This window comes from Alphaproteobacteria bacterium, from assembly GCA_037146715.1.
GTDB lineage: Bacteria > Pseudomonadota > Alphaproteobacteria > UBA7879 > UBA5542 > JBAWWO01.
On record JBAWWO010000011.1, the window covers coordinates 1 to 44,591 of the forward strand.

Annotated in this window: 37 protein-coding genes and 1 pseudogene; 25 read left to right on the plus strand and 13 right to left on the minus strand. The window is 38.6% G+C overall.

Features of this window, described 5'->3' with window-relative positions:
- The 4 genes from WCG05_04175 to WCG05_04190 all read right to left on the minus strand — a co-directional run.
- Positions 1-5,580: DUF637 domain-containing protein (locus WCG05_04175; GenBank protein ID MEI8321189.1), on the minus strand; the 5,580-nt coding region annotated here is incomplete at its 3' end.
- A gap of 126 nt (positions 5,581-5,706) precedes the next feature.
- On the minus strand, positions 5,707-5,913 hold the full coding sequence (locus WCG05_04180) for a hypothetical protein (GenBank protein MEI8321190.1): 207 nt from the start codon (positions 5,911-5,913) through the stop codon (positions 5,707-5,709).
- The gene (locus WCG05_04185; GenBank protein MEI8321191.1) at positions 5,903-6,334 is read right to left on the minus strand and encodes a hypothetical protein; all 432 of its coding nucleotides are present in this window, start codon (positions 6,332-6,334) and stop codon (positions 5,903-5,905) included. Before WCG05_04185 ends, WCG05_04180 begins: the two co-directional genes overlap by 11 nt.
- A gap of 651 nt (positions 6,335-6,985) precedes the next feature.
- The gene (locus WCG05_04190; GenBank protein MEI8321192.1) at positions 6,986-11,458 is read right to left on the minus strand and encodes an AAA family ATPase; all 4,473 of its coding nucleotides are present in this window, start codon (positions 11,456-11,458) and stop codon (positions 6,986-6,988) included.
- 241 nt (positions 11,459-11,699) lie between these two features.
- Here WCG05_04190 and WCG05_04195 point away from each other — a divergent pair, with 241 nt between their 5' ends.
- The 3 genes from WCG05_04195 to WCG05_04205 all read left to right on the plus strand — a co-directional run bounded on the left by WCG05_04195 (position 11,700) and on the right by WCG05_04205 (position 13,643).
- The gene (locus WCG05_04195) at positions 11,700-11,969 is read left to right on the plus strand and encodes a hypothetical protein (protein MEI8321193.1); all 270 of its coding nucleotides are present in this window, start codon (positions 11,700-11,702) and stop codon (positions 11,967-11,969) included.
- Positions 11,966-12,421 carry a conjugal transfer protein TraD gene (traD, locus tag WCG05_04200; GenBank protein ID MEI8321194.1) on the plus strand — a complete coding sequence of 152 codons (456 nt, stop codon included), beginning with the start codon at positions 11,966-11,968 and terminating at the stop codon, positions 12,419-12,421. The genes WCG05_04195 and traD overlap by 4 nt, the downstream gene beginning before the upstream one ends.
- A 178-nt stretch (positions 12,422-12,599) precedes the next feature.
- Positions 12,600-13,643: a hypothetical protein gene (locus WCG05_04205; GenBank protein ID MEI8321195.1), complete on the plus strand. Its 1,044-nt coding sequence runs from the start codon at positions 12,600-12,602 to the stop codon at positions 13,641-13,643.
- Positions 13,644-14,433: 790 nt separating this feature from the next.
- Here the strand turns inward: WCG05_04205 and WCG05_04210 are convergent.
- The 4 genes and pseudogenes from WCG05_04210 to parA all read right to left on the minus strand — a co-directional run bounded on the left by WCG05_04210 (position 14,434) and on the right by parA (position 16,089).
- Positions 14,434-14,766: pseudogene (locus WCG05_04210) on the minus strand (replication protein).
- Positions 14,767-14,901: 135 nt separating this feature from the next.
- Positions 14,902-15,099, minus strand: a complete 198-nt coding sequence (locus tag WCG05_04215; GenBank protein MEI8321196.1) for a hypothetical protein — start codon at positions 15,097-15,099, stop codon at positions 14,902-14,904.
- A 94-nt stretch (positions 15,100-15,193) separates the two neighbouring features.
- Complete coding sequence (locus WCG05_04220; GenBank protein ID MEI8321197.1) at positions 15,194-15,445, minus strand: hypothetical protein; 252 nt, start codon at positions 15,443-15,445, stop codon at positions 15,194-15,196.
- A 5-nt stretch (positions 15,446-15,450) separates the two neighbouring features.
- A complete protein-coding gene (gene parA / locus WCG05_04225; protein MEI8321198.1) occupies positions 15,451-16,089 on the minus strand; it encodes a ParA family partition ATPase in 639 nt (212 codons plus the stop codon).
- Between the two features lie 493 nt (positions 16,090-16,582).
- Here parA and WCG05_04230 point away from each other — a divergent pair, with 493 nt between their 5' ends.
- The gene (locus WCG05_04230; GenBank protein ID MEI8321199.1) at positions 16,583-18,415 is read left to right on the plus strand and encodes a transglutaminase domain-containing protein; all 1,833 of its coding nucleotides are present in this window, start codon (positions 16,583-16,585) and stop codon (positions 18,413-18,415) included.
- Between the two features lie 115 nt (positions 18,416-18,530).
- Here the strand turns inward: WCG05_04230 and WCG05_04235 are convergent, their stop codons facing one another.
- On the minus strand, positions 18,531-18,950 hold the full coding sequence (locus WCG05_04235; GenBank protein ID MEI8321200.1) for a helix-turn-helix transcriptional regulator: 420 nt from the start codon (positions 18,948-18,950) through the stop codon (positions 18,531-18,533).
- A 494-nt stretch (positions 18,951-19,444) separates the two neighbouring features.
- Here WCG05_04235 and WCG05_04240 point away from each other — a divergent pair, with 494 nt between their 5' ends.
- The 6 genes from WCG05_04240 to WCG05_04265 all read left to right on the plus strand — a co-directional run bounded on the left by WCG05_04240 (position 19,445) and on the right by WCG05_04265 (position 23,467).
- Positions 19,445-19,750, plus strand: a complete 306-nt coding sequence (locus WCG05_04240; protein ID MEI8321201.1) for a hypothetical protein — start codon at positions 19,445-19,447, stop codon at positions 19,748-19,750.
- Entirely contained in the window at positions 19,750-20,307 is a 558-nt protein-coding gene (locus tag WCG05_04245; GenBank protein ID MEI8321202.1) for a TraE/TraK family type IV conjugative transfer system protein, read from the plus strand. Before WCG05_04240 ends, WCG05_04245 begins: the two co-directional genes overlap by 1 nt.
- A gap of 2 nt (positions 20,308-20,309) precedes the next feature.
- The gene (locus tag WCG05_04250; protein MEI8321203.1) at positions 20,310-21,044 is read left to right on the plus strand and encodes a type-F conjugative transfer system secretin TraK; all 735 of its coding nucleotides are present in this window, start codon (positions 20,310-20,312) and stop codon (positions 21,042-21,044) included.
- Positions 21,037-21,441, plus strand: coding sequence for a hypothetical protein (locus WCG05_04255; GenBank protein ID MEI8321204.1), 405 nt, complete (start codon positions 21,037-21,039; stop codon positions 21,439-21,441). The genes WCG05_04250 and WCG05_04255 overlap by 8 nt, the downstream gene beginning before the upstream one ends.
- A 20-nt stretch (positions 21,442-21,461) precedes the next feature.
- Positions 21,462-22,787, plus strand: a complete 1,326-nt coding sequence (locus WCG05_04260) for a TraB/VirB10 family protein (GenBank protein MEI8321205.1) — start codon at positions 21,462-21,464, stop codon at positions 22,785-22,787.
- A 164-nt stretch (positions 22,788-22,951) separates the two neighbouring features.
- Positions 22,952-23,467: a hypothetical protein gene (locus tag WCG05_04265; GenBank protein ID MEI8321206.1), complete on the plus strand. Its 516-nt coding sequence runs from the start codon at positions 22,952-22,954 to the stop codon at positions 23,465-23,467.
- A gap of 148 nt (positions 23,468-23,615) precedes the next feature.
- Here WCG05_04265 and WCG05_04270 read toward each other — a convergent pair whose 3' ends face one another.
- Together WCG05_04270 and WCG05_04275 are read right to left on the minus strand one after the other, a co-directional pair.
- Entirely contained in the window at positions 23,616-23,762 is a 147-nt protein-coding gene (locus WCG05_04270; protein ID MEI8321207.1) for a hypothetical protein, read from the minus strand.
- A 1-nt stretch (position 23,763) separates the two neighbouring features.
- Entirely contained in the window at positions 23,764-23,988 is a 225-nt protein-coding gene (locus tag WCG05_04275) for a ribbon-helix-helix domain-containing protein (GenBank protein ID MEI8321208.1), read from the minus strand.
- A gap of 72 nt (positions 23,989-24,060) precedes the next feature.
- Here WCG05_04275 and WCG05_04280 point away from each other — a divergent pair, with 72 nt between their 5' ends.
- From WCG05_04280 to WCG05_04300, 5 genes are read left to right on the plus strand one after another with little or no spacing between them, the layout of a single operon-like run.
- Positions 24,061-26,685, plus strand: coding sequence for a TraC family protein (locus tag WCG05_04280; protein MEI8321209.1), 2,625 nt, complete (start codon positions 24,061-24,063; stop codon positions 26,683-26,685).
- Positions 26,663-27,310 (plus strand): type-F conjugative transfer system protein TraW, encoded by a 648-nt coding sequence (gene traW, locus WCG05_04285; GenBank protein ID MEI8321210.1) that lies wholly within the window; start codon positions 26,663-26,665, stop codon positions 27,308-27,310. Before WCG05_04280 ends, traW begins: the two co-directional genes overlap by 23 nt.
- Positions 27,311-27,604 carry a hypothetical protein gene (locus WCG05_04290; protein MEI8321211.1) on the plus strand — a complete coding sequence of 98 codons (294 nt, stop codon included), beginning with the start codon at positions 27,311-27,313 and terminating at the stop codon, positions 27,602-27,604.
- The gene (locus WCG05_04295) at positions 27,568-29,037 is read left to right on the plus strand and encodes an ATP-binding protein (protein MEI8321212.1); all 1,470 of its coding nucleotides are present in this window, start codon (positions 27,568-27,570) and stop codon (positions 29,035-29,037) included. The genes WCG05_04290 and WCG05_04295 overlap by 37 nt, the downstream gene beginning before the upstream one ends.
- 56 nt (positions 29,038-29,093) lie before the next feature.
- Positions 29,094-29,231, plus strand: coding sequence for a hypothetical protein (locus WCG05_04300; GenBank protein ID MEI8321213.1), 138 nt, complete (start codon positions 29,094-29,096; stop codon positions 29,229-29,231).
- A gap of 51 nt (positions 29,232-29,282) precedes the next feature.
- Here the strand turns inward: WCG05_04300 and WCG05_04305 are convergent, their stop codons facing one another.
- Positions 29,283-29,522: a hypothetical protein gene (locus WCG05_04305; protein ID MEI8321214.1), complete on the minus strand. Its 240-nt coding sequence runs from the start codon at positions 29,520-29,522 to the stop codon at positions 29,283-29,285.
- A 341-nt stretch (positions 29,523-29,863) separates the two neighbouring features.
- On the opposite strand from WCG05_04305, the gene WCG05_04310 reads away from it, so the two are divergent.
- Genes WCG05_04310 through WCG05_04340 form a run of 7 tightly spaced genes read left to right on the plus strand, consistent with a single transcriptional unit; the run spans position 29,864 to position 39,776 of the window.
- Positions 29,864-31,027 (plus strand): AAA family ATPase, encoded by a 1,164-nt coding sequence (locus tag WCG05_04310; protein ID MEI8321215.1) that lies wholly within the window; start codon positions 29,864-29,866, stop codon positions 31,025-31,027.
- The gene (traU, locus tag WCG05_04315; protein MEI8321216.1) at positions 31,018-32,016 is read left to right on the plus strand and encodes a conjugal transfer pilus assembly protein TraU; all 999 of its coding nucleotides are present in this window, start codon (positions 31,018-31,020) and stop codon (positions 32,014-32,016) included. Before WCG05_04310 ends, traU begins: the two co-directional genes overlap by 10 nt.
- A gap of 43 nt (positions 32,017-32,059) precedes the next feature.
- Positions 32,060-32,773, plus strand: a complete 714-nt coding sequence (gene trbC / locus WCG05_04320) for a type-F conjugative transfer system pilin assembly protein TrbC (GenBank protein ID MEI8321217.1) — start codon at positions 32,060-32,062, stop codon at positions 32,771-32,773.
- Entirely contained in the window at positions 32,757-34,727 is a 1,971-nt protein-coding gene (locus tag WCG05_04325) for a conjugal transfer protein TraN (protein ID MEI8321218.1), read from the plus strand. Before trbC ends, WCG05_04325 begins: the two co-directional genes overlap by 17 nt.
- On the plus strand, positions 34,727-35,572 hold the full coding sequence (locus WCG05_04330) for a conjugal transfer protein TraF (GenBank protein ID MEI8321219.1): 846 nt from the start codon (positions 34,727-34,729) through the stop codon (positions 35,570-35,572). The genes WCG05_04325 and WCG05_04330 overlap by 1 nt, the downstream gene beginning before the upstream one ends.
- Entirely contained in the window at positions 35,569-36,927 is a 1,359-nt protein-coding gene (locus WCG05_04335; protein ID MEI8321220.1) for a conjugal transfer protein TraH, read from the plus strand. Before WCG05_04330 ends, WCG05_04335 begins: the two co-directional genes overlap by 4 nt.
- 17 nt (positions 36,928-36,944) lie before the next feature.
- A complete protein-coding gene (locus WCG05_04340; GenBank protein MEI8321221.1) occupies positions 36,945-39,776 on the plus strand; it encodes a conjugal transfer protein TraG N-terminal domain-containing protein in 2,832 nt (943 codons plus the stop codon).
- 5 nt (positions 39,777-39,781) lie between these two features.
- Here WCG05_04340 and WCG05_04345 read toward each other — a convergent pair whose 3' ends face one another.
- A complete protein-coding gene (locus WCG05_04345; GenBank protein ID MEI8321222.1) occupies positions 39,782-40,333 on the minus strand; it encodes a hypothetical protein in 552 nt (183 codons plus the stop codon).
- A 187-nt stretch (positions 40,334-40,520) separates the two neighbouring features.
- On the opposite strand from WCG05_04345, the gene WCG05_04350 reads away from it, so the two are divergent.
- The 3 genes from WCG05_04350 to WCG05_04360 are packed head-to-tail and all read left to right on the plus strand — an operon-like array spanning position 40,521 to position 44,461.
- The gene (locus WCG05_04350; protein ID MEI8321223.1) at positions 40,521-41,558 is read left to right on the plus strand and encodes a PDDEXK nuclease domain-containing protein; all 1,038 of its coding nucleotides are present in this window, start codon (positions 40,521-40,523) and stop codon (positions 41,556-41,558) included.
- Between the two features lie 15 nt (positions 41,559-41,573).
- The gene (locus WCG05_04355; GenBank protein ID MEI8321224.1) at positions 41,574-42,533 is read left to right on the plus strand and encodes a virulence protein RhuM/Fic/DOC family protein; all 960 of its coding nucleotides are present in this window, start codon (positions 41,574-41,576) and stop codon (positions 42,531-42,533) included.
- Positions 42,534-42,553: 20 nt separating this feature from the next.
- Positions 42,554-44,461 (plus strand): type IV secretion system DNA-binding domain-containing protein, encoded by a 1,908-nt coding sequence (locus WCG05_04360; GenBank protein MEI8321225.1) that lies wholly within the window; start codon positions 42,554-42,556, stop codon positions 44,459-44,461.
- Positions 44,462-44,591: the final 130 nt, after the last annotated feature.

Genomic DNA, 44,591 nt, shown 5'->3' on the forward strand with positions numbered 1-44,591 from the left:
TTGAACCCCCGTCTGCACGGTGCTTGATATAAAATTACGAGTCAGAACCGGAAGATCCTTGATAGAACTATTTAAGGAGGGAGATATTCCTTGCATAACCCCAGCTGTCCCTGCCGCAATGATCATGTTTTGGATAGAATCAGTGGTGGTTAGTCCTTTGACTGTGGACTCTAAATCACCACCCGTTTGTAAGAAACTCACTGCTGCTTGAGAGGCTGCATATCCCATGGCCCCATAAGCCATAGCCGCCCCTATACTACTAGCTCCTGCACCACCCGTTGCAACAGTGACCGCAATAGCCACCATAAGAGCTCCTTCTTTTCCTAAGCCATTAGAATGACTACTCGTTTCTATCCAAGAGCTGAGCACTCGGATTTTCTCTTCTGGAGGTAATCCTGTAATGCGGGTATTGAGATCACTCCATTCCACATTGGTAAATTGAGGTCGTTGATAGATAGATTCCCATTTGTCTACATCCAACACAGTAGGACGTTCTCCTTCTTGACCACTTTTTGTCGTGGTAGATTGAGTCCCAAACGCCCCACTTTGGCTAGACCTAGTGAATCTTTTCATTTCCCCCACAATGGAGGCAAGGCGCATTCCTTCTTTCGTACTATCTGTTACTTTATGGGTTTTGATGGTGGTTCCGTTTATATCAGCAGTTACCGTATTGAAACGAATATTTTGAGATTCTAGGTTAGTTTGAGGAATCTCAGGAATCTCCGTATAACTACTTTGTTCCGCACCCCCAAAAGCCGTATCAGTGAACGAGTTGAGTGTGTGCCTTTTTTTATAAACCTGTGCCCCTGTTTGAAGACGTCCCCCTTCAAAAACCAGATCTCCTGATGGAGCGCGAACGATTCCTTCCAAATCAATGAGCTGACTCACAAGTTCTAGGTTCTCTGAAAAACTTTGAAGTTCTGGCGTGCTCATGACATGGTGATAAAAGGCTTCTTCCGTCGCCCCTGCAGAAAACATCCCCTCAACCACCTTACAAGTTTTTTTATGACAATATTCCCGGGCTTTATAGGCCTGTTTGATCACATACTCAGCAACAATTTTTGAACTGCCCAAAGTGATGTATTTAGAGCCCTGGTTTTCAAAAATCTTGACTGTAATGAACCCTTTTTTTGACCCTAAAACTAAAGATTGTACATACGTGGGAACGATGATGTCTTGACCATCTTCATTCACTCTCTTTTCTTCTAGATCAAGGGTTTGCAGAAGGACCTTCCATCCGTGAAGATTGATATCTCCTCCTACAAGAGTTGCTCCTGTCAGAGTAATGTCTGAATCTTCCGCATCTAATTCAACAATTCCTTCGGGATCTGAACCAAAAATAGCGGGATACCCTGATTCAGTCGTCACATGATGTTCAGTTCTAGTCTCCATTCTCGTAGAATTAGACCAAAATCCTCCATTCGCTTTTCCTTCTGTACTTTTTGTTTGTTCATGAATCTCATGGAAGTGGGTCGTAGAGGCGATTCCTTTCCTGGCCCTTACTTTGAACTTATGTTCTCCTATATTCACTCCGTCCAAGGTAACAGCCCCATCCGTATCAATAATGTACTGACCTTCCCCCTTCTGCACATCACCCTGGGCAATGTTTGCCCCATCGGGACGGCCTAAGGCTGGGTTAATGGTTCCCTTTTTTAAATGAAGAACAGGCACTAAAACTTTTTTGCCCTCTATAATCCTGGGTACGAAATACAGCCCCTCTTCCACCTGATCTGGTCTAATCACAAGAACGTTTTTGTAATAGAGGTCTGAATGGGGATCTTCATTCAGAGTATTTTCTTGGGGTAAGTGAGCAAATGCCCTTCTTTGAAGTGCATCTGGCTCCTTAGCCAAAGCAGACCTATAAGCCGATTTTGTGGCATCAAAGGTAGTCTTCATAGAGGGCACATACCCTGTGTTAAGTTGCTTTTGTAAAATATGAATCATCGCTTGAGAAATCTCATCGGGATGCAAAAGCATTTTGTAGGACTCTAGATCAGGAATTTTTTCTTCCCCCTCAATAATCACGACAGGAATCTTTTGACTCTTGTCCCTTAAAAACTTTGTCTTCAAAACATAGAGGGCATCTTCTGGGGCAATCTCATAAATCTGTTGATTATGAGCCTCTGTTAAATTAGGAAGAACCTCTACAAAATCTGGAAGTTGTTTTATTTCCGGCATTTTTATGTTGCGTTGATCCCCCGCAACTAAAGACTCTTTAGGTTCTAGAGTAATATTCGCTGCATGGATGCCCCCTGAAAGCACTGCCTCATCCACTCCCCTAGCTTCCATTTTCCCGGCACTACTCATGGCTGCAACATGGACTCCCCCACGAGAAGCCTGCTCAGGGTAATCTAATCTCCAGGGGGTATACGTCTTCGTCTTTCCCGTTTTAATGCCACAAATCCGATTAGTAGAAACGGAAACATCAGTCCCTGTTTTTGTAACAGTGCGCACATAGGTTTCCACATAGTTTTGGTTAACAGCTTTACTAGGAAGAAGGGCTGACACTTTTCCATCTGGGCCACTGAATGTATCCAAAAATTCTGTCTTTTGAGCGTCCGGCATTCCCTCGATTAAAATACCGTCGTGCCCATGCAGAAAACTAGCCGCATTCAAGGCATACAGAACGTCTTTGAGCTGAAGTTTTCCTTTTAAAATATTAAAATGAGAGGGGTCAGAGTTAGCAAAATCAATCTGCCAATAGCGATGCGCTACAATGCTGGTATCAATGATTCCCAGCGTGTTGAGGAAATAAGGGACTCTCCATTCAAAATCATCGGGTTGATCTTCTATGGTTAGTGTTCCCGCAAAGTTTAAGAACAAGTTCACTCGTTCCATACTCATCCCCTTAAGAACCTGAACAAGCCCCAGTGTACTTAAAAATTTACCCCCAGAGACACCATCCACATGAAGTTGCCCCCCAACATTGATATAGCAATTGGGTTGGGGTTTGAAAAAGTGATGTGTCCAGTCAAACTTATCTCTCCTAACACCACCATCCTCTAAAATTTCTGTTTCTTCATCTTCAATGCCCCAACCTGTTCGTATATAGGGAGATCTTAAAAATATATCTCCTTGAGATTTCAAACCGCCATAATTAATAATATGTTCTGTAGCCCCTAAATAAATTTCCGGACCTTCAATCATCGATTTGATGACTCCTTCTTGGTTTGTAAAATCAAATCCTAAATCTCTGAACAAAGAAGTTAAATAAGGATTATTTTTTACATTTTTTATGTACGAAAAAGGAAAAAAATTCTCTCTTGATGGATCGACCTGAGTAAAATCTCCCTCATTTGTAATCCTGATCGCATCTATCTGGATTTTTCTCTTCGTCTTTAAAACATTGTTATTGGAAAAATGCTGAATTTCCAAAAATAACTCGTAGGGAATTCCCTCTATAACACTATCATTTAAAATTAAATTTTTATCATCCCTAAAAATCAGAGAGTCACAATTCAAAGTAATCCACGGATCGCGATATCCTAATATGGATGAAACATATACACCTGAACTTGTAACTGGTCTGTTAACAAACTCTAAAACAGGAGCGAAAAAAGTTCCCTTCAAATAAGAAGGAACCATGTTCTTTCCTAGAAACATGATTTTCTCTTGAGATTCGATCCACCCTCCTGAATTCGCTCCGAACAAAGAAACACCAGCTTTTTGTAACGTATTAAAGTCAAGAAACTTTAGGGCACTTTTGGATTTAATTACCCCTCTTTCGTTATTTAGAAAGATAGAACCCTCAGTCAATAGAATATTTTCAGAGGTTATTTTACCATCCATATTGAAAATATTGGAGATTTGGCGTAGATCCAAAGACCCTATTGTAGCAATATTACCTGAGGCGTTATCTAGCTGAGAACCAGAAAGAGTCGCTATGACAGAAGCAGTGATAATGCCTCGAACATTATTAATGTTGCCTTTGGCCTTTAACGCTACATCCTGCCCCATTATGAAAGCCTGATCGCTATTAAAGATATTGCCTTGCTCACTTGTGAGATGAGTTTGAGTTTTTCCTGTAATACGAGCTCTATCATGATTCAAAATACGCCCCTGAACCGTCAAATCAACCATTCCAACAGGGCTTTCTATCCGAGAAAAATCTCCATTTATAATCTCTCCGTTACTAATAATCCGAACTAACTCAGTACCCCTAATAAAAGAACCATTCAAATTCATAAGCGATCCCAACAATTTATCTTGAGTACCGCCTGAAGTTTCTTCTGTCTTACTGTCTTCAGCGCTATCTTGTTTAGAATCTTTTTGCTCTTTCTTCTTATGTAAGCGTTCAGCGTGCGTTTTACCGAAAACATTTACGTTGGAATCTTTATTGACAAGAATGGGTGTAGCCTCTTCTTTCCCCACTTTAATAACAACCTCACGCCCCTCAAAAATAGAGAAGGATTCATTCGAAATCCCATTCGCCTGAAGGTCTAACGCGTTTTCTGCTTTGATTGTCGAATTTGTGTTGTATATCTTTTCTGCTGTAACAGAAATTTCTTGTCCTCTTATAAAAGATCCTTCTATATTGCGTAGGGTTCTAACCTCTAACTCAAGATCTCCTTTACTTCGGATTCTTCCCTGCCTATTCTCAAACATAGCCAGGGGGCCTAGAATAAATAGATCGGCTTCAGAATAAATCTCTCCTCCCTCATTCTTGAAAGACTGATTTCCTAAGAAATTTATAAATAAACTCTCCGCAGACCTTAAAGTTGATCTTAAATTTCTAAAATGCTCTATGCTAAGCGTGACTGTTTTTTCTCCCCGCAAAACACTTCCATTCTTTGCATAATAGGCTTTGCCTTTAAAAGAAAATGGATCTTTCACATAAAAATATGACTGATTCATAAGAAAGTTTAGGGAATCTACCGAAACACTTGTAGAAAAGATATTGCTTGAATCTAATTTCAAAGTTTTTTCAGCTTTAATACTCAACTTTGAGGAAATGATTTCACTCTTATGAGCAAGAGTAACAGAAGGCGCCTCTAAAGTACTTTGAAAGGTTTTAATCAATCCTCGTGACAAGGTAATCTCTAAAGGGCTTTCTAGTGTAAGATTTCTTCCTTTAAAAAGCCCGCCATTAAAAATTTCCCCTTGGATTGTGATAATTTTAGCAAACTGCCCGAACATAAATGAATCTAAATTCTCGTAAGAACGGCTCTGAAAAAAAACATTAGCAACAGAGTTAACAAAATTCGTCCTTAAAATCCCTGGTACAGTAAAAGAAACATCCCTTGTTGTTTCTAAAGAGAAAATTTCCACATTACCCAAATCATCTAAGAAAAAATCTAAATTGAACCCCTGATATTGGCTTACATATCTTTGCTTTCCTTCTTGTTCAAAAAGAATGTTTAGGTCTGATACTAAAAGCGTCTTGCGTCTACAATCATCAAGATTGTAAATTTCTAAGCTCAGACTGTTCGCTCCTCTATTTTTCTGAATCTCTATAGAGATGTGACTGCCAGAGGGATCAAAAGAAGGATTTTTGAAAAACTCCTCCGAAACAGAACCCAACGCTAGGTTGCTCCATAAAAGAATAGGAATAAACATAAACCGAAAAACAAATCTACTCATACACAATCTCCCTAGAAATCAAACTTAATTTATTTTTGTATCTTTTTGTTCGTCAAAAGAAGGAAGAGCTCTTCAAATTATTGATTAAAGCTCTTCCTTCAGCTTAAGTGCTTTTTCCATCAACCGTTATTTAAACAATCTAGCAATGAAATTGGATGGCTTTTTCTTTCCACCACCCCCACCAGTAGATTGTGCTGCAGGAGCGGCTTGCGGCTCAGCAGGAGGAGCAACAGGATTTCTCACCCACTTAATTTCATCAATCGGAATAACAATATCTCCTTCGACACCTTTAGCCTCCCAAGTTTCCTGTGTAGAAGAAAGATTATAGTCCACCCCCTCTTATATAGAACGATTCAATCACACGCTTGGAAACCTTCTGATCATCATCACGTACCCACCTTTCCTCAGTTTCTTTCTTATAATTCTTAACAAATGGTAATGGGTAATTACCAACAAACTCATTCCCTAAATATTTCTTCTGTTTAAACCTGCATACTACCATTCCATCTTCTTCGTATTCATCAAAAGGTTTGTCGGCAACCTCCAGTTTTTCAATCGCTTCTACAAGAGATCTATCACTAGAATCTCCAAGTTGAGGAACTTCTACAGAAGAGATCTCAAATGGATGTGCTGTCAGCTCATTTCCAGGGTTCTCTCTATATTCTAAGGCCGTAGCCAATCCATCGTTAGCCATCACTGCCAAAAAAATAGGCGTTCCAAGCAAAATTTTAGTGATTTTAGTTTGCATTTTCATTTTATTTACCTCATTTCTTTAATGTTTAGACTTAAAAACCATTTTCCCTAAAAAATCAACAGATTTTCCAATAGGAAAGATATTAACTATAAGACAGTCCTTTTTATCCTTTTTATTAAAAACTTTTTCTAGTAGAAAAATCTTTTGTTTTGCTCCTTTTTGAAAGCCGTACGAAAGTAAAAATTGGAATGGTTTTTTATTTAAACCTTCCTAAATCAGATCTACTCTACGTTTTTCAAAACAGAAATAAGCTGGGTGAGTTTTCCCTAACAAAATCCCCCTTAAAAAAAGGACTTTTTTGACAAAGATTCTCCTTGAACAGAAATGTGAAGATCTCCTAGATTGCTTAGTGTGTGGCTAGGTTCATTACCGAAAACGCTAGGTATCCCCATCTGTCGCGCATGCCACACTCTTTATTTTGTTAGGGGGAGACAGATGGCAATAATATGTATCGACCTTCTTCAGGGTCTATTACACCCCCCTCACTCCATTGATGTTTTTCATTTTTTTGGCCAAGACCTTTTTATTCACTACTCTTGTTCTACAGTTCATCCTGGAATGGTAGTCCAGGATGAACTATAGAACAATATGGTTAGGAAAAATAATTATTTTTTGGACTATTTTGATGCAGAAATCAATAATTTGACCAATCTAGATATCCATTCCACCATTCATACTTCTACCAATCTGACTCTGTCTTTGCTCATTAGTTTTCTGAGTTTCTTGCGTCTTCATTTCTTTTTCTTGTTTTAGATAAGCATCCCTGGAGATTCTAAATTCCTTTAGGGATTCATGAACGTAGGACCCAAGGTCTTTGGAAGAAGGAGGTGTTCCTTTATCTAGGATGTGCGTTGATATCTTGTCCATTTCTTGATGAACACAGTATTTAGACACCATGTCAATCAAGGTCCTGTTGTTCCCTGTGGGATTGTGCCCTGCTTCTAAAAGTTTTTCCTCATGTTCCTTACAGTGTCCCTGATAGTTTTTGGCTGCAAGGACAGAGGCTTCTTTGAACGCCTTCAATTGATGAGACGTTGGAACTTGCCCCACCTTTGCTTCAAACATTACCGCTTGTCGAGATAAGAAATGAAGTTGGAGAGGATCTGTAATGCCTTCTTTTTTAAATTGCGTTTCATAGTGATTAATACGATCTGGAACGGCCCCAAACTTTTCTAAGGCCTTTTCCTGCACATGTTGAAGTGTGGCTGGAGAAACTATTGAGGATTTTTCTCGTTCTGCTCCATACAAACGGGATTCAATAGCCGCAATGTATTTGGCTTCAATCTTCACTTTCATCCAAGAGGAAGAAGGATCTTTATCTAAAAGGGTTTGTTCTATGGATGGTACCCGCCGAACATAGTGTTGATTTTGAGCAAATAATACCACTTCGTCTGAGAGTGATTTAGGTGGATTTTCCACACTTATAGAATCTTTCGCGGCTATTGCAGTAATTTCCTTAATTTCTGCTTTATATTTGGTCCATGCTGACCCTAACTTTTCTTTATAAATGTCAGAAACTTTACGTTCATAATCAGCCTCTAAATCCTTTAGAGAAACAACTCTCTGATCTTTTGAAGGATTTTGTTCAACCAAGTCCTTCTGTGTTTCATGCCGCCCTTGAATTGCATCCCGATCCCTAAAAGATTTAACTTTTTCGGGATGGAATTGTTTAAAGGCTTCAAAGACTGCTTCTTTCCCTTTTTGAATAAGAACATCATTAAAATCTCTCCCCTCTTCTTTTGGATAAATTGTGTTCACACTATATCCCTTTTCTTGCAAAATATGTTGGGTTTTTTCGAGTGTTTGATGAGTAATTGAGTTGACTTCGTCGTGGTCCGCACAAATGATGACGTCCTTGATGTCTCCCTCGTAATTCTTGAGGTTAGAGATCCCAAGACCTGCAAGAATCGTTCCTTGAAGTCCAGACTCCTTGAGACTCAGAGCTGTTTCCAGTCCTTCTGCTAAATAAACAGGCCCCTCCCCCTTTTGAACCTCCACAAAGGATCCTTTTAGAAGCCCTTGGCTGCGTTTAACAATAGAGAGATCTGCCTTTTGCCCAGTCTCATCTAAGTAAATTGTTTGATACCCTGTGATGTCTCCTGCCTTGTTCCTCATAAAAGATACAAGAGCTGGCAATTCTGTTTTTGTTTCACTGTTATAGATCTTGTTGATGAACCGAACATCACCAGGCAGAGGACCCTGAATAGATCGATGATCTTGTAGGTATTTTTCTCCAAGAGTCCCTGTCACAGACTGGGTCTTCTCATAAAAAGATTGGGCTTTCTTTACCTTTTCAATATCTTTCAGGTTTCCTGCCATTATTTCTCTGTCTGAGACTGAAGAATCAATAGGTTGAGAAAGCTCTTGTGGCTTGCTCGTGAGGGAATCAGATCCATATCCTAAATAAGAAGCTGCATAAGCTAGAGAATCTTTAAACTCTCCACCCCGCTCTCTCTGAATCAAGGCAAACAGGTTTCCGCCCTCAGAGGTTTTAAAGTCATACCATAGACCTGTTTCCGTATTCACAAAGGTCTTGCCATTCGAAGTCTTAAAACAAAGCTCCGTACGGGTAGAATACTGAGAATCAGGCTTCCCCAGAAGATGAAGGGCAAAGCTCTTCACATTTTTCTTAAGATCTCCTTCAATTCTATCTAAATCGTAAGAATTTGTCTTTTGAGGGGTATATGAAGGAGTCTGCTCATTCTCTAAACTAGATTCACCAACATGTTTGTCTTCCTTCAGTTTTTCTTTTTCCCACCGCTTCAAAGCATCCTGTGAACTTACATGCCCTTCAAAAGCTGTTGACTGAGCAGGGAGATTATAGAAAGAAGCATTAGGGACTCTATCTGTAAAATGCTGAATACCACTACGGACTCTATCCCCAACGGCATAAGCGAGCCGTTGAATGGCAGATTCTTGTGTTTTTCTTTCTCTTTCAATTTCTCTCGCTGTATGGAATTCTAAGGTCGTAATCCGATGATCGCTGCGACTCATTTGAGTAATGAGCTTGTGAGTATCTTTTGTTTCATCTTGAGAAACGTATAAACGAACGTCCTGAGTCTGCCGCGTAAGAGAAACATAGCTCAGATTCTGATTCATCAAAGGACTATGAAGAACATACGCTTCATCTACCGTCTTCCCCTGCCCTTTATAGACCGTTCCAGCATACCCAAGTCTTAATCCTCCATATGTCCTTGGATCAAACCTAAAGGTCTGTCCTCGATCTGTTTCAACCACAAACTCTTGAGGAGAAGCTTTAATGAGGTTTCCAAACTCTCCGTTCGTTAAACCGAGATGCTTATCTCTTTCTGTAAATTGGACCCGATCCCCAACGGCAAAAAGAACTTCCCCTCGCGTTGTCTCACAGAGATATTCTTTAGAGTCTACTTTTCCTGCGGCTTGCATAACTCGTCGAATAGCCTGATTGAGAATATCAACCTCAAGGTTACTATGGGCTAAAATTAACCGTGACTTGGTCTTATCTTCCATAACAGACGCTGTATAAGCCTCTACTAGCTGGGATAAGGATTCTGGCTTGCTGTTAGCCCAATAAATACGTCCCTGGGTCTCTAAGAGGCCTACAGCCTCTTGAACATTGCCTTGGGATAGTTTCTCAGAAACACGTCTTTGCCAATCAACTTCTTGCCGTCTCACCGCAGTCAACTCAACTGCCCCGAACTTCTCCGCAAAAACTTTAAACATGCCTCCTCGCTCAACTGAGCTCAGCTGGCGATCATCACCTGCCAGAATTATCTTACATCCCTTTTGGTGAACAACTTTTAATAACTCCCCAAACGCCCCATGACCAACCATTCCTGCTTCGTCCACAATAAATACAGACCCTGCCTCCACATTTAATCGATTATTCTTATATCGAAACAAAAAATCATGAACCGTAAAGGAAGAATCAAACCCTTGGGCCCTCAAATCCCTCACAACTGTTCCTGTAGGGGCCAATCCAAAAACTTTTTGTCCAGCAGATTCAAAAACTGCCCTTAATCCAGACAACAAATAACTCTTCCCCGTCCCTGCCCTACCCTGGATAACCCGAAGACCATAACGAGAGTCTAAAACATATCTAAAGGCTTCCTCTTGCTCTTTTGAGAACGTACACCTATCCACAATAGATCGAGAATTTTCCTCCTCAACAACAACACCGGAACATCTCTCAATACGCTCTCCCAAACGCATCATCTGTTCTTCTTCAAAGCGCACATCTTTCGTCGTATACAGTCCCGTCAATTCTCCTGTTGATTTATCATGCAGTCGCACTAGATTAGCGTTCCCATAAAGACTCTCTCTCACTTTATCCCTAAGAGATTCTGGCACCTGTTTTTCTAAATATCCCTTAACGTGCTGATCCGTAAACGTAGAAGAAGTTTTCGTTAAAAGTTCTAAAATATTACCTGCATCCAAAGAAGCCTCGATATTTGCAGCTTGTCTCATTTCTCCTCTCGACAATACTTCGCTCATATGGGACCGCATCCGCACAGGACCCAAATGTTCTTGAGGTACAACTCCTATGGTATCTACTCGGACGCTTAAACCCTTCTCTTTAAAATACTCGTTCTGAAGATCTCGCCAAATCTCTCCCCACCGATTAGCCTCTAAAACAAATCCTTTTCTCACGATGCCGTCCAAATCCCGAGCTTTACGAGAATCTAAACTCTCTCCATCAGACCTAAACCGACGCGTTGTAATTAAAAGATGAGCGTGCCAATTTTTATCTTGCTTGTGATGAGGCTCATGAATATCGAACTGAACACCCAATCCCTTCGACGTAAAATTCTGATCAATAAATCGCCGACACAACTCCACACGATCCTCCAAAGTAATTTCTTCGTTATCAGGCAGAGCTAAAACTAGATCCTTCAAAAGTTGACTGTTCTTCCGAGTCTCGAACTTCTCTACTTCATTCCACAACACTGAAGGAGATAAAAACCGAGAAGAAACCCCCTTTGGCAGCATGACTTCAGAATGGATATTCCCTCCTCTTGCTGCAAAAGAATAGGTCTTCCCACTGCGCTCATCTTTAATCTTAGATCTCTGATTATAGGCACTCTTAAGACAAGCATTTCCACTTCCCCTTGAAACATATTCCATTCTTGCAAATTGAATCGCCATTCTAAACCAACAAAACTTTCTTTCTCTACTTTTCTCACATCAACCAAAAACATTAAGTTTCTAATCAATATCTCCAACAGTAGCAGATTCTATCAGATTTCGCAAGCTCATGAAATGAGTTTGCATATTGCGTATACCATTTTTCTTTTCCTACTTATTTTATCTTTGTTGTTGCATTTTTTTAGTTTTTGTTTTATTGTTGGTTTAATAAGGCTTGTCCGGCCGCTTAGAGGAGATAGACATGAAAACTGTAGAGAATAGAAGTAGGAATATGGTGAACAATCCAAATATTATTCACTCACTCTTGGGAGAGATTCTGGTTAAATCTGGGCTTCCAGAAGTGTTTGGTATTCAGGATAAAACGAATAGTCTTAAACACGATCCTGAAGGAATTATGATGCTTGCTGGGTTTCTCAAAGAGGCTGCAGAAGGTGAAATGGGGGATCCTAAAAACATTAATATCTGGAAACAAAAAGGGAAAAACTTTTTTAAGGAACGTCTTGCAAAATGACATCTCTTGAACAAAAGCGCAAAAAAGTAGAACAACAGAGAGTTCGGCTGCAACAGATGGAAGCACTCATCAAACTTAAAGAACGTAAGAAAAAAATATCTCAACAAATTAAGTATGGATCTTTTATTGAAAAAGCTGATCTCTTATCCCTATCTGAAGAGCAGCTCCTAGGTGCCCTCCTCTCTCTAAAGGAATCACTTAAAAATACAAAGACTCTTAAAGACTGGGAAAAAGTTGGCGGAATTTTTATAGAAAAGTCTAAAAAAGAAATTGGTGTTCCTTTAGAGATTTCTTTTACTGATACTCTTTCTAAAGAACTATCTGCTACCCTTAAATCAAAAGGATTTAAATTCAACAGATTTAGAAGTGTTTGGGAAGGTCTGGGAAATTTGGAAGAGTTTTCTATCATTGTAGAGATTAACAATGGAAAAGTGAAAGAAATCTCTAGGTAAAAATCAGACAAACGTAATTGCTTTAAACTACCATATACTGATGATAAATTTCTTTCAAAAAACAAGGTCTAGAAAAACAGAAGAAACAACCCATTTCCTATTTTGTAAAAAAATAACCTATTGAAATGATAAAATAATGGGTTTATGTTCGAACGAGTTTTTAAGATGAGGGGTAAAAATGAGTGTAAATTTTAGAAAAATGATGGTTGTGGGGATAGGAGGGTTTTTTCTGGGATCTGCCTACTGTGCTCACTCCGCTGCTGCCGCAGACTCAACACAAGATCTTCCTGAAGATTTAGAAAAATTGGGGATTTCCAAAAGAGTACACCTTTGTAGATTAACTCCAGCTAAAGAGGGGCATACTCAAAAAAAACTACTAGAATACACAACTCGAGTATCTTTTTCCGGAGAGTTTGTTCTAAATCTCGATGATGACTCCTCTAAGAAGAAAACTCAATTTGTTGCTAATTTAACTGCTGAAGACAAATGGAAAAACCATATGATGGTAAGCAGCTTCAGAGCTGCAGTAGAAGGTAAAAAAACTTTCAATACATACTTAAAAACAGCAGCTTTTGGGGAATTGTTTCATAAGGAAAAAGAGAACGTCATCGTTGATTGGGCTAGCGCAGGATCAACGATTAGTGGCCCAAAACAATGCCATAAGTATTTAAGCCACGTAGGCAATGGTCACTCAGAAGCTCAGTTGGTAGACGATATCACGAGCTTGTGGGTTAAGGATAGTAGTCGGGTTATAAAAATGTTTGTTCCTAAGGAAGAAGAGGTATCTGCATGTGGCCTCAACCTTTACAGTTCTTTTGATGTCTGTGATGTCTGCCTAGATAATTTGATTGGGTTTAGAAAAACCCACCAAAAAGGCCAGGAGAGCATTTCTGAAGCCATAAGAACAAAACTGGGTGATCGTTTTGTAGGTAAGAAAGAAGATGCTTTTGTTCTGCTATATCACTCTCACTACCCTTATAAAGAATCCACCTACTATGCAGAAAATGAAGAGTCTTACTATGATAAGTTTGATTATTCTTACGGGTTTAAGAGTTCAGTCAGAAAAGATGTATTCGTGAATAGTGCTTTTGAAGAAGACCATGTTTTATTCCCTCATAAGGAAAAGACACCCTTGCTCCCTAATATAATATTTGGGCATATTCATAATCTTTCAGGCAAACAAGCTCCGTACAAAGCGGAAAACAAGGAATTTACTTTTTAATAAAAAATTACTTTTTTGGCAAAAACTTTTTCATAAGTTCTGTTACAACAAAGTGCTTAAAATAGCCTGAAGTAAACAATGCTGGATCATTTTCGTCTATAGAGAAGGAGGGATCTTTTTTTTGTCTTTCTTCCACATAAAAGTTTTTATAGTAGTTTAGGTCGTCACCAGAAAGAAAGTCAAAAATCTTTCTGGCAGATTCATAGGGGTCTTTCGTGAATACTCCTCTATCTGCTCTATACTTTCCTTCTAAGATTTTTTCTACGTGTTCTGGTGCAATAACCCAATCTATTCCAGCAGTAAATTTAGCGTCTGTTTCTCCCATCAAATGTTTACTGGAGGTAATTATTGAACAAAATTTTTTCCAGTTTTCTAAATTATGATCAAAGTAAGTTTCTAGCACGTACAGAAGATTTGTTTGTCTAGGACCTCTTAAATAGCTTTTACTCCCCTGCCCTTCTCTGACTGTTTGATCCCAAATATCTACCATATGTTGAGCTAATGGATTGATAACGAAAGGCTGTTGTTTCTCCTGTTCAACGGTCTTCTGGTTTTTGAAAAAGAGGGCTTTGTTATTATTTTGAGAGAACATTTCTTTTTTTCCTAAATCATATTCTTTTATTAACCCCCCTCCCCTCTTTTCTTCTTTCAGAATTGGTTGGGGGAGAGAGGGGGAAGTTTTATTATCTGTAGTAGTCTCTGTATCTATATAAGATGAAGGCATTTTGCACTGATCAATAGTGGAGTTTGCTTTCATCGATAGGGCACTTTGCGCTGATCGATCAGTGCACGATGTTAGGAGCTTGAGTTTCTCATAATCAACCGTATACCATTTTGTTTTATTAAACTTTGAGGAATTAAAATTTTTAGATATTAATAACCCTAGCTTTTCTAAGGCTGTGATTGTCCTTTTTATGGTATCTATTGACCAAAAAGTAAATTGTTCTTGCCATTGCTCATAAGAGTTATAAACCCAGTGTTTTTCTTCTTTGTAGTTTTTATTAATTTTTGGATTTAACCAATAATGAATCTGTTGTAGAACGATAGCTTCGTTAAGTCCTATTTTGGAAGCCAATGACGGTAAAACCATCAATGGAGGTTCGTTAATTAATAAATTGCTCATATCTTGCCCTTTTCAATAAACAAAAGTTTACGAATTGTTATTGATTTCTTGCGAGGATTGAGTATAATGAAGTATCAAATTGATTACACTCTTGCTCTACGCAAGAAATAAGAACCCAGATTTACTCTGGGTTTTTTATTTTCCTTTTACAATCATCTCAATTTTTTCCTTTTCTCTCTTCTCTAATAACAGAAGAGAAGCTTTTATAACCCAGCTAGATCTAGTTACATAAGATTTAGATGCATCCTCATCTATCCTATCGAGTATGTCTCTAGGAAGAGAAAGCTGCACTTTTACTTTTTCTGATTTGTGATCTATGTGTTGCTTAGTCATATATACCTACGTTTTACTATTATAATTACAAAGATAAACATAAAAATGGAGGTTGTCAAGCTTTGTGTTGACGTGTGTGGCCAAGTGTGTAAATTTACTCAGAATCCAGGCTTTTTATAATCATTGCCTCTATAAATTTAGTCATATTTATTCTTTTTTTCACGCAAGATAATTTAAATTCTTCATAGAGTTCATCAGGGATCCTGATGGTTAATTTTCTTAAATTAATGATCGGAGCTTCTTCATTTTTTTGTAGAGGCTTAAACTGTTCATCTGTTCCTCTTTTATCGCTCATGATCCAATCATCAACGTTTTTCATAGATTTAAAAGTAATTTTTTTTGCCATTTTATTTACCTCTCAAAATTTAAAATTTCTTCTCCTAGAGACATCATTTCTTCTTTTGCTTGTTTGTTTGTATCTTGCTCTAGAACAGTCTTCCCTTCTGCCGCAGTATCCGCATAAACGACGCGTTGATGGATAGCCGTTTTCAAGCAAGGTATACTATATTGTGCTAAAGCATCTTGAACATCCCTACCAATAGCGGTTCCATGAATTTTTCTATTGATTAAGAAGGCCGGTTTTATTTTTTTTATCTCAGAAAGTGGGACTGCTACTTCTTTTATGAGGTTAATAATTTCTTCTGCAGCCCAAACATCATATGGAGATGGTTGAACAGGAATTACCACTAAATCACTTGCAACTATAGCTGATCTAGCAACTGCATACACTCGTGGAGGACCATCTATGATCACATGATCATACTCTTTGGCTAAGGTTACTCCATCTTTATGCAAAATTGGTTCTGGCATTCCAACAGTAGTAAAAATAGGGTCTATTTCTCTCATTCTTGCCCAATTTAGAGAGCTTCTTTGTTCGTCAGCGTCAATCACTAATATCTTGAGGCCTTTGCTGGCTAAATAACCAGCAACATTAATTGCGAGAGTAGTCTTTCCTACTCCCCCCTTTTGATTTAAAAAACTAATAATCATGTTTCTCTCCTTATAATATCTAATATAAAGCATTGTTATCGTTTTGTAAAGCCGGCAAACTGTCTTGCCATTAAGCCACCAAACCAGGTTGCCGTTAAGACGGTTTGCTGCTAATTAAATTTTTTGCAGCTTCTAAAAAATATAAAAGCCACTATGCCGGCATGGCGCCAAGACAGCTTTTATAACGATAGTACTTTCTTGTAAAAGTAGAGGTATTATAAAGAAAATATAGAAAAGCCGTCATGCCGGTAAACCAGCTTTTAGTGATTAAATAAAAAAGACAGCAAGATGTCTTGACGGCTTAGCGGCATGCCGTCTTTATTTTATGGCCAGCATGCCGCCATGCTGTCAAAAAATTGCCTTAAAATTTTTTAGATAAATAATATAAAAGCCAGTATGCTGGCATGCCACTAAGACAGCTTTTTTTCTTTATTATCTTTTTTTAACTTTCTGAGATAAAATTTATCTATAAAAAACAATACAGGGGCCTCTTATGAATAAATCAAATATCAAACTTGTCCTTATAACCATAATTTTAATAACTTCCTGTTTTTATGTTTCTGTAGAATCTAGATGGGCTGTATTGGGGGAAGTTCCTTATGTTTGTGATTTTTATGAACAAAGAATTTTAATTGATGAAGAAGGAAAATCTAAATCTGTCACAGAAATTCAATTTAAAATAAACGACTACAGAGAAAATTACGATTGGGAACTATATTTGAGGGAAGGGGGGTCATTTAAACTGCTTGATGGCAAAATAATAAATGGGTTTCGAGAATACAAGATACTTCCTGAATCTATTACAGAAAAGGAAGTTGAGGACGAAGACGATTCTTTTTATAAATGGAAGCTTATCACTATCCCGTTGCCAGATATGCACGATTTATTTCACTCAAAAAATAAAAAATCTTCAAAAATTTATTTGAAATATAGAGTTACTCAAAATCATCCTATTTTGAAAAAAGAAGTTTCACTGAAATATCATTTTGGGAAGGGGGCTTATTGGAAGAAGGGGAGGCTGGTTATAGATTCGAAACTTCCTTTATATCTTGAATATAATGACCCCTCTGGATCTTTATTTATCAAAAAAGAGAAAGAGGATTTGTTTTATAAAGCAACAATAGAACTTTTGAATCCCATTTCTCATGATCTAGTGAATGAAAATGATGAGATGCTTGATCACAGAGACTTAACATGGGTTTCTGTATCTACAATCAAAGACTGGGAGGATTTTGGTAGAAAGATGGCAAAGAAATATGAAAAGGTTATTAAACAACCTTTGCCTCAAAACTTTTACAAAATTCTTGAAGAGACTCAAAAACAGAAAAAAGAAGTTCATCAACTTAATGCTATTCAAAAACACCTTCATGGAGAGCATGGATTTTTGTATGAGGTTACTACTTCTAATTTGAAAAGATCTAGTTTTCCTCAGAATATGAAAAAAATTGCACAATCTAAAAAAGGAGACTGCAAAGATTATAGTGCTTTTATGGTGTCTATTTTGAGACATCTTGGATACAAAGCTAATGTGGCCCTTGTGGAATATGGAGTTTTGAAACCTTCGAAGATCTTTTCTCTTCCCTATGCTGGATCATTTAATCATGTCATCGTAAAGGTCATTGGAAAAACAGGAAAAACTTACTGGAGTGATCCGACTGAGCAATCTTTTAATATGGAGGAGGGGTTTCCGCCAGCTCTTGCAGGTAAAATGGCATTGGTTTTAGACGAAAGAATACCAACCTATGAGCAAATCCCTCAAAACATTCCTGAGCACTGTGTAAAGTTAATAAAAACTGACATAGATGTTCAACAAGATGGCTCTATTAATATAAAAAGTATTCAAACAATTAAAAAACAAGCGATGAATTTACCTTTTCATATTAATTTTTTCCCCCACGAGGTTTCAAAAATCGAAACATTAAATTTATGGGAAAAAAATCCGAAAGAACGTCTCCAAAAGTATGAAGAACAAAATGTGAAAGGAGAACATATCCTTTCTCTGAGCAATCCCTTATTTAGTATACTTTCTCAATACCCTGACGACTCTGTTGGTAATTTGTATGTTTCTGGGCCAATGCAGCTTGAAAAACAGATCCATGTAAAAAACAGAAATATCAAAAACTGTGAAACTTTAAGAAAAAAAATAGATTTCCCTTGGCTTTCTGTTGAAAGACTCTGTGACAATGAAGGGCAGGGGGGTAGAGTTATTGAAACTCTCATCATAAAAACTCAGTTTATTTCTAAAAAAGATCGAGAAACCTTTCAGTATAAAGCTTTAGTAAACTCTATTCAGGGATTGATGAATGAGAACTTAGATTTAACATAACAACAGGGGCTGTCCTAGATAATGTAGAAATATGTTATAAAGGACAACCCCTTCTTTTAAATTCCTAAATCCTATTCTTCAAGATCGACTATATAGAATGAGATAGGTTATTAAATCACAAGTCTTTTTTTGATGAATGCTTTTCAATAACCCAATTTGCAAAATTTTTGTCTAAAGAAGGAGGCGCGAGCTTGAGAGAATAGGAATATATCTCTTCGATAATTTTATCTATTTGAATTTTTGTCAGATAGAGATTTTGTTGCTCTAACAGAGAAGCCACAAGAGATAAAACATTAGAGTACAAAGAAGGGTCCCATTGAGCAGCTAGGGCCTGATGGTCTTCAATAAGATCGGATAAAGAGCAATCTAAGGCTTTTGCAATAGATAGAATCTTTTCTAGGCTAGGGTTCTTTACCCTTCCCGACAGAAAATTGTGAAGAGCAGCATTTTTCAACCCGCCTTTTTTTTCTAAAGCGCGCACGGTCAAATGTTGTTCTATTATTTTTTTTCTAATGTTTTTTATTAAAACGTTCATGTTAATCTAATTAAACTCTCCAAGTTAAATTTATACCACTCGAAGAGTAAAAACAAATATTTGTTAAAAACATATGTAAATATTATTATATTAAATTTTTTTTAGTATAATTAACTATTAATGTGTTGAAAAAGTAAAATTTGTGGGTTATTATTGGAGTAAGTGGAAAAAACAGAGGGATATAAAATTTAAGCATATTGTTTTTTTCATGACTTACGGAGAAGAGCGCATAAAAGTTGTTAACATTTGAAATAACTTAAGCTGAGCATTAGAAAAATTAAAAAATGAGAGAAAAAAATGAATAAACAAGTAACATAAAATAAAGGCCTAAAAATCGTATTCAGACGATTAATAGACCTTTACATGAAGCAGCTGATTGATAAATCAACCAACAAGCAACCCTACTATAAAACTCTTTGATTTATCTTTCCAGTACAAAATGAAAATACCTGGCATGTGTATAACGCATGTCTATTGGAGAAAGAATAAGTTAAGTGAACTTTGCATCAGAAAAAAATCATCGTATTTATCAATTTATGTCAGAGCCTGTGCGGTTTTTGGGATTGACTGTTGGCGAGTTAATTCTGGGAGTTGGGGGCTTTTTTATGGCCCTTCTCAATACAGGCAAATTTTCTTTGCAGGGATTTTTTTTGGGTGGGGGCATTGGCAGCATCATTTTTCTACGACAGCTCAAAAAACAGAAAATTGGGACTAATGTAAGGAGCTTTTTAACACATTATGGAATTTTTCCAGTGCCGAGTGGAACGTGGCCTCGATTTAATCAAAGGAGATATTACTAATGAAATTCTCTCATGCTCAGGCTACCTCTCTACAGACTATAAAACAACGTAATTTTGCCTATCTGGTTAGTTTGGGGCTTTTGGTCTCAAACTTATTTTTGGCTTACAAGGTATTCAATCAGGAAGAAAGATGGGTCTTAATTCCTCAGTTTGATATTCACAATAAAATAGACGTTCAAGGAGATAAATATTCGAAAGTTTATTTGGAACATTGGGCAGGAGGATTGGCACAAGAAATGCTTACGGTGAATCCTTTGAGTGTTGATCGCATGGTTCTCAAGTTTTTGGATCTCTCTTCCCTTAATTTTGGACGCATAAAACCAACTCTTGAATCTCATGCACAGGCTATAAAAGACGATCAATTAACAACAGCTTTTTATGCAAAGGGGTGTGAAGTGAATCAAGGGAAACGAGAAGTGGAGGTTTCTGGCACCTTCATGACATGGTTTGGGAAAGAAAAGCCTCCCATTGTTCAAACAAAGACTTTTGTTGTGGGGTGGGAATTAGGCCCTAAGGGTGTTCTCCTCGTGAGCAAGTTTGAAGAAAAGAAGGAGTAATAATGAATAGAGTAAGACAATCAACTTTAACCCTCAATATTATCATCAGTATGAGTCTTTTGATGGGAGACCTTTGTAAAAGCTCTATTCCTTTAAAGACAGATCAGGTGATTTCTGTCCCAGTGCGTTGCGGGGGTCTTACACGTCTTATGATTAAAGGAGATAAAATTCAGGATATTGTTGTATATCCAGAGAAATTTTTTCCCCAAACGTCTCTTCATAAAAACGGCCAACTCTACATTAATTTAAAGGATGAATCTCAGTCTCTACAGCTCAGCTTGATTACTCAAAATGGGCTCACTCAGGATCTAGTGCTAAAGTGCGATCCTAAGAAGGAGAGGGGACCTATTATTCTGGAAGGTGTGGATGCTACTGAAGACCAGGAAATCAAAGATCAGAAAGAAATGGAATTGATTCTTTCTCTTGTCAAGAAAGCACTGACTAATGATCTAGAGAATGGAGTGGATTCCAATCCAGGTTCTCAAAGAGCACAAGAAGATCTGCTTTGGAAGGGAAAAACCAGATGGTCCGTTGGCTCTTATGAAATGGAGAGATTTGAGACCAAGAATAAGACGGAGAAGTTCATCCTATTAAAAGCGGAAGATTTAAGACAAGAGACGGATCTTGTCGTGAGTTTTGACCAGACACTCTTAGAGCCTGGCAAAAAAGGGGTCCTAGTGGTGGTCACTAGGAAAATAACACCTAACATTCAATCAAAAGGAGATAAAAATGAATAACCCTAAAAATTTTGAATCTAACAAAGATACAACAGCCGAATATAAGCCCAAAGAGCTTCTCATTGCAGAGCAGGTAATTTTAAAAATGCAAAAAAGAACTCAAGTTCGAGAACTTAAAAAACAGGCGATTTTTGTTGTTATTGTGATGGCAACTATTCTTTCATCTACATCAGAAAGCCTGGCAGCTTTAGCGACTCAAGTGGATAGCGTTAAAAATCTTTTTAGAGATCATATCATGGCTTGTGGTCTTATTATTGGGGTCGCTGTAGGAGGAGTGAGGTCCTTAATGACTCATAATATTGGCTCTTTTATAGCTATTTTGGGCATTGCGATCTCCATCTCTTTTTCTTTGAGTCTTATAGAAAACGGCGTTTTCTTTAAGTTGTTTAGCAAATAGTTGATGGATAAAGAGCTGTCATGAGCAATTTAAAAGATCTTACCCAGAAATTTCCGTACCTCCCCAGAATGATCGTTTGGGGAGGGGGAGGCTTATTGCTTATAGGCGGGATTATCGGGTGGGTGATTATAGAATCCGCTAAAATACCTTCTCAACACCCTCAAAAAGATTCTTTGCCAGACGTGTCTACTCCCCACAGTCTTATGTCTTCTAAAGAGCTTTGGGTTAACCGCATTGAGGGAAAAACAGAAGATATCCATAAGGATGTTGACGATATGAGGACTCAAAATCAACTCCTGAAGCAACAGATGGATGTTATGGACGGGATCATGAAGAACATGGCGGAACACCAAATGGTCATGCAGCAGCAGGTAGCAGAAGATAGAAACAGAATGGCTAAAGAGAACATAGCTTTAGACGAAGGAGAGTTTGATAGATCTGTGGGAGAGGGGGAAGAAGGAACGTTTCCCTCTCAAGGAATGTTAGAACAAGGAGAGGGCAGGGGAGTTGCCAAGAAACAAGAACAACCATCGTGTGGGTTTAAGATATTTTCTTTACTCGACTCAGAGACGCCGATAGTCCCCAAAGACAAGCCTAAAGTCGTCGAGGAAATTATTCCTGCAGGCACTTATGCAGCTGGTGTTCTGACTAGTGGAATTGCAGCCAGTACTTCCCTTAATGCTCAAAGTGATCCTCAACCAGCTATGGTACGGTTAACAGGAAAGGGCATTCTTCCTAAAGGATTTAGGTCTGATATTAAAGAAGCTGTTATTATTGCTGCTTGCTATGGAGATATTTCTTCTGAGCGGGCTAATTGTCGCCTCAATAAACTTCTGATCATGGAACACAATGGGGAAGTTCTGTCCAAGAAGGTGGAGGGATGGCTTATTGGGGATGATGGAATTCCGGGCATTAAGGGAGTAGTCGTTGATAAGGCAGGGCCCGTTGTACGAGGCGCTTTCTGGTCAGGCCTTCTCAGTGGATTTGCCACTTATTTCAAAGCAGCGGCTCAACAACCTCAATTTGCCTTAACGGGGGGAGGGGCTGTAGAAACTCAAAAAATGAGCAATAGCACACTTCTGCAAAGTGCAGGCGCTAATGGAGTGAGTAATGCTTTGGAAAAAATAGCAGATTTTGCGATTAAAAGAGCCGAACAAATGCAACCTGTCATTATGGTAGATCCTGGTCGGGGAGTTGACGTTGTCTTTAAAGAGGAAGTAGACCTTTCAGATTCCACATTCCGTCAAGAAATGGTGAAGAAGGGGGCTCAGACTCGTCATGATCACGCTCTTAAAAATGCTACTCTACATCCTATTCAACTAAAAAAATCAGGAGATACTCAATGAAACGCTATTTTGGTTACAGGAAACCTCTTCCTCTCTTCATAGGGTCGCTTAAAAAACTTTTCTTATGCCTGATCATGTCTACTCTCACAGGGTGTTCAGGGATGTTTACACCTTATGATGTAAACTTTGAATGTCCTGTTAAAAAAGGGGTTTCTTGTACTCGTATGAGCACAATCAACAAAATGATTGATGAGGGAAAACTAGGGCAAGAAGAAACTCTTTCTTATCAGAAGAGTTGCTCTGGGTGTGGATGCTCGAGCCCAAAGGATCAATCTAAAGAACCTGTCATTCAAACGTATTTTTTAGAAGAGAGAAAAAATACCTCTAAACCCTCTCCAGAAAAAGAAATCTTGGGCGAAGAAACCACAGAAAACCTTTTAGAGGAGAGAGCCTCCTCGCCTGTTGAAAATACTATATCAGACCAACTCTCTTTCATACAAGAAGAAGACTCTGAAAAGCCTAGTTCTCCTGTTTTAGATGATTCAGAGTCTTCCTCTTGTATGGATAGGGAAACAAACCCATTTAATAATAATGATGGAGCTGAGTCTGTCTATAAGGAGGAAGAAAATGAGATGTCCCCTAAAGAGCTATCTGATTCAAAACTAGATCCTGAGAGAGTTTATGTTCACTTAGAGGATAACCAGAAGCCTATGGTCCAGGAGGTGTCGCATGTTCAGTAATGTTTTTATAGGAAATTCAACGAGTATAAACTTCCCGGCGATGGGCAATTTTAAGAACTATAATAGTAAAACTATCTGGAATAAAATCTACGATCAGACGATAATCACCTACTCTCAGACTCCAAAATCCTGTCAACTCTCCGGTCAATCATTTCCCAAATATGCGGGGTTCATCAGCAGAGAGAATTTTTTCTTTTATAAACTTAGCAACACGTTTCTGTTCAACAAATCCAAGTTTAGTGAATTCTTTTTCAGCAGCAGGCGAAAACTCAATATACCAACGAGAATCTGCCATCTTATTTTAAGCCAGCAGCCTTTTTTATCTCGGTCCAAGGCACAGGTTTATCGAGTCCTTTGTCGAGTCTTTTTTTTCTCTCTAGAGCGTCATAATAGTCTTCTTGATCTTCTAGATACTCTTCGAGAGCCTGAGACACAAAAGAAGATTTGGAGCGATGAGTTTTCTGAGCTAGCTTCTTTAGTCTGTTTTCCAGTTCTTCTGGCAATTCAACAGATACAGTCATGGCTCTTCTCCTTTTCTTTAAATATAGGCTGTTTTTTCAAAATTTCAAGATTAAATAAAAAAGGGGTCTATCATGCTTGAAAAAACGCTTTCATTTTTAGGGGTAGATAACAATGATACAACAGAACCTCATAAGCCTTGGATGAAAGGAGAACGGTTTCACAATCTATTACCCTACGAATCTTATGACGAAGAAACAGGCCTCTTTTACAACAAAGGGGCAACAGGGTTTGTCTTAAAGGGGCTTCCTATGGTAGGTGCAAGTCTTCATGATCAAGGACAATTAGCGGAGTTCTTTCGACAGAAAGAGCATTTGCCAGAAGGTAGCTCCCTGCAAGTTCTTTTTGTATCGAGTCCTCGAGTTGGACATTTGTTAGATAACTGGGTTGATTATCGTCATGGACCTGAGAGAAAATTATCCGCAGGGATTCGTGAAGAAGACTGCATTTATCAGAAGCTTGCTCATCAGCGTCGAGAGCTTTTTAAGAAAAAAGCGCTGGGAGAGGAACCCTATATGGTTTCTACGTGCCACTTGCTTATTTCTATTACATTTCCTGGGAGGCTCCTCGAACCTTTAGAAAAAGAACATCTTTTAAAGACCAGGAATGCTGCGGAAGAATCTTTGAAGAAAATAGGGGTCTTTACCCAAAAATTAGATGCCGAAAAATTTCAGCAAGAGATGTCGAACCTTTTAAATATGTCGGGATCTATTCGAGATGAGCCGTGCTCTTATAATCCTCTCGAATCTATTTCCAAGCAGATATTGCATGGAGAAACTACATTTGAAGCCACTCAAAATGGGGAAGGAGTCTTAACACAAGGGGGTAGAATTATTTGCAAATCTTTTTATCCTAAATCTTCTCCTAAAACATGGGCTCTACATCTTATGGATTTGTTTTTGGGGAATCCTCTCTCATTAGACGGCGCTATGCTTTGCCCTTTCTGGCTTCACTATGGATTAACGGTTGAACACAACCAAGGACAAGCTAAATCTAAAGTTATTATGAGGAGAGAATCCTTAGAAAACTCCATGAAGAATCGATTAGGGAAATGGATGGTGGCTCTTCCAGAACAATATGAAGAAGCCGATAGCTGTTTGAGAGAATTGAACCAAGGAGAGAGGGTCATTCAGGCTTGTTTTTCTCTTACAATTATGACAGAACCCAAAAATCTTTCCAAGGTAGAGGCAAGACTTCGCCAAATATGGTCTTCTTGTGGATGGGAATCGACCCCAACCACTTATGATCATTTAGCCATGATGATTGGGTCCCTTCCCATGACGTGGACCATGGGCTTAAGGGGACTCAAAAAAGAAGTAACCGGGTATGGCCCTGATCTTGCTAAGATGGGAAAAGCTAAGAAAACTATCACGAAAGAGTCTCAAAATCTTTTACCCCTTCTGGGAGAGTGGATGGGACAAGACGCTCCTGGCATGCTTCTCTATGGACGGCGAGGCCAACTCTTTTGTTGGAATCAATTTTCCACCTGTTTGTTGCCAAATATTGAAAATAAAAAAACTGATCACAACTATAACGTTTGTATTGCTGGAGACAGTGGGTCTGGCAAATCTTTTTTTATGCAAGAAATGATGTTCACTGTTTTAGGAGTGGGGGGCAAAGTTTTTGTTTTGGACTATGGGAGATCCTTTAAAAAGAGCTGTGAACTTTTAGGAGGAGAGCATATTGAGTTTGATATAAGACGTCCTTTATCCTTAAACCCTTTTAGTAATATTCCTGTTGGAAGTAATCCCATCGAGAGTGAAATTCGAACAGAAATGCTCGCGACGTTAAAACCTATGTTGCAAGTTATGGTTTCTCCTCGATTGGGAGTTTCTTCTCTTGAAGAGGCCATTTTAGGAAAAGCGCTCATTGAGGTTTGGGAACAATATAAGAATGAAGCAAGTATTACACATATTCAAGAATACCTTTCTCAAAGCGATAACATAAATTCTCAAAACCTAGGAATTATGTTGTCTCCTTTTGCAGAAGGTGGCACGTATGGATCTTTTTTTAGCGGCCCTTCTCAAGCCTCTCTATCAGAGGACCTTGTGGTGATTGAAACGGATCATTTGAGAAATCATCCCTCTCTTATGGCCGTTCTCGTCCAAATGGTTATTTTACAGATTAACCAGACGATGGCTCGAGGAGATCGTCAAAAACCTTATATGATTATTATTGATGAAGCTTGGAAGCTCTTGAGCGGAAAAGATACAGCTACATTTATCGAAGATGTCAGTAGAACCGCGAGAAAATATAAGGGGAGTCTTGTGTTAGGCACTCAGCTTCTAACAGACTATTTTAGAAAAGAAGCGCCTGCCGCTGAAGTCGCTTTTAAAGGATCTAGTTGGAAGATTATCCTCTATCAAACAGAAAATACCATACAGGCGCTTGGGGGGAATGAGAATCTTAAAACATTCGTGGGGAATGAACAGCGAAAAGCCATGTTATCCTCTTTGAGAGCGCATTTGCCATACTTTTCAGAGATGGCTATCTTTGGACCCGATATCACTGGGGTGGTTGCAAGATTTTCTGTAGAGCCTTTTACAGGCCTTCTTTTCTCTACGAGTCCAGATGATCACAAAATTATTGAGGCAGAGCGTGCTCTGAGCCATTCGATTACGGAGTCCATAGACAATATTTTAGAAAGAAGAAATAGAGAAAAGGGGAGGGGGAAAAATGTTAGTTCAATTGAGAAATAAATTAAATCTTACTCCAAAAGTTTTCTTTTTATGTTGTGCCATTTTTAGTGTGAGCTGTTCTTACGCCAAAGACTTAGGCACTCACGGACCTGTCTTCCCTATTGCCGAAGAGAATCTCTTAGAAGTGATTCACCGAAAACTTCTTCACCTGCAAAAAACAGGAAATATTGAAGTGATCAATAAGCAGATTCAGAAGCGTGTCAAAAAATCAGCTCAAGAGCCAAAAGCAATTCATCATCTTCCCTGTGCAGAAAAGGATCATTCCAGACTTTTTGACCCCTCCATCACGTTGCCAGAAGATATTACGGATCATGAAGGCAAAATCTTTATAAAAGGGGGAACAAAGGTTAATCCCTTAGATTACGTCCAGTGGAGAAACCCTGTGGTGTTCATTAACGGTCATGACGAAGACCAGGTGAGTTGGGCAGAGTATCAGAAAGGCAAAATAGTCCTTGTGGAAGGAAAGCCCTTTGAAATCCACAAGAGGCTTCAACGGTGGATATACTTTGACCAAGGAGGAATTGCCGTTAAACGTTTCTCTATTAAAGCCTTGCCCACACGTATTACACAAAAGGGGAAACGGTTGTTTATAGAGGAAATTGATCTTAATGAGAGGGGGGTCTAAATGCACATTTTTGCTAAAACTTTAACCCTAAATCCCAAAAAAGATGTTTTAGGGCTGAGATTAGAGAGCAATTTCTTAGCACCAAAACAGTGTTTTGTTAAGTTTTGGCGGATTTTTAATACAAAATGTTTATCCCTAAATCGCAATTTTATCGATTTGCCGCTGATTTTGAACAACAACTTTTCAGCGGTAAAATACAAAATGATTGATTTACCGCTAATTTATGATACATTAATTTCAGCGGTAAAATATAAAATATGGATTTTGTCGCTGATTTTGAAACATCCTTATTAGAAAGAGAGAAGAAAATGACAAAATTTATTGGTAGAACAGAATATTTAAAAAAGCTAGATAAACTTTTAGAAAAATCTTCTTCAAGTCTTGTGGTAGTTACAGGAAGACGACGAATTGGAAAAAGTCGTCTTATTAAAGAATTTGGAAAAAATCATCGTCTATTAAGTTTTGAAGGTATAGCTCCTCATCCACGGACAACCCGTCAAAGTCAATTAGATGAGTTTGGAGATCAACTTGGAAAAGTTACTGGTCATCCATCATTTTCAGATAAAAACTGGAATGATTATTTTGCAAGACTTATAGCCTATGGGAAAGAGATGAAAGAAGGATGGATGATTATTCTTTTAGACGAGATTTCGTGGATGGGATCCAAAGATCCTGCTTTTATTGCAAAACTTAAAAGTGCTTGGGAAAAACTGAGTGAAAATCCTAAAATTATTCTAATATTATGTGGATCAGATTCATCTTGGATTATGAAGAATGTTATCCAAAACACAGCATTTTTTGGACGAAGAGATTTACATTTATCAATAAAGGAAATGCCCTTAAAAGAAATTAATGAATTTTGGGGTAAAAATCATGTTAGTGCCTATGAAAAATTCAAAATCATTTCCATTACGGGCGGAATTCCGAAATATTTAGAGCTCATTATTCCTTCGGATACTGCGGAAGAAAATATAAAACGTTTGTGTTTTGATTCTTCTCAATATTTGTTTAAGGAGTTTAATTCTCTCTTTGATGAACAGTTTAACAAAAAAAACATTCTTTATAAATCTATTGTAAAACTACTTGTTGGAACTTCCTTATCGTATACAGAAGTAGCCAATGCTTTGAAAAAAGAATCAGGAGGGACGTTAACTTCTCATTTACAAGATCTTTGTAACTCTGGGTTTTTACGTCGAGAACCTACCTGGTCTTTAAAAACAGGGATAGAATCCAAACTCAGTCTTTATCGGCTTACTGATAATTATTTAAGATTTTATCTAAAGTATATCGATCCTCTTTCATCTCAAATAGAAAGAGGTCCCGTTAATCTTCCTAACGGATGGGATAGTATTATGGGATTACAATTTGAAAATATGATTATTAACAATCGTCAGGAACTCTTTGATCTTCTTGAGGTCAAAAAAGTTGTTAATGATGGTCCTTACTTTCAAACAAAAACAAGGGGACAGGAGGGATGTCAAATTGATTATTTAATCCAAACAGAGGGCTGTTTCTACGTTTGTGAGGTTAAATTCTCGAAAAACCCTATCGGTATGGAAGTTGTAGAGGAAATGAAAAAAAAGATACGAGCCCTCAATACATCTAAAGATATGTCTCTAAGACCCGTTCTCATCCACGTAAATGGCACCACTAGAGATTTAGAGGAGAGTGATTATTTCACGCACATCATAGACTTTTCCAAAATATTAAATCCGAGTGGGAGGTAATGCGATGAAATTTAAACTCAAGACAGAAAAAAATATGCATTTTATAGGATTATAATATGGATAAAATTAAAAAAACCCTACAAGGAGAAATTGTCGTTAAGCGCTTTGCTATTAAAGCCTTGCCCACACGTATTACGCAAAAAGGGAAACGGCTCCTCATTGAGGAAATAGATATAGAGGGGAGAGGGGTATGAAGTTAACTTCTTTACAGATCTCTTTTATTAAAAAATTACTGAATATAATTTTTAAGCATTTTTTCTTTTTGAACTTGCAAGATCTTTTTTTAATTCAGATCGTGTATAAAGCTTTTCTTCATTCCGTTCAACTCTTTTCCAAACTTCAAGAGCATCATAATAGTTTTCTTGATCTTCCAAAAATTCTTGGAAAGCCTGAAGCACAAGCTCTTCCTTTGAACGACGGGTTCTTTTGGACAAAGCAGTTAAGCGTTCATCAAACTCTTCTGGAATGTCTGCAACGTAACTCATGGAAATTATCCTTTCCTCTTGTATATATAACTTTTTCTTGTTTAGAAAAAGGAGATTTTTTATGAAAAACCCCCTAAAAGAATATTTTTTATATTGGAAGAAGATCTTCTATAAATGGCAGAATACCTGGATAAATATGGGATCGTTTTCCATAATCAATCTTCTTGTTCTTAAGTATTTGATCTTTCTAACTTTTGTTTTTTTGATTCTCACAACCCAACAGAATAAAAGATTCTTAATAGAATCATTGAAATATGTATATTTAAGTATCATAATACCCATATATCTGATATTTAAGTATCATAGTACTATTATAACTTAACTTTTAAGGAGACTATATTATGAGTAATTATATAAAAAGAATTTTAGAGTTAAATCTTCCCCAAGGGCAATCATGTTTTTTATGGGGTGCGCGAAAAACAGGAAAATCTACATTTTTAAAGAAATCTTATCCTGAAGCTTTGTGGATTGATTTATTACAAGCAGATATTTACCAGAAATATCTCTTAGACCCTTCTAAGCTACGACAAGAATTAGAGGCCATATCTCCTAACCCTTTGGTGATTATAGACGAAATTCAGAAAGTTCCTGCTCTATTGGATGAAATTCATTGGCTCATTGAAAATAAAAAAATCCAATTTATCCTATGTGGGTCTAGCTCTCGACGTTTAAGAGCCCCAAATGTTAATTTGTTAGGAGGAAGAGCTTGGAGATATATGTTTGTTCCTTTTTGTTATGAGGAACTTAAAGAACTCAACTGGCATAAAATATTTAATAATGGATTAATCCCCAGTCATTATTTTTCCCAAAACGCACAAAAAAGTTTAGCTGCTTATTTGTTCGACTATGTCCTCAATGAAGTACATGCAGAAGCACAATTACGGCAAAAAGAACCTTTTGCTAAATTCTTAGATTCTTTAGGAATTTGGGGAGGAAAAATGATTAACTACACGAATATTTCAAAAGCATGTGGAGTTAACCTTAAAACGATTCAAACATATTTTGAGATTTTAGTAGATATGTATTTAGGATATTTCGTCAAACCTTATAGCAAATCCACGACGCAGCAAGATATTCAATCAACTCCTAAATTTTATTTGTTTGATACAGGGGTAGCTAATTATTTAAAACGTTTTAAGTATACCGAAATGAGGGGAAGAGAAGTAGGAGAATCATTTGAACACTATGTTTTTTTAGAGTTGATGGCGTATAAACTTTTAAAAGATAAAAGAGAAGATATATGCTATTGGAAGGGAAAAGAAAAAGATCTTGAAGTAGATTTCATTGTAAAGAATCATGCTTTTGAAGTAAAAACGTCTACCTCAATTGATAAAAATGACATAAAAAATCTCCTAATTTTTGGAAAAGATGTGTCCAAATTTTCCCTTAATATTATCTGCTTTGAGCCTCAAAAAAGAATTATTGAACGAGGAGAAAAGAAGATTACTGTTTGGCCCATTGAAGAGTTTTTGCAAACTCTATGGAGGGGTGAAATATGGGAATAATAACCTACATTCGTATATGTTTCATAGTACTAAACTTTATCAATCCTTACTTTGCTTCAGCCAATGGAGCTTGCGTAGGTCGCATGGTCAACCCTGTGACAGACATATGCTGGAAGTGTATGTTTCCTTTGCGCATTGGGGGAGTACAAATTGCTGCAGGGGGTCCAGATCAACGCCTTTCTACACCTCCCATTTGTGTGTGTTCACGACCAGGCATATCTGTCCCTGTGCCGGGGATTCCAGTTTCTTTCTGGGAACCCGCTCGTCTCATGGATATCACGCGTACCCCTTATTGTTTGACCAATATGGGAGGGATTTCTATCGGCAGCATGGGGATTAAGGGCCGAGGAGATGTAGGTCAAGATGATAATGATGTGAGCAAATCTTCTTTCTATCAAGTGCATTGGTACGTTTATCCCATTCTCTATTGGTTGGAACTTCTCATGGACGTTGTTTGTTTAGAAGCCATGAGTTTTGATCTTGCGTATTTAACAGAGCTCGATCCCTTTTGGGCCGATGATGAAATGGGCGCCATTTTGAACCCTGAGGGTATTCTCTTTGGCAATCCCATAGCTCAGGCGGCTTGTGCAGCCGATTCTATTGCGTCTACTGTCCATCTCCCTCTAGATTGGCTCTTCTGGTGTGCAGGCAGTTGGGGAAGCCTATATCCCTTTGGGGGAACGGTCAGAGATCATGAAGGCGGTGTTCAAGCCTCTTCCCTGCTTGCAGCCCGGTTCATGGCTAAGTTGCATCGAGAGCTTCTCTTATGGGGATACATAGGCATCGAAGGACTTTGTGGGAAGTACCCAATGCCTATTATTAAAAAAAGCCAATATAGACTTCAAATGACCTATCCCCTTCCCCAAACGGAATCCTGTCATCCCATTGGCATGAATCCCGTCATGTTTCAAGCGGGGAGAGAGTTTCCTTTTAAAGGATCAGATTTTGGATATCTTGTGTTCAGAAAGAGAGACTGCTGTGCCTTATAAAAAAGCTATAAAATGCGCTCTGTTGGCGAGTGTTTTAGGAAATATGAGTTGTCCTGTTCTAGCAGCGTCCGAGATCCTCTCTGTTGAAAGTTTTTTAAAGAAGGTTGAAGCGAGTCCAATCACCAAATCCGCTCACGAAAAGCTTGAAGCTCTCTACAACTCTGCTCTTCTAAAAGTGAGAGAAGTCACCCCTAAAGCCAAAGAAATTCTTCAAGAGCTTCCTAAGGTAGATAGGGAATCCCTAGAGGAATTAAAACAAAAAATATTTAATACACCTTTACAGAAAGATGAGCAAAAACAGTGCTCATCCAAAATGTGCAAAACCAGTATAGCTCCTCCTGTCTCAGAGGGGTCTCCTCTTCTCATATTTGTGTCCTTTTCTTTAGGGGATGCAACGCTTAAAAAGCTTTATGGCCAAGCTCAGAAAATCGGGTCGCGATTGGTGATGCAGGGGCTCTATAAAAATAGTTTTAGGGAAACCCAGTCTAAAATTAGATCTTTGGGAATCGTCGTTGATATTGACCCTACTCTGTTTGAGAAGTTTTCAGTCAAAGAAGTGCCTGTGTTTGTTCTGATGACCGAAGAGACTCCTTTGGTAACAAACGGAGAGTCCCACCCCTCTTACGATGTTTTAAAAGGAAACGTATCTCTCAATTATGCTTTAGAGGAATTTTTAGAAAATGGATCCATAGAGGGACAAAAAATTGCCCAAAATCTAATAGATAGAATAAGGAGGGCCCATGACGAAGGTAAATAAAAGCAAATTTGGGTTATGGACCATCATGGGACCCCTCCTATTTTTTACACTGGAATCTAAAGGAGATCCACAACAATCCTATAGGGATGGGGAAAGTTTCGCAAAAGAAAAAATAGAAGAAATGAAGGAAGGAAAAGCAGATCTGGTTCCAGGCTTTGAAACGGACCGTCCAGAAGAAAGCTCTATCATGGATCTTCACACTCAAGAGCAAGGGAAAGTTCTTCACGAAAGAGTCACCCAAAAGTCTCAGGCAGAAAAATCGGACGACAATTCCGCTACCAGTCTCCTTGTTGAAACGGAGCATAAAAGACCTCACTTCAAAATAGAGCCAGCAACAGATCCTCTCTTTGTGGCCGCCGACAAGATTTTAACTGATCCAGAGGAAGTCCTTAAAGTTCAAAGAGAAACAGAAGAGAATTTGCCCCCTCTTCAAAGCGTTCATGAATGTTATGAGGGGGGAGCTCCAGAAACCCGTCCCTGTGTCATGAAACGACACATCCGTTTAAGAGACATTATCCCACAAATTAAGGACATCACTCTTTCTATCGCAGGTATTGGAGGAAATTATAGTTCTAGTTACAACATTCTTACCAACGCAAAAGGAGGAGCCAATCTCATTACGTCTGATTTTCCTTTGTCTTCAGATCTTGTGCCTAGAGTTCGATCTATTACGGTTAAGGAAAATAAGAGTACAGCAAGTTTTAACTATCCCATTTTAAGTGTATCTAGCACAAAAAAGACAAGGTATTGGACTGTAAGACGTCTTTTTACAACAGAACATCGATCTGAAGATACTTATAATTTACCAAGTGGATCGGTTATTTTTACTCTCGACTATACCCCTCTTCCCACAGAGGCAGACGTCATCGAAACAATCGAAGACACATGCACGCCTCTGGAAGAGTCGACAGATAGAGGAGAGTGCGTTTATGGGCAAGAAACCATCCTAGAGGGTCCTGCCAGTAAGAAGCTAGACACCTTAGAAATCAAACGAGACTGGTGGCATAAAACGCGCACCTATGAATGTGCCTTTCCCTCCAAAAACAATTGCGCTGGTCTCAGAAAGAAAGGCTGCACACAAAGGAGTTCCGTGTGTCATCAATGGCAAGGAGATCGATGCCTGGAGTGGAAACAAACTTTTATGTGCCAAGAATGGTCTCCACGACTAAATAAAGTATCTCTGACAGGAAAAAAACCGTTTTGTTTAGACGGAACGTGTACGGATCAGTCTTGGACTCCCAATGGAGATATGGGAGACGCTTTAGCCAAGATGTCTCTTTTAAAGGAAGTCAAGAAAGAGATGGGGGATTTTAGAGAAGGTCGTGTCTTTAAGGGGGACGATATGAAATGCAGCAAACATTGTTTGAGTTTCAGTGATTGTTGTAGTTTAAAGAACGGATGGGGAGATAAGTTGAAGTTGACCCGCTGTACACCAGAAGAACAACTTTTAGCCCAAAAACGGGGAGAGGGGAAATGTCATTTGGTTGGGACCTATTGTTCTAAGAAAGTTCTAGGTCAGTGTACCCTTAAAAAGACCACTTTCTGTTGCTATGGATCTAAACTCGCACGCCTGATGCACGAGCAGGGAAGATCTCAGTTGGGGGTTGGATGGGGAGATCCGGAACATCCAAATTGCCGCGCTTTAAGTATGGAAGAATTTGCCCGCATTGATTGGAACAAGGTTAACTTTTCTGAAATCATTCAAGACGTCATGCTAAAGGTGAAAGTTCCTGACGTTAGTAAAACCGTCCAAACCTTCCAAGATAACTGGAAATCTCGATTGCCCTCCTCTGCAGAAAGCGGGTCTCAGGACTATTCAAAAACCCTAAAGAACCAACTGAATTCCCGAGAGGAGTTTGTGAGAAAAAATGCGAGTCCTGGATCTTATAGTCTCCATGGATCTCCTCCTTCCCGTAAAGATCGAGAAGAAGATAAAGCCCAGGTGGTGTTCTAATGTGGATACTCGTACAAATCATGATAGGGTGGACTCTCGTTTCTCTCAGTAACGCAGGAGGTATAGACCCTGTTTCTAAGACTTCGAAAGAGGATTTTAAGAAAACAGCGCCTGAGGGATTCTTGTGGTATTCAGCTTTAAAACAAAGGATAGAGCAGAAACAGAAAAAGGAACCTTCCTCCCCTGCCCCTTATAGCACCTTAGATCCTCTTGAAAAAATGGCGGAGTTACAGAAAGCATTTGAACGGGCAACAGCTAAGGCTGTTTTAGAACCCAGTTATCAGAATGTGAAAGAGGCTCAATACTTTCAAGAACGCATTATGCGCCAGGCTGAAGCTTTTCAGAAAATGTGGCAGTGGGTCTTGCTCCAAGATTCTTATCATTGGCAAAAAAATGCCCATGGAAATCGAGTTCACAGAGAACTTTTAAAAGAAGAATCTCATAAGGAGTTCGGTAAAAATTTACAAACGCTTGCTAAAAACTTTGGGTTATTTTTCTTTTTTAAGGAAGATTGTACGTATTGCCATGCTTTTGCCCCGTTCGTAAAACAATTTGCAGATACCTATGGGTTTGCCGTGAAGGTCGTATCAGGGGATCACATCACACGAGGGCTTAAAGAATTCCCCTCTGCCGTGATGGATAATGGAACTATTCGAAAGCTCAATCCCCAGGGCATCTTCCCTGCCCTCTTCTTGGTCAATCCCCTCACACAAGAAGTGCTTCCTTTAAGCTGGGGCCTTAATTCTATTTCCGTTTTAGAGGAGAACGCGAATCTCATCTATAAACAGACTTTTGAAAAGAAGGATAAAGAATCTCCTGTTCCCCTCAAAGAGGATTTGACATGAAAAAATTACGCATTATGGGACGATATTTAAGGTTTTCTGTTTTCATAGTCTTAATCATTTTGCCAGTTGCAGGGCACTCCATGACAAACGCGATGGATAAGTTTTTTAGAGCCATGGGAACAGATGTGAATACCTCAGGTCCGGGATCTTTTAAGAATCAAGCAGCGGGATATTATACAGGCGGAGGGTTGATGGTGAGACAGAAAAATTGGGCATATCAGCCTATCACCATTTCTCCCCCTTCTTTTAATGCAGGATGTAGCGGTATTGATGCATATTTTGGGGGTGTTTCTTTTATGGGTGGAGAGCAGTTGGGGAATTTATTAAGGCAGATGGGCACTCAAGCCCAAACATACGCCCTGCAACTAGCTTTAAAGACCATGGCACCCCAAATTGAAAATCTCCTCTCTTCACTCCGTAAAATGGCCTTGGATTTTAATTCTCTCATGGTGGGAGACTGTCGACAGGTCCAACAAATCTTTGCGTCAGCCCTCCCAAAAGGGACAGCTTTTCAAGAACACGCTTGTATCGATGTTAAAAAACAAGGAGGGGGAGAAGATTGGTTTGGGGCAAAAGAAAAATGTAGATCCCCTGATAAAATAGCTGAAGGAGCGAAACAAGCTCAAGAAAAGAATCCAGATCAACTCTCAGGCGAATATAATCTTATCTGGCATATTTTGAAAAAACTTACCGGGGAAGGCCTTTTACCAGATGAAGAAAAAGAATTCTGGCAGACCATGACAGGAACTATTGTTCATCGACAAGAAGGAGACCGTTTTATTCATATTCCCTATGCAGGGAAAGCCGCTGACGATAGGACTTGGGATACGTTATTACGAGGAGGCACTTTGGACGGATTATCTTGTGAGGGAGATAAGAGCAAATGCTTGAGACCTAAAAGCGTTCCATTGACTCTCAAAGAAGGTCTTAAAGACAAAATATCTAAAAAAATATATGAACTTCAAGATAAATATACAGAGGGCAAAGCTTTATCTGAACACGACATCCTCTTTCTTAATGATGTAGTGTCTGTTCCCTTATGGAAGTATATCCAAGTATTTTCTGCTGCAGGAGGATCCGCTAACTTTGAACCTATCTTAGATTACATAGCTTTGCAGCTCTTGCTCTCCCAATTAGAGAAGATTCTGTCAGAGGTCGAATCCCACCTACATCTTTTAGAGGCCCATCAGCAAGAAAGTTCTCAACTTGAAGCCTTTGGTAAAAGACTTCAGGGGTTAAAAACCCAATTAAAGCTAAGGCAAGGCCCCCTCACCTATCAAGCCATCTTTCAATTGAATCAAATGGTAGAGATGGAAGAAAAAAGGATCAGGCTTATAAACGGACTCAATTCTTAAGATAAAGGAAGTATGGTATGGACTATTCAATTTACACTTTTGGGAGCGGAGAGATCATTGAGAAGGTTTTAAATGTATTAGCTCTTCTGTGTCAAAACGAGAATGTCTTTTTTAGGCCTGTTTTAGCTTTATCAGCGTCCGTTGGAGCCCTATGGGCAGGGCTACAAGCCATGTATGGAGGAAACATTGGAGCGTTCATTAAGGTCTGGATGCTCCCTACTATCCTTATATTCAATCTTATGTTTGTACCTCGTGTGACTGTCAACATCATTGACCAAGTAGATACCTTCCACCATTACTCCCGGGTTGAAAACGTCCCTGTGGGCCCTGCCCTCATCGCTCATGTATCCAGCTCCATTGCCTATCATTTAACAGAAGCCATTGAAGAAAGGCTTGTCCCTGCTGATTATGCAGACCTTACGTACGGGAAATCTGGTCCCATGTTGGCAGCCTATCTTATGGCCTCCAGTCGAAATCTAGTGGTTGCAGATCCTATTCTGCGAGAGAACGTAAAAAACTATGTAGATCAATGTTTTACCTGGCCCTATTTATATACGAACATTGCGCCAGGCAAAGAGGAAGCTCTTAAAAGCACCAATATTTTAGAGTTCATGAAGAGTAATCCTCATCCAGGCCTTGGGATGTACTGGAAAGAAAGTACGGGTAAACCCACCTTTATGATGTGTTCTAAGGTGCCTGAGAAACTAAATCCAGCCATGAAAGAAGAAAGTGCCCGCGCCCTTTCCAGACTTGCTGATCAAGTTCTCCCAGGGATTTCTTCTCAAAACCCTGCAGAGTCCCAAAAAGCTATGACTTTGGTAGGAGAAAGTGCGTGGCACACCATTGCCAAAGATAGTTCCAATGCTCATCAGAGAGTGGAACAACAAATGATCATCAATGCAGGTCGAGAAGCAATAGACGACGGGCTAGAAAAGTTTGGGATGCAACGCAGATATGCTCGACTCATTTCCTATTCTGCCACCAGAGCCGAGGAGCAACAAAACACAGGATTTTTGATTATGGGGGCGACTGCTGCGAGGCAACTCCCTGTGATTCAAGGAGTGTTCCTAGGTCTTCTACTTATATCTTTCGTTTTTGTCTGTGCCTGTACCTTTCTGCCAGGAGGACTCAAAATATGGGGAACTTGGATCAAAATGATGTTTTGGGTTCAGAGCTGGCCTGTTTTCTTTGGGATTCTCAATTGTCTGGGTCTATTATGGTTGAACAAATCTGTTAATACAGTCCTCTTTACGCATGGAGAGGGTATTAGTTGGCTTACCCAAAATGGTCTTGCAGATGCTTCATGGAATGCTTACTGCATCGTTCAAAACCTCTTTTTTTCTATTCCTTTTCTATCTTGGGCGCTGATCAGTGGCAGTGGGCATGCTCTTGTCTCCATGGCGGAACGAGTACTCCCCACTGTGGGCACAGGACTTGGACAAAGCATTGTAGACAATACTCAGAGTTTTGATACGCAGAGTTTCCATAACAAAACAATTGGCAGCATGCAATTAGCTCAGCAACAATTAGGAGCCAATTATAGTTTATCCTCTTCAACTGATGATGGACGGTTTAGAACAACCACTGGGCCGTCAGGATATCAAAATATCCAAGAGCACATGAGCTCTACCCGTCATGCCATTAATTCAAATGAATCTATCCAAGCTCAGTTCAGCGAACAATTAAGCAGCGAACAACAGGCGATGCAAAGCTTATCTGAGTCCTATACGGATTCTAAAAACACAGCGCTCGATAAATCTTATGAACTGACAAAAGCCTTTGCTCAAGGAAAAGCACATGTAAAGGGAGCCTCTGAATCTGAAAATAGAGATATTCAAAAATCAGCTCAAGAAATGCTCTCTGCGAACGAGAGATACGCAAAGCAACATACCCTCACCGAAGGTATTGCCTGGAGTGTTTCAGCTGGCGTGCCTTTAGAAAAAATTCCAGTGATAGGCCCTGTGCTAGAAAGTATTTTCTCAACTGGAGGGACCTCAGATGCTGGTAAACAAGATTTTAGACAATTTGCAAGAGACACAGGGATTAATCGCGATGTTGCAGAACGGTTGAGTCAAGGATTCAATGCAGCTTTAACCGATAATGTGAGTTTCTCAGAAGACTCTTCCAAAAGAACAGCTGAGTCATTTAGGTCGAGCATGACAGATACTCAAAACTATAGCTCTCAACTTTCTGCTCAACAAAGCAAAGTTGACCGCTTACAAGAAATGAGTTCTCTCATGGAATCTCAAGGAATCAACATTACTCAAAATCTTAACGATGACGTCTTAGAGTATGTAGCAGCTAAACACAATTGGAGCAAAGAAACAGCTGCAAAATGGTCTTCAGATCATGCCTCTTCCTTCAGAGAAGAAGCTTCCAGCTACATTCAAGGTTGGACACAAAATATCAGCTCATGGTTAGAATCAAAATCAGGGCCTTTAAGTAGTACTTCCATAGATGATCACTATCAATCCTATAAAAATAGTGTCTTCCAAAAGAAGTCCTCTATGACCGATCCCTCTCATGGAGTGAGAGACCAAGCCACTCAAGAAGGAGTTGGATTCGGTACGGCTTCAACATCTGAGCAAAACATGGATCAATTCTACGAAAATACATCGTCTAAAGTTGAGCAGAATTCTCCTGACTTTGGAACTATTGATCAAAAAATGGAGGGAATGGAGGATAGGCTAAAAGACACGAGACAAGCTGCTCAAAAAGAGTTTAGAAAGTTTGATGAAAAAGGAGTCGCCCGCCGCGCCCTAAAAGTGGCTTGGGACAAAGGAGGCAAAAGAGTATTAGAAGATATTGGTTTGATGGATCCAAACGCTCGAAAGAAATTAGACGAATGATAAATTTAATGTCTCTTTTTCATATAGTACGTACCTTGGGAAGCCAAAGCCAAATCAAGGGTCCTGCTTTTTATTGGATGAGATACATAGAGTGTAGTTGCTTTCACAAATCCCTTTGGAAATACAATAAAATTGAATCGAGCCAACATAGCTTTAATCAAAATAAAACCTACAAAATAGAATGGCAAAAAGACCACAGCAGTTTCCTTATGGGGGAAAATAATCAGAAGGATAATAAAAACAACTTTCATCAGGCCATAACCCCAAAAGTTGAGAGTCATATATTTGTCCAACTGAGGTGGGGTCATCTTATGGGTTTTTTTAAGCCATTTTTTATCAACAAACTGAGAATTCTTAAGACCTTTAGTTTTGTACATCCAAGTTTGAATGACAAGGTTAAGGGGAAGAAAAGCAATAATGCAATACCCATGAAGATTAAAAACTTTAAGAACCAACCAAAAAGGAATCAATGTCAAAATAGTAAGTCCATAAGAATAGAGGCTAACAGGTGCCAAGAATTTAATTTTGAGCTTTTTAAATTTAGATATATTAATCATTTTTTATCTTCCGTTATCCCTGTAATAATAGCAGATTTCTTAGAAAACATCAAATTTGAGAGAGGGAAGTTGTTAAACTCACAAATTACACGCTATCAAGAGGAGTTGAAAAAAGGTATTTTAAGAGGATTTTTACCAACCCTATGGAAATATAATCGTAATCTTTTAAACAATGGAGCAACTAATTATGAACCTCGATAAATCTTACAAATCCTATATAGAAACCCTAAAAAAAGAAATTGCAACAGCACGGATCAAAGCCAATCTTGCTGTTAACAAAGAGTTGGTTCTCCTTTACTGGAAAATTGGGAAACATGTTCTTGAAATGCAAGAAAAAGAAGGCTGGGGTGCGAAAGTAATTGAGCAAGTATCCTATGATTTAAGAAAAGAGTTTCCAGAAATGAGGGGTTTGGGTGTCTCTAATTTACATTATATGAGACGTTTTTCTGCAGAGTATGAGGGAGATCTAATTCTCCAAGGACCACTTGGAGAAATTACCTGGTACCATAATCTGGCCTTGATGGATAAAATTAAAAACACTGAAAACCGTCTTTGGTATGCCAGAAAAACCATTGAAAACGGTTGGTCTCGTAATGTTCTTGTGCATCAAATTGAGAGTAATTTGTATGGTCGTCAAGGAAAAGCGATTACAAATTTTAAAGAGACGTTACCTGCTCTAGAATCTGACCTTGCCCATGAGCTTGTTAAAAGCCCTTACAATCTTGAATTTTTAAACATTGCAGAAGAGGTACACGAAAAAGATCTTGAAAATGCCCTTATTAATAACATTCGGAATTTTTTACTAGAGCTTGGCAAAGGGTTCTCTTTCGTAGGAAATCAGTATCACATTGAGTTAGAAGGCGAAGACTACTATCTCGACCTTCTTTTCTACCACCTCAAGTTAAGATGTTACGTTATTATTGAGCTCAAAACTGGAAGGTTTTTACCTGAACATGCGGGGAAAATGAATTTCTATTTAAACTTGGTGGATCATCAATTACGCCACAAAGATGATAGCCCAAGCATTGGGATTATTTTATGCAAAGACAAAAGAAATATCACTGTAAAATATTCTTTGGATGGCCTGAAGAGACCTCTAGGAGTATCTGAATATAAACTAAATAAGGAATTAGAAAAAAAGATCAAAGAATCTCTTCCTGATGAAATGGAATTAAAAGAAGAGTTAACAGAAGAACTTGAAAAAAACGAAGAAAATATTCAGTAAAAGAAAGGAAACAATATGTCTGAAATTATTATATATAAATCCCAAAATGGGAGTATCCAGCTTGACGTAAATTTAGATCATGAAACAGTTTGGTTATCTCAAAAACAACTGGCTGAGTTGTTTGATAAAGATATTCGAACAATTTCTGAACATATTAACAATATATTTAAAGAAGGAGAACTTAGTAAAAATTCAGTTGTCCGGAATTTCCGGATACCTGCCAGCGACGGAAAAATCTATAATATCCAACATTACAATCTTGATGTCATTATATCAGTAGGATACCGTGTAAAATCAAAACAAGGCACCCAATTTAGACAATGGGCTACAACTGTTCTTAAAGATCACCTTATTAAAGGTTATTCTATTCATAAACACCAAATTGCCAAAAAAGGATTTGAAGAACTTCAATCAACTGTCCAACTGCTTCAAAAAACTCTAAAGAGCCAGGAATTAGCAAATGACGTAGGAATTGAAGCTATACAACTCATTATGAGGTTTTCAAAAACATGGCACTTGTTGTTAGCCTATGATGAAGAAAAAATAACTCTTCCTAAAAATACTCAACCCTCAATTGTTGAACTCACCTATCAAGAGTCTCTCAAATCCATTAATATTTTTAAAAGGGAATTGGAGACTCACAAAGAAGCTTCTTCTTTGTTTGGAATAGAAAGAGAAAAAGGACTTGAGGGGATTTTAGGGAGCATAGAGCAGACTTTTGATGGAACCCCTCTTTATAAATCTGTGCAAGAAAAAGCAGCTCATTTGCTTTATTTTGTTATAAAAAATCACCCATTTGTGGATGGTAATAAGAGAATTGGAAGTTTTCTTTTTATTCTTTACCTGAGTTTACAACAAATCTCCCACAATCTTAATGAAAATGGATTATTAGCCTTAGCTCTATTGATTGCCCAAAGTGAACCTTCTCAAAAAGAAATCATGATTCATTTAGTTATTAACATATTGAGTGAATAAGAAGCAGAAAGATTATCATCATGTCCAAATCTAACTCTGTCGGTAATTTTACGCGAGGCAGTCAAGTCATTACCCATCAAATGAGGATGTTTGCCCAGGGGATGAGAGCCTCTTTGCTAATGGGATTTGGCTGTATGATCTTGTGGGTTTTTTGGTGTGCGTGGTCTGATTTAAGTGTCACAGATCTATATCATTATGTTGTCAGTTGGTGGGCCTCTTTTAAATTAAGCTTCTTTAGTTTATTTGGAGGCAATAAGGCTTATGGGACAACTATGCTTTCTTTTTATCATTTTGAGTTTAAACGATGGATGACCTTAAGGGCTTATTCTTATCTACAATGGAACGTTCCCTTCTTAGCGGTTAAACGAGTGGAGGGAGTCTTTAGTTTCTTTTTTAGTATTTACTTTTTACGGCAATTAATGGCGTCTTTTTGTGGTGGGATTGTTCTCTCCATTGGAGCTTTTATGTATAAGGGATGGAAGAAGCATCAAAAGACCATCGAACGAGGAGGAAGCTTGGTAACCCCAAAAACCTTGAAGAATCTCTTAAGGAAAAAAGGAAAGGCCTCAGATATTCAGGTTGATGGAATACCTCTTGTAAAGGGAGCTGAAACCCTCCACATGCTTCTATCAGGAACAACTGGGGCTGGTAAAACAAATGCACTCCATAAACTTCTGCCTCAGATCAGAGCTAAAGGCCAGAAAGCCATTATTGTAGACCTTAATGGCAGTTTCGTTTCAAAATATTACAGAGAAGGAAAAGACATTATCCTTAATCCTTTAGATCAGAGAACAGTTCATTGGTCTCCTTGGGCAGACTGCTTGATGAAGTCCCATTATGATGCCTTTGCAGAAGCCCTCATCCCTAATGATGGAACGCACTCAGATAAGTTTTGGGAAAAGGCGGCAAGGACAGTTTTATCGAGCACCTTAGAGAAACTTGAAAACTCTAAGAAAACATCAGAGTTATGTCAGATGCTTTTAGGGACATCCATTCCTGAACTGGAAGAATTCCTCAAAGGAACCGCCGCAACATACCTTGTTTCCTCTCAAGGGGACAAGATGAGTACGTCTATCATGGGAAGTCTAACAGATCACATCAAAGGCCTTTTGTATGTTCAAGACACAACAACACCCTTTTCCATTAGAGATTGGATGAAACAAGAAAATGATGACTCCTGGCTCTTTCTAACGGCGGCACCAGATCAGAGGGCAACCATAAGACCTCTTTTAACAGCATGGTTAGATATGGCCTTTAATGCCCTTATGTCTCTTGATCATGAAAAAGCTTATGACCTTAAGAGACGAGTATGGTTTATCTTAGACGAGCTCCCTGCCCTTCAGAAAATCCCCTCTCTTCAAACAGCTTTGGCAGAATCCAGAAAGTTTGGGGGATGTATTGTAGCGGGCATTCAAAACATGCCTCAGCTCTACGATATCTACAAACAAGCCGAAGCACAGTCTATGATGAATCTTTTTAATACTTCTCTCATTTTTAGAACAGATGAACCAAAAACATGCCAATATCTTTCTGACAAACTCGGGGAACAAGAAATTCATGACGTGAAGGAAAATATTTCTTACGGGGCAAATACCATTCGAGACGGAGTTAATCTTAACTCTTTCGAAAAACGACATCTTCTTGTTCTTCCCACAGAAATTGCCCTTCTTCCAGATCTATCCTGTTATCTGAAATATCCTGGTAACTGGCCCATCACAAAGATTGAAATGAAGCTAGAGAAGCCAGAATCTATCGCACCAACTTTCTTGGTTCAAGAAATAAAAACAGAAATAAAATACGTTGAAAAACCAAAAACACAATTTTCAGAAGCCCTTTCTACAAGGCAAGAAAAGTTCGAGTTTGAAGACCCTCTATCTCAAAAAAAACAAAATAAAGAGCAAAAAGAAGAAGTTGTTTCAGTGATTTAAACATGAAGCAGAATAATACATCTTTTTTGAAAGTTGTAGGGAATTCAATTGAGATTGGTCAGAGTCCAGTAGAGATGGACCTTGTTGCATAAGTGAGGTCTGAGGGATTTTCTAAATTTCTGGATTTTTT

Bases quoted from the DNA above. Each gene is read 5' to 3' on its own strand.
- WCG05_04300 (MEI8321213.1), top strand. From the start codon at position 29,094: ATGGATAAAATTAAAAAAACCCTACAAGGAGAAATTGTCGTTAAGCGC.
- WCG05_04340 (MEI8321221.1), top strand. From the start codon at position 36,945: ATGGACTATTCAATTTACACTTTTGGGAGCGGAGAGATCATTGAGAAG.
- WCG05_04330 (MEI8321219.1), top strand. From the start codon at position 34,727: ATGTGGATACTCGTACAAATCATGATAGGGTGGACTCTCGTTTCTCTC.
- WCG05_04215 (MEI8321196.1), bottom strand. From the start codon at position 15,099: ATGACTAAGCAACACATAGATCACAAATCAGAAAAAGTAAAAGTGCAG.
- WCG05_04260 (MEI8321205.1), top strand. From the start codon at position 21,462: ATGAGCAATTTAAAAGATCTTACCCAGAAATTTCCGTACCTCCCCAGA.
- WCG05_04280 (MEI8321209.1), top strand. From the start codon at position 24,061: ATGCTTGAAAAAACGCTTTCATTTTTAGGGGTAGATAACAATGATACA.
- WCG05_04360 (MEI8321225.1), top strand. From the start codon at position 42,554: ATGTCCAAATCTAACTCTGTCGGTAATTTTACGCGAGGCAGTCAAGTC.
- WCG05_04195 (MEI8321193.1), top strand. From the start codon at position 11,700: ATGAAAACTGTAGAGAATAGAAGTAGGAATATGGTGAACAATCCAAAT.
- WCG05_04270 (MEI8321207.1), bottom strand. From the start codon at position 23,762: ATGGCAGATTCTCGTTGGTATATTGAGTTTTCGCCTGCTGCTGAAAAA.
- WCG05_04355 (MEI8321224.1), top strand. From the start codon at position 41,574: ATGTCTGAAATTATTATATATAAATCCCAAAATGGGAGTATCCAGCTT.
- WCG05_04265 (MEI8321206.1), top strand. From the start codon at position 22,952: ATGAGCACAATCAACAAAATGATTGATGAGGGAAAACTAGGGCAAGAA.
- WCG05_04335 (MEI8321220.1), top strand. From the start codon at position 35,569: ATGAAAAAATTACGCATTATGGGACGATATTTAAGGTTTTCTGTTTTC.
- trbC (MEI8321217.1), top strand. From the start codon at position 32,060: ATGAGTTGTCCTGTTCTAGCAGCGTCCGAGATCCTCTCTGTTGAAAGT.
- WCG05_04245 (MEI8321202.1), top strand. From the start codon at position 19,750: ATGAAATTCTCTCATGCTCAGGCTACCTCTCTACAGACTATAAAACAA.
- WCG05_04235 (MEI8321200.1), bottom strand. From the start codon at position 18,950: ATGAACGTTTTAATAAAAAACATTAGAAAAAAAATAATAGAACAACAT.
- traU (MEI8321216.1), top strand. From the start codon at position 31,018: ATGGGAATAATAACCTACATTCGTATATGTTTCATAGTACTAAACTTT.
- WCG05_04290 (MEI8321211.1), top strand. From the start codon at position 27,311: ATGCACATTTTTGCTAAAACTTTAACCCTAAATCCCAAAAAAGATGTT.
- WCG05_04325 (MEI8321218.1), top strand. From the start codon at position 32,757: ATGACGAAGGTAAATAAAAGCAAATTTGGGTTATGGACCATCATGGGA.
- WCG05_04185 (MEI8321191.1), bottom strand. From the start codon at position 6,334: ATGAAAATGCAAACTAAAATCACTAAAATTTTGCTTGGAACGCCTATT.
- WCG05_04350 (MEI8321223.1), top strand. From the start codon at position 40,521: ATGAACCTCGATAAATCTTACAAATCCTATATAGAAACCCTAAAAAAA.
- traD (MEI8321194.1), top strand. From the start codon at position 11,966: ATGACATCTCTTGAACAAAAGCGCAAAAAAGTAGAACAACAGAGAGTT.
- parA (MEI8321198.1), bottom strand. From the start codon at position 16,089: ATGATTATTAGTTTTTTAAATCAAAAGGGGGGAGTAGGAAAGACTACT.
- WCG05_04190 (MEI8321192.1), bottom strand. From the start codon at position 11,458: ATGGCGATTCAATTTGCAAGAATGGAATATGTTTCAAGGGGAAGTGGA.
- WCG05_04230 (MEI8321199.1), top strand. From the start codon at position 16,583: ATGAATAAATCAAATATCAAACTTGTCCTTATAACCATAATTTTAATA.
- WCG05_04250 (MEI8321203.1), top strand. From the start codon at position 20,310: ATGAATAGAGTAAGACAATCAACTTTAACCCTCAATATTATCATCAGT.
- WCG05_04220 (MEI8321197.1), bottom strand. From the start codon at position 15,445: ATGGCAAAAAAAATTACTTTTAAATCTATGAAAAACGTTGATGATTGG.
- traW (MEI8321210.1), top strand. From the start codon at position 26,663: ATGTTAGTTCAATTGAGAAATAAATTAAATCTTACTCCAAAAGTTTTC.
- WCG05_04275 (MEI8321208.1), bottom strand. From the start codon at position 23,988: ATGACTGTATCTGTTGAATTGCCAGAAGAACTGGAAAACAGACTAAAG.
- WCG05_04305 (MEI8321214.1), bottom strand. From the start codon at position 29,522: ATGAGTTACGTTGCAGACATTCCAGAAGAGTTTGATGAACGCTTAACT.
- WCG05_04345 (MEI8321222.1), bottom strand. From the start codon at position 40,333: ATGATTAATATATCTAAATTTAAAAAGCTCAAAATTAAATTCTTGGCA.
- WCG05_04310 (MEI8321215.1), top strand. From the start codon at position 29,864: ATGAGTAATTATATAAAAAGAATTTTAGAGTTAAATCTTCCCCAAGGG.
- WCG05_04205 (MEI8321195.1), top strand. From the start codon at position 12,600: ATGAGTGTAAATTTTAGAAAAATGATGGTTGTGGGGATAGGAGGGTTT.
- WCG05_04255 (MEI8321204.1), top strand. From the start codon at position 21,037: ATGAATAACCCTAAAAATTTTGAATCTAACAAAGATACAACAGCCGAA.
- WCG05_04295 (MEI8321212.1), top strand. From the start codon at position 27,568: ATGGATTTTGTCGCTGATTTTGAAACATCCTTATTAGAAAGAGAGAAG.